Annotated in this window: 45 protein-coding genes (1 of these 45 running past the window's edge); 25 read left to right on the top strand and 20 right to left on the bottom strand. The window is 47.3% G+C overall.

What is annotated here, in order from left to right; all coding sequences use genetic code 11:
• A protein-coding gene (locus VM802_RS05655) for a RagB/SusD family nutrient uptake outer membrane protein (protein ID WP_325528856.1) crosses the window boundary here: on the top strand, window positions 1-325 show its 3' portion. Its footprint begins 1034 nt before the window's first position; 325 of the gene's 1359 nt are visible here — the last part of the coding sequence; its start codon lies beyond the left edge, outside the window; the stop codon is at window positions 323-325.
• A 34-nt stretch (window positions 326-359) separates the two neighbouring features.
• Window positions 360-1559, top strand: a complete 1200-nt coding sequence (locus tag VM802_RS05650) for a thioredoxin family protein (RefSeq protein WP_325528855.1) — start codon at window positions 360-362, stop codon at window positions 1557-1559.
• A gap of 147 nt (window positions 1560-1706) precedes the next feature.
• Here VM802_RS05650 and VM802_RS05645 read toward each other — a convergent pair whose 3' ends face one another.
• Both VM802_RS05645 and VM802_RS05640 read right to left on the bottom strand, forming a co-directional pair.
• Window positions 1707-2549 (bottom strand): dienelactone hydrolase family protein, encoded by an 843-nt coding sequence (locus tag VM802_RS05645; protein ID WP_325528854.1) that lies wholly within the window; start codon window positions 2547-2549, stop codon window positions 1707-1709.
• 37 nt (window positions 2550-2586) lie between these two features.
• The gene (locus VM802_RS05640; protein ID WP_325528853.1) at window positions 2587-3387 is read right to left on the bottom strand and encodes a FecR family protein; all 801 of its coding nucleotides are present in this window, start codon (window positions 3385-3387) and stop codon (window positions 2587-2589) included.
• Between the two features lie 181 nt (window positions 3388-3568).
• Between VM802_RS05640 and VM802_RS05635 the strand changes: the two genes are divergently transcribed.
• Window positions 3569-4750, top strand: a complete 1182-nt coding sequence (locus VM802_RS05635) for a proline dehydrogenase family protein (RefSeq protein WP_325528852.1) — start codon at window positions 3569-3571, stop codon at window positions 4748-4750.
• Window positions 4751-4956: 206 nt separating this feature from the next.
• Here the strand turns inward: VM802_RS05635 and VM802_RS05630 are convergent, their stop codons facing one another.
• Window positions 4957-6267 carry a RagB/SusD family nutrient uptake outer membrane protein gene (locus VM802_RS05630; RefSeq protein ID WP_325528851.1) on the bottom strand — a complete coding sequence of 437 codons (1311 nt, stop codon included), beginning with the start codon at window positions 6265-6267 and terminating at the stop codon, window positions 4957-4959.
• A gap of 30 nt (window positions 6268-6297) precedes the next feature.
• Entirely contained in the window at window positions 6298-9294 is a 2997-nt protein-coding gene (locus VM802_RS05625) for a SusC/RagA family TonB-linked outer membrane protein (RefSeq protein ID WP_325528850.1), read from the bottom strand.
• 385 nt (window positions 9295-9679) lie between these two features.
• Here VM802_RS05625 and VM802_RS05620 point away from each other — a divergent pair, with 385 nt between their 5' ends.
• Together VM802_RS05620 and VM802_RS05615 are read left to right on the top strand one after the other, a co-directional pair.
• A complete protein-coding gene (locus tag VM802_RS05620; RefSeq protein WP_325528849.1) occupies window positions 9680-10501 on the top strand; it encodes a thymidylate synthase in 822 nt (273 codons plus the stop codon).
• 1 nt (window position 10502) lies between these two features.
• Window positions 10503-11000, top strand: coding sequence for a dihydrofolate reductase (locus tag VM802_RS05615; protein ID WP_325528848.1), 498 nt, complete (start codon window positions 10503-10505; stop codon window positions 10998-11000).
• 3 nt (window positions 11001-11003) lie between these two features.
• Here VM802_RS05615 and dnaG read toward each other — a convergent pair whose 3' ends face one another.
• Entirely contained in the window at window positions 11004-12971 is a 1968-nt protein-coding gene (gene dnaG, locus VM802_RS05610) for a DNA primase (protein ID WP_325528847.1), read from the bottom strand.
• A gap of 237 nt (window positions 12972-13208) precedes the next feature.
• Here dnaG and VM802_RS05605 point away from each other — a divergent pair, with 237 nt between their 5' ends.
• A complete protein-coding gene (locus VM802_RS05605; protein ID WP_325528846.1) occupies window positions 13209-19007 on the top strand; it encodes a T9SS type A sorting domain-containing protein in 5799 nt (1932 codons plus the stop codon).
• Window positions 19008-19119: 112 nt separating this feature from the next.
• Window positions 19120-20292 (top strand): acetyl-CoA C-acyltransferase, encoded by a 1173-nt coding sequence (locus VM802_RS05600; protein WP_325528845.1) that lies wholly within the window; start codon window positions 19120-19122, stop codon window positions 20290-20292.
• Window positions 20293-20343: 51 nt separating this feature from the next.
• On the opposite strand, the gene VM802_RS05595 is transcribed toward VM802_RS05600, so the two are convergent.
• The gene (locus VM802_RS05595) at window positions 20344-20967 is read right to left on the bottom strand and encodes a hypothetical protein (protein ID WP_325528844.1); all 624 of its coding nucleotides are present in this window, start codon (window positions 20965-20967) and stop codon (window positions 20344-20346) included.
• Window positions 20968-21173: 206 nt separating this feature from the next.
• Between VM802_RS05595 and VM802_RS05590 the strand changes: the two genes are divergently transcribed.
• Entirely contained in the window at window positions 21174-22157 is a 984-nt protein-coding gene (locus tag VM802_RS05590) for a pyruvate dehydrogenase complex E1 component subunit beta (protein ID WP_325528843.1), read from the top strand.
• 114 nt (window positions 22158-22271) lie between these two features.
• Here the strand turns inward: VM802_RS05590 and cysM are convergent, their stop codons facing one another.
• The 3 genes from cysM to VM802_RS05575 form a co-directional block, all read right to left on the bottom strand.
• Window positions 22272-23153: a cysteine synthase CysM gene (gene cysM, locus VM802_RS05585; protein ID WP_325528842.1), complete on the bottom strand. Its 882-nt coding sequence runs from the start codon at window positions 23151-23153 to the stop codon at window positions 22272-22274.
• A gap of 85 nt (window positions 23154-23238) precedes the next feature.
• A complete protein-coding gene (locus tag VM802_RS05580) occupies window positions 23239-24039 on the bottom strand; it encodes a serine O-acetyltransferase (RefSeq protein ID WP_325528841.1) in 801 nt (266 codons plus the stop codon).
• 71 nt (window positions 24040-24110) lie between these two features.
• Window positions 24111-24659, bottom strand: a complete 549-nt coding sequence (locus tag VM802_RS05575; RefSeq protein WP_325528840.1) for a GrpB family protein — start codon at window positions 24657-24659, stop codon at window positions 24111-24113.
• 109 nt (window positions 24660-24768) lie between these two features.
• On the opposite strand from VM802_RS05575, the gene VM802_RS05570 reads away from it, so the two are divergent.
• Both VM802_RS05570 and VM802_RS05565 read left to right on the top strand, forming a co-directional pair.
• Window positions 24769-25950, top strand: coding sequence for a sigma-54-dependent transcriptional regulator (locus VM802_RS05570; protein WP_325528839.1), 1182 nt, complete (start codon window positions 24769-24771; stop codon window positions 25948-25950).
• A gap of 10 nt (window positions 25951-25960) precedes the next feature.
• Window positions 25961-26608 (top strand): alpha/beta fold hydrolase, encoded by a 648-nt coding sequence (locus tag VM802_RS05565; protein ID WP_325528838.1) that lies wholly within the window; start codon window positions 25961-25963, stop codon window positions 26606-26608.
• A 3-nt stretch (window positions 26609-26611) separates the two neighbouring features.
• On the opposite strand, the gene VM802_RS05560 is transcribed toward VM802_RS05565, so the two are convergent.
• On the bottom strand, window positions 26612-27502 hold the full coding sequence (locus VM802_RS05560; protein WP_325528837.1) for a MerR family transcriptional regulator: 891 nt from the start codon (window positions 27500-27502) through the stop codon (window positions 26612-26614).
• A gap of 176 nt (window positions 27503-27678) precedes the next feature.
• Here VM802_RS05560 and lepB point away from each other — a divergent pair, with 176 nt between their 5' ends.
• From lepB to VM802_RS05545, 3 genes are all read left to right on the top strand, one after another.
• Window positions 27679-28869 (top strand): signal peptidase I, encoded by a 1191-nt coding sequence (gene lepB / locus VM802_RS05555; RefSeq protein ID WP_325528836.1) that lies wholly within the window; start codon window positions 27679-27681, stop codon window positions 28867-28869.
• A 133-nt stretch (window positions 28870-29002) separates the two neighbouring features.
• A complete protein-coding gene (locus VM802_RS05550; RefSeq protein ID WP_325528835.1) occupies window positions 29003-29491 on the top strand; it encodes a cytidine deaminase in 489 nt (162 codons plus the stop codon).
• Window positions 29492-29583: 92 nt separating this feature from the next.
• On the top strand, window positions 29584-30399 hold the full coding sequence (locus VM802_RS05545) for a tetratricopeptide repeat protein (protein WP_325528834.1): 816 nt from the start codon (window positions 29584-29586) through the stop codon (window positions 30397-30399).
• A gap of 171 nt (window positions 30400-30570) precedes the next feature.
• On the opposite strand, the gene argS is transcribed toward VM802_RS05545, so the two are convergent.
• The 4 genes from argS to VM802_RS05525 all read right to left on the bottom strand — a co-directional run bounded on the left by argS (window position 30571) and on the right by VM802_RS05525 (window position 35562).
• Window positions 30571-32499 (bottom strand): arginine--tRNA ligase, encoded by a 1929-nt coding sequence (gene argS, locus VM802_RS05540; RefSeq protein WP_325528833.1) that lies wholly within the window; start codon window positions 32497-32499, stop codon window positions 30571-30573.
• Between the two features lie 156 nt (window positions 32500-32655).
• A complete protein-coding gene (locus tag VM802_RS05535; RefSeq protein WP_325528832.1) occupies window positions 32656-33234 on the bottom strand; it encodes a porin family protein in 579 nt (192 codons plus the stop codon).
• A 289-nt stretch (window positions 33235-33523) separates the two neighbouring features.
• Window positions 33524-33997, bottom strand: coding sequence for a GNAT family N-acetyltransferase (locus VM802_RS05530; RefSeq protein WP_325528831.1), 474 nt, complete (start codon window positions 33995-33997; stop codon window positions 33524-33526).
• A 194-nt stretch (window positions 33998-34191) separates the two neighbouring features.
• Entirely contained in the window at window positions 34192-35562 is a 1371-nt protein-coding gene (locus tag VM802_RS05525; protein WP_325528830.1) for a DUF6089 family protein, read from the bottom strand.
• 229 nt (window positions 35563-35791) lie between these two features.
• Here VM802_RS05525 and dnaK point away from each other — a divergent pair, with 229 nt between their 5' ends.
• The 3 genes from dnaK (at window position 35792) to VM802_RS05510 (ending at window position 41487) form a co-directional block, all read left to right on the top strand.
• A complete protein-coding gene (gene dnaK / locus VM802_RS05520; protein ID WP_325528829.1) occupies window positions 35792-37699 on the top strand; it encodes a molecular chaperone DnaK in 1908 nt (635 codons plus the stop codon).
• 150 nt (window positions 37700-37849) lie between these two features.
• Entirely contained in the window at window positions 37850-40465 is a 2616-nt protein-coding gene (locus tag VM802_RS05515) for a 4-alpha-glucanotransferase (RefSeq protein ID WP_325528828.1), read from the top strand.
• A 5-nt stretch (window positions 40466-40470) separates the two neighbouring features.
• The gene (locus VM802_RS05510; protein ID WP_325528826.1) at window positions 40471-41487 is read left to right on the top strand and encodes a dipeptide epimerase; all 1017 of its coding nucleotides are present in this window, start codon (window positions 40471-40473) and stop codon (window positions 41485-41487) included.
• Here the strand turns inward: VM802_RS05510 and VM802_RS05505 are convergent.
• The 3 genes from VM802_RS05505 to VM802_RS05495 form a co-directional block, all read right to left on the bottom strand.
• Window positions 41478-42071 carry a conflict system bpX4 domain-containing protein gene (locus VM802_RS05505; protein WP_325528824.1) on the bottom strand — a complete coding sequence of 198 codons (594 nt, stop codon included), beginning with the start codon at window positions 42069-42071 and terminating at the stop codon, window positions 41478-41480. The two genes, VM802_RS05510 and VM802_RS05505, sit on opposite strands and share 10 nt — an antisense overlap.
• 79 nt (window positions 42072-42150) lie before the next feature.
• Window positions 42151-42423, bottom strand: a complete 273-nt coding sequence (locus tag VM802_RS05500) for a hypothetical protein (protein ID WP_325528822.1) — start codon at window positions 42421-42423, stop codon at window positions 42151-42153.
• Window positions 42410-43921 carry a C25 family cysteine peptidase gene (locus tag VM802_RS05495; protein WP_325528820.1) on the bottom strand — a complete coding sequence of 504 codons (1512 nt, stop codon included), beginning with the start codon at window positions 43919-43921 and terminating at the stop codon, window positions 42410-42412. Before VM802_RS05495 ends, VM802_RS05500 begins: the two co-directional genes overlap by 14 nt.
• Window positions 43922-44090: 169 nt before the next feature.
• Between VM802_RS05495 and VM802_RS05490 the strand changes: the two genes are divergently transcribed.
• From VM802_RS05490 to VM802_RS05455, 8 genes are all read left to right on the top strand, one after another.
• Window positions 44091-45323, top strand: a complete 1233-nt coding sequence (locus VM802_RS05490; RefSeq protein WP_325528818.1) for a DUF6807 domain-containing protein — start codon at window positions 44091-44093, stop codon at window positions 45321-45323.
• A gap of 131 nt (window positions 45324-45454) precedes the next feature.
• Window positions 45455-45964, top strand: coding sequence for a hypothetical protein (locus tag VM802_RS05485; RefSeq protein WP_325528816.1), 510 nt, complete (start codon window positions 45455-45457; stop codon window positions 45962-45964).
• Between the two features lie 35 nt (window positions 45965-45999).
• The gene (locus tag VM802_RS05480) at window positions 46000-47043 is read left to right on the top strand and encodes a DUF3137 domain-containing protein (protein WP_325528814.1); all 1044 of its coding nucleotides are present in this window, start codon (window positions 46000-46002) and stop codon (window positions 47041-47043) included.
• Window positions 47044-47369: 326 nt separating this feature from the next.
• Window positions 47370-49826: an AAA family ATPase gene (locus tag VM802_RS05475; RefSeq protein ID WP_325528812.1), complete on the top strand. Its 2457-nt coding sequence runs from the start codon at window positions 47370-47372 to the stop codon at window positions 49824-49826.
• An 87-nt stretch (window positions 49827-49913) separates the two neighbouring features.
• On the top strand, window positions 49914-50354 hold the full coding sequence (locus VM802_RS05470) for a hypothetical protein (RefSeq protein ID WP_325528810.1): 441 nt from the start codon (window positions 49914-49916) through the stop codon (window positions 50352-50354).
• Window positions 50355-50398: 44 nt separating this feature from the next.
• Window positions 50399-51778 (top strand): DUF5458 family protein, encoded by a 1380-nt coding sequence (locus VM802_RS05465; RefSeq protein ID WP_325528808.1) that lies wholly within the window; start codon window positions 50399-50401, stop codon window positions 51776-51778.
• 99 nt (window positions 51779-51877) lie between these two features.
• A complete protein-coding gene (locus VM802_RS05460; protein ID WP_325528806.1) occupies window positions 51878-52816 on the top strand; it encodes a hypothetical protein in 939 nt (312 codons plus the stop codon).
• Window positions 52817-52827: 11 nt separating this feature from the next.
• Window positions 52828-53949 carry a transglycosylase SLT domain-containing protein gene (locus VM802_RS05455; protein ID WP_325528803.1) on the top strand — a complete coding sequence of 374 codons (1122 nt, stop codon included), beginning with the start codon at window positions 52828-52830 and terminating at the stop codon, window positions 53947-53949.
• Here VM802_RS05455 and VM802_RS05450 read toward each other — a convergent pair.
• From VM802_RS05450 to VM802_RS05440, 3 genes are read right to left on the bottom strand one after another with little or no spacing between them, the layout of a single operon-like run.
• The gene (locus VM802_RS05450) at window positions 53859-55688 is read right to left on the bottom strand and encodes a hypothetical protein (protein WP_325528801.1); all 1830 of its coding nucleotides are present in this window, start codon (window positions 55686-55688) and stop codon (window positions 53859-53861) included. The genes VM802_RS05455 and VM802_RS05450 overlap by 91 nt on opposite strands.
• A gap of 25 nt (window positions 55689-55713) precedes the next feature.
• Window positions 55714-56145 (bottom strand): GPW/gp25 family protein, encoded by a 432-nt coding sequence (locus tag VM802_RS05445; RefSeq protein WP_325528799.1) that lies wholly within the window; start codon window positions 56143-56145, stop codon window positions 55714-55716.
• Between the two features lie 23 nt (window positions 56146-56168).
• Entirely contained in the window at window positions 56169-57233 is a 1065-nt protein-coding gene (locus VM802_RS05440; protein WP_325528797.1) for a PKD domain-containing protein, read from the bottom strand.
• A 214-nt stretch (window positions 57234-57447) separates the two neighbouring features.
• Between VM802_RS05440 and VM802_RS05435 the strand changes: the two genes are divergently transcribed.
• Window positions 57448-57671, top strand: a 224-nt coding sequence (locus VM802_RS05435) for a hypothetical protein (RefSeq protein WP_325528795.1), incomplete at its 3' end; no start/stop codon positions are given.

The following is a 57671-nucleotide window of genomic DNA, read 5'->3' as shown; positions in this document are numbered from 1 at the left end:
GGCGGAAGCTATTGTGAGGAGCGGAGGATCGCTTGCGGATGCAAGGGCAGCGCTCAATAAGGTACGTAAGCGCGCGCTGATGCCGGATGTTACAGCCGATAATGCAGGTACGCTGCTGGACCTTATCCGCCAGGAAAAGATAAAAGAGCTGGGTGCAGAAAGTGGAGAAGAGTGGTATGATCTCGTGAGATATGCCAACCGCGGAGAACTGGATATTAAAACGTTCAAGCCGGGTTTCATGGGGAAGGATCGCTATATACTACCGTTGCCTTTCAACTCTATCAATAGTTCCGGGAAAGTGGTAGTACAGAATCCGGGTTATTAAGAAAGATGATTTTATGACGATAATTTTTATGAAGATGAAAAAGCTATTCGGCGTTTTAATTTGTGGCTGCCTGGCAGGTATTGGTATGCCGGCTTTTGCGCAGGAAGAAACAGGTATCCGATTCCGGAAAGATGCGTTTAGCGCAGTACTGGAGGAAAGCGCCCAAAGCGGCAAACTTGTTTTTATAGACTGTTATACCAGCTGGTGCGCGCCCTGCAAGTGGATGGAGAAGAATATATTTGTGAATGACACTGCCGCTTCTTTTTACAATACGAAATTCATCAATTACAAAATAGATATGGAAAAAGGAGAGGGCCCAGAGCTGCGCAAGCGTTATGGCGTACAGGTTTTTCCTACCTATCTTTTTGTGAACGGACGTGGAGAGCTGGTGCACAAAGCCACCTCACGGATGGAGTTGCAGGAATTCATTGAAGAAGGTAAAAAGGCGCTGGACCCTTCACGCGCCTTTTCGGCCCTTGAAAAAGCCTTTGCGCAGGGTAACCGCAGCAAGGAGACATTACTGGCTTATGCGCAGGCATTACAGCGAACAGACCGTAATAAAGCAGATTCTGTAGGCCGCCTGCTGGTTGCCGTGCTGAAAGATGCAGATCTCACCACACCCGTGGGATGGGCTACGATACAATCTTTCGCCTGGGATGAGGAAGACCGCCTGGGTAAATATTTCACCAGTCATCTCAATGACTATACGAAATTATATGGTGCTGCCGCCACTGCCAAAGTTCAGGAACGCCTGATGTACGGTGCTTTGAATGCACTTATGCGTAAGAAAGACAGCACTGCATTCTTCACCCGGTTGTCAACCTGGCAACGTGCCACTGATCCTGCCTTACAGAAGAAGGCGCTGATGATGGAAGCTGAATATTTCCTTAGCGCTGGTGATGTGAAGAACTTCCGTCGTGTTACTGATAGCGGTTTGCAGGGATTGCTCCGCAATGATGATATGGGGCTGGGATATATTGCCCGCCGTTGTGAGTATCTGGGAGAAGGTAACAGGCCGTTGTTGCAGCAGGCGCATAAACTGGCGTTACGCGCAGTGGAGATAGATCCGAAGGAGTACAGCAACCAGAGTACACTGGCGCATATCTGCAAGGATCTTGGTAATAAGGAAGAGGCGTTGCAGGCGGCGGAAGCGGCCTACCAGCTTTCGTTAGCGGAAACATCCAAAATACAGGGGCTTGCGAAGAAGCTGCTGGATGAAATAAAGCAATTGTGACGGTGATTTTTGTGATTTGGCTGATTATTCTGATGAGCGAAGATTATGGAGAAGGTTGATTTTTTATGAAGCAGGAGACCCATTCAGAATCATTCTGAATGGGTCTCCTGCTTTTTGTATTTTTTATAATCAGTCAAATCGCAAGAATCATAGTAGCTGTTTTCTCAGGAATGCGATTGCGTGTTTATATGCATCTTTGGTAGCTTCACTATCATAAATAGGATTGCTGGGATTTGCGAATCCATGTCCAGCATTATAATGTTTAATGGTCAGCTTTTTACCGGCCGCCTGCATGTTTTTTTCAAATGCTTGTACAAGGGAAGAGTCGAGGCCATCGTCTTTATCGGCGAAAACGGCCAGTACAGGAGCGTTCAATGTTTTCAGCCGGTCTACATTTCTTTCAGGTGCGCCATAGTACATGACAACGCCGACGTTCTGGCTGCCATTTTTTAATCCTGATTGCAGCGCCATACCTCCTCCGAAGCACCAGCCGATAGTAGCTATGCGGGCTGATTTTCCGGCATAGTCGAGTGCAGCCTGCATAATGGCGTCAAGTCTGTCATGGGATACGGCCCTCACTTTTTTAGCGGCATCTTCACGGTTGGTGGCAACGTATTTATCGTAAAGATCTACAGCCAGTACATTTACAGTGCCGCTGAGATCATCGTATAGTTTCTCAGATTCCTTCTTGATATAGTCGTTGAGGCCGTACCATTCCTGGTACACAAGCAGGAACTTATTGGTCGGCTTTTTGGCTTTGAACAGGAAGCCATGAGCGGGTGTACCATCAGGGGCCGGGAAGGAAATATCTGTACCAGCGGCGCCTGTGTAAGTGTATGGCAACGGATCTTTGTGCACCATTCGGAAATCTTCGCGGTTGGTGAGATTAGCGAATTCTGTGATAGCGTCTGTGTTGCAGCAGGCATGCGTTTGTGCTGAAGTGCGAACAGCCAGGCAAAAAAGGGCCAGGATAATGAGTAACTTTTTCATGAAAAAAATTTCCGAAAAGTTACGAATTATCGGATCATTAAAAGGTGATTACGGCCTTATTCCGGCTGATTTTATATTTAAAGTCCTGCTGACCACTGAGGTTACTCAGCACATCATTGAGGCTGGCATTGAAGAAGGCCGCCTCTGAAATGGTGCGTGCTTTGGAGGCGTCGCCGCGCATTTCCACTTCAATGCCGTACCAATCTTCCAGTATGCGTGAAATAGCCATCGGATTGGCGTTTTTGATGGTCAGGGTATCGGAGATCCATGTTTCCAGTTCTTCCGGATGGTAGGTTTCTTTTTCTATAAGATCTATCTCTTTGTTGGCCAGCAGCATCTGGCCGCGCTCTAGTATTTCCGGCTGATTATCGGTGGGAGAATGGTAAGACTTACCGATACGTATTTTACCGGTAAGTTGATATGTGGTAGCGCCCTGTTGGCTTGAGAAGGAGCGCATGCGGAAAATGCCGGTATCCAGTGTGGTGGCGATCAATTTATCATTGACAACGATGAAGCTGTCGGCGCCGGCCTTTACATGGAAAAGAGCATCGCCGTCGAGGATCACGGTTCTGCTACCCTTATTGTAATTCTCAGGCACCTGCAACAGGGTCGCGGAGTTCAGTATTATGATTGTACCGTCGGGGAGGGTAATGCTTTTGCGTAGACCTGTTTCCCCTTCATGGCTGGTATATTTGACGCCCGGAACTTGTAGCTGTACTGTATTTGACGCCTGTTTCCGCTGTGTGCAGGCCGGGGCGATAATCGCGCCTGCAATCAGGAGAAGTGAAACATAGATCCAGCCTTGGTAATTTCTGAATGTATCAGATATAAACAGCATATTCCGGGAAATTTGTATTTAACGAAAAGCCTAAAAGTAAGCAAAATAAAGGGGAGCCTGTCTTTCCACAAAAACAATTTTTGTCTAACAAAAGACAATATCCGTCTATGCTATTAAAAAGATATGCTGATATTATAACGATTTTTGTTTAGAAGCAATGACCACCCTAAATTTGCGGCTCATGGAAAAGCAGCTATCTTTATCTTTCGATAATACGGCTATTGCGTTCGAGGCAAAGACCGATAAGGCGTTGAAAAAGGCCAACTTTCTTTTCAGCAACATAGGGAAACCGTGGCTCGTGAAAATGGGAGCGGTATTTACTCCGCTGGCCTTCAAGTTAGGCCTGCCTATCAAAGGTATCATCAAAAATACCATCTTCTCACAGTTCTGCGGTGGCGAATCCCTCGAAGAAGCTGCCCAGACAGCTCTTCAGCTGGGCCGTTACCATGTGAGCGTGGTATTGGACTACGGTGTGGAAGCGATGGAAGGGGAAGACAGTTACGATAATGCCGTACCTGAATTTATCCGCGCCATCAAATACGCTGCCAGTAAGCCGGATATTCCTTTCATTGCTATCAAGATCACTGGCTTTGCCAGGTTTGAACTGCTGGAGAAAGTGCATAGCGGCGCTGTTCTTTCTGCTAAAGAACAACAGGAATATGCGAGAGTGCGCGCACGTGTGCATGCTATCGCAGAGGCCTCTGCACAGCAAAATATCGGCTTGCTTATCGATGCGGAAGAGTCCTGGATACAGCAGCCTGTAGACGATCTGACAGATGAAATGATGTCGCTTTTCAACAAGGACAAAGTGATCGTTTACAATACTTTCCAGATGTATTGTCATGATCGCTATGCTTTCCTGCAAACTTCCCTGCAGAAGGCTATAAAAGAAGGTTACCTGCTTGGCGCTAAACTGGTGCGCGGCGCTTATATGGAGAAAGAGAACAAACGTGCTGCTGAAAACAATTATCCTACACCGATACAGCCCAGCAAAGCTGCTACAGATAAAGATTACAATGCTGCCGTACAACTCTGCCTCGATAATCTTGACAAGCTGGGCGTATTCATCGGCACCCACAACGAAGATAGCTGTATGCTGGCTGCCCGCATTCTTGATCAAAAGGGTCTTCCACATAATCATCCCCATGTGAGCTTCTCTCAATTGCTTGGTATGAGTGATAATATCACTTTTAACCTCGCACATGCAGGTTACAGGGTGTCCAAATACCTGCCTTATGGTCCTGTTAAAGATGTGATGCCGTATCTGATCCGCCGCGCTCAGGAAAATACTTCCATCGCAGGCCAGATGGGCAGAGAACTTTCTCTAATAAGAAAGGAACTGAAGAGAAGATCACTGCGATGAGTGAAGATTGTCTGAACTGTGATTTATGTGATTGGTTTGATTTCCCTGATGAGCGAAGATTACGTTGTATCATTTTATAAAAACGAAGAACCCGTTAAGATTATTCACTTAACGGGTTCTTCGTTTTTATATGTTTTAATTAAAATAATCAATCTGCACAATCTTCGCTCATCAGGGAAATCAATGCTAATCATTACTGATCACAGTTATTCGTTCGTCTCGCTCTGAGGTATCGGATATCTCGGCCAAACGTCATCGTCGGGTCTGTCTATCGGCAGGGTGCCCAGGAGACCATACCTGCGCAGATCTATCCAACGGTGACCTTCCATAAAGAGGGAGAAACGTCGCTGGGTCAGCATTTCAGTGATAAGTGCCGCCTGGGTTGAAGGTCCGGAGTATGCAGCGAGGTTGTGGCCTGTGCGGATCCTGTTGATAGCTACAAGCGCATCGGGGAATTGTCCGAGTTGTATTTTGGCTTCTGCATAGATCAGCACCAGTTCTTCATTGCGGATGATGCTGATCGGAGAGCTCAGTGTAGGCCATACCGTTATATCGCGGGTACCGCTTAAGCCGCTCTGGCTGGCAGTAGCTGAGCGCAATGCTGTTTTCAGGATTCTGTTGTCGAGCGGATTGATGTCGGCAGCGAAAGAAGGGTGCGCCACTCTTATTTCGCCGGTAGAGTTGAGCGGGAGGAACATCGGGTTGATGAGATCGCCGCCGTTGGTGGAAAAGGCATGATTAATGCCCAGTGTAAAGCTGCCATTGAGGTCAAAGAATGATTCGTTCAGCGCGGTGAGTGCAGCTGCCCAGTTTTTGCGGTAGGTGTACACGCGTGCAGCAATAGCCCTGTTGAATTTCAGGAGACCGGCCGCATCTTTGAATCCTGCAAAGCCATCAGACAGCGGAAATATCACTTCGGCGCCGGTGAGGTCTGTTTTACCATCGTTCAGGAAACGGGTGATGGAGTCCAGCACCTGGCCAGGGTCTTTGATAATTCCGCCTTGTGGCGCCTTGTCAGGTACTGGTATTCTCACGCCGTTGGAATCGGTCATGTTGAGGTTCAGCAGCAGCTGATAGCCGATCAGTGTTTTGGCAAGTCCGGAGAATGCCTTTTTTTGTGCATCGTTGGCTACTTCGTTGCGGGTGGTTTTGAGTGCGTCCAGCAGGATGAAGCACTGACGTATTACCTGGTAACGGGCATTCCAGGGGTTAGTAAGATAGAAAGTGTTGTTGTCGAGTTTTTTGGAGCCGCCGCCTAAAATATCAGTGGTCCAGCGGGGCTCTGAACCGGAGAAGCGGTACGACTCACGGCCTATTACACTGACGCCGTCGAAGTAGGCGCTGAGGCTGTTGCGCATACCCGATTCAGTACCGGTAACCAGGTTGAAAAGATCGCTTTTGCTGGGATTGGTGAGGATTCCTGTTACAGTGGGCGTATTCAGGCTTGAGATCTCTCCCTTCTGACAGGCACTGACAGCCAGCATCAATCCTAAGATATATATAATGTGCTTTTTCATGTTTTACGTTTTTTGATAGAGAGATAATGATCAGAAATCGATACCAACGTGGAAGCTTGCTCTTTTAGATGATGGGAAGGGCATTACATCCACACCGGTAGAAATACCGGTACTGCCGCGGGTTTGGGCGGTAGTGATGGTATTACTGCCGAAGTTGGAAACTTCAGGATCATATCCTACATATTTGGTCCAGGTGAAGAAGTTATTGGCTGCAATACCTACGCGCAGGCCTTTTACGATATTGGTATTCTTCAATGGGATATTGTAGTAAAGGCCTATCTCACGTATACGCACATACGAAGCATCCTGTACGTATACGCCTGCATCACCGGCGTTAGGGCGGTAGATACCGGCTTTCACACCATTGATCAGATCATCGTAGTCTGCAGAAGTGGCGCCACCGTCAGTAAGCAGTTGTGTGAGGTTGATATTGTCGCCACCTTTCTTCCAATGGATCAGGAAACGCAGTGAGAGATTTTTGAATAATGTGAGTTCGTTGAAGAAGCTCATCTGGAATTTGGGTTCAGCGTTACCTATCAGTTTCAGTTCATTGCCTACGATACCTTTCAGCTGAGTGGCCGGCTGGCCTTCTTCCAGGTAGAAAGTACCGAGGGAGTTACCGAAGGCGCCGATGGCATATGGAGGAATCAACAGTTTGGTAACTTTTGAGCGGTTGAACCACCAGTTAATGTTAGATGTCCATTTTACTTTTGCAGTATTCACCGGAATGAGGGTGAGGCCCAGTTCCACGCCCTGGTTGGAGAGGTCGCCGCTGTTTTTCCACTCAATGGAATAGCCGGTGGAGCCGGGGAGAGTATGTTGCAGCAGTACATCATTGATACGTTTGTTGTAGTAGGTAGCTTCCAGTGTGGCGCGTCCATTAAACATACTGATGTCGAAACCGGCTTCCAGTTCGGATTGTCTTTCCGGTTTGATATCTGGCGTACCGCGAAGGTTTCCTACCAGTATGCCGGGGAATCCGCCGATGTTGCTGCCTTGTAATACGGTGAATTTACTGCCATAGGGCGGTACGTTGGCTGACTGACCAAAGGCAGCACGTACTTTGAAGTTGTTGATTTTCTCGATGTTCCAGAACTTCATCTTGGTGAGGTTCCAGGAGATGGCGCCTTTTGGAAACACATAGTATTTAAGATAGTCGCCGTTGTTGGTAGATCTGTCGAAACGTACGCCACCGCTGATTGTGATTGCATCCAGGAGGGAGAGGTCTTCCTGTATGAAGATACCGTTGTCGCGGTATTTCTGCCTGAACTGGCGGGTGGTGGTGTTGCCGCTCGCGTCCAGGTTGCTTTGTCCTGAAACCAGGTTGGTGGCGGATGTCAGGATATTATCGAGCAATCCGGTTTCGAGTGTGGCGCCGACAGTACTGGTAAGGCTGAGATTTTCGTGAGGACTGAAGTTATTAACGAGGAAACCGGCGAGGTTGGTGTTGATGTTATTTGTATTACCCTGGATGGAGTGGCCTTGTTGTCCTTTTTCTTCAAACTGGAGGTCACGCGGAAAGAGTGCCATTGTTTTGAAGTTGAAGTAATCCACACCACCGCGGATGATCAGTTTGGTGGTGGAATGAGTACTTTGCTGCAGGCGTCCTTCCAGGCTGATGCCGCCTACGAAGCGGTTGGTGGTCTCGTTGTTAATGATACGGTCGCGTGTTTCAATCGGGTTGGAGTTGGCGAAGGAGTCACGCGGGTATTCGCCGAGTGCGTTCGGATGCAGGTCTATGAACGATGGCGTGGTAGACAGGGCAACACCGAAGCTGACGCCGTTGTTGTCGTTGTTGGTAAGACCACGGTCAGCTGATGAATTGATATAATTGGTAGTAACGGAAACGGATATGCGGTCATTGATTTTGTGGTCGATATTCAGTCGTACAGAGTTGTTCAGGTAACCGGTATTTTTAACGATACCGTTTTCCTGTCTTCTGTTACCGGCCAGATAGAAAGTGGTTTTGTCGGAGCCGCCGCTCATGGCTATGCCGGTGTTCAGCACCAGTCCTGTTTCTCCGAAGAGTTCTTTTTCGTAGTCGAAGATTTTACCGGCGGCCTGTGCCTGTTCAAATTTATAGCGGTACCAGGCGCGGTTGGCCTGCACCTGCGGGTCGGTGTTGGAGGCGGCGCCGGCGAGGTCTGCGGCTCTGTCGGCGGTGAAGGTGCGTACCCCCATGAGGTGGCGTACTTTCACGAAGCCTGTTTCCTGGTTGAAGCTGATTTTGGTTTTTCCTGCCTTTCCTTTTTTGGTGGTGATGATGACTACACCGGCAGCGGCTTTAGCGCCGTACATAGCAGCGGCGGAGGCGCCTTTCAGGATCTCGATGTTTTCGATGTCTTCCGGGTTGAGGTCTGCAATACGGCTGGACGGGTTATCCTGGTTGTTGGGGCTGCCGGAGGTAGCAGCACCGGTTACGTCGTTGAGACCTGCGGGGATACTGTTACTGTTGAAGAATACACCATCCACTACGTACAATGGCTGGGAGTTACCGAAGATGGAGGTGATACCACGCAGCTTCACGGAGATACCGCCACCGGGGGCTCCGGAGTTGGCTGTGATAAGGGCGCCCGGGACTTTCCCGCTGAGTGCCGCATCAAATGTCTGTGCCGGCGCCACTCCGGTGAGTTCTCTTCCGGAAATAGTGGCTACCGCATTGGCAAGGTTACTTCTTTTGATGGTAGTAGCAAGGCCCGTTACCACAATTTCGTCAAGCCGCGCAAAGTCTTCTTCGAGAGAGACACTAAGTACCGTAGAACCGGGAGCGATGGGAACATTTTTAGTTTTGTAGCCAGTGGAGCTTACGATCACACTTGATGCACTGGATGGTACAGCAAGGGAAAAATTACCTCCCGCATCTGAGATGGTTCCTCTGTTGGTGTTAGGTACCCGGATAGTGGCGCCTGGAATGGGATTACCGTTTACGGCGTCTTTAATTTTGCCCGTAATGTTTTGCTGGGCAAGCAGCGCCAGGGAGCTGCATAAGCAGAACAGCACCAGCAAGCTGGATTTTGGTAGAAGCATAACGAAAATGGTTTAGATAAAAGTTGATTGATAAAACACGGTTATTGTTTCATAAAGCTGATTAAGTTTTTCAGGGAATCTTAGGCTTAAAAGACCTTGGTTGTACAATTAGTTTTTCTGATAACGCTTTGGTTGTTCAATGATGCTTACTTTTCCTCAATGTTTCCAGGACAGAAATTGTTGTTTATCCCGGTCAGGGGATTGTTTATCTGAATTAAACAGGGATCACAGTATCCGTTAAGTAATAAATGTCGCAGATTCAAATAAACAAATAAATAAATATCCAAATGGATAACTGAGAAGTAGTTTACGAAAAAAATGAATTGTTTTCCTTTTTTTTGTTTGCACTATTTACGCTATATTTTTCTTCGTAACTTGCCGCCTTATGGACCAGTATTTAGCTTTATTACAACACATTATAAAAGAAGGCGCTGTTAAAACAGATCGCACTGGAACCGGTACCACCAGTTGCTTCGGTTACCAGATGAGATTCAACCTGCAGGATGGGTTCCCTGTGGTGACTACTAAAAAGCTGCACCTTAAGTCCATTATTTATGAATTGTTGTGGTTTCTGAAAGGAGATACCAATATCGGCTGGCTGAAAGAACATGGTGTCAGCATCTGGGATGAATGGGCAGATGAAAACGGTAACCTTGGCCCTGTTTACGGCAAACAGTGGCGTAGCTGGGAAGCCCGTGATGGCAAAGTGATTGACCAGATCTCCATTGCGCTGGACACTATCAAAGATAATCCTGACTCCCGCCGCATTATTGTAAACGCCTGGAATGTAGGCGATTTGCCGGACATGAAGCTCAGCCCCTGCCATTGTCTTTTTCAGTTTTATGTAACACCACCCGACACAGCTAAAGGTGAAACGCGCGGCAAACTCAGCTGCCAGTTGTATCAGCGCAGTGCGGATGTATTCCTGGGGGTGCCGTTCAATATAGCATCGTATGCGCTCCTGACCATGATGATGGCGCAGGTATGTGATCTTGATGCAGGCGAGTTTATCCACACCTTTGGGGATGTGCATCTATATAGCAATCATATGGAACAGGCCAAACTGCAGTTAAGCAGGACGCCTTATCCATTGCCGGTTATGAAGATTAACCCGGATGTAAAGGATCTCTTTGCATTTAAATTTGAAGATTTTGAATTGGTGAACTACCTGTTTCATCCTGCCATTAAAGCACCTGTAGCCGTATAGCATGACAGTATCCATTATCGTTGCAGCGTCCGAGAATAACGCCATTGGTATTAATAACCAGTTGCCCTGGCGTCTGCCTACTGATCTGAAATATTTCAAATCTACCACTATGGGCAAGCCCATTATCATGGGCCGCAAAACATTTGATTCCCTGGGTAAACCGTTGCCTGGCAGGCCCAATATCGTCATCACGCGTCAATCAGGTTATCAACAGGAGGGCGTGGTAGTGACTGGTTCTGTGGAGGACGCTGTTGAGAAAGCAAAAGAGTTTCAAACAGATGAAATCTTCATCACCGGCGGCTCACAGATCTTCGAGCAGGCGTGGCCGTTAGTGGACCGTATCTACCTGACCAGGGTATACGCCGTTGTGCACGGGGATGCTTTTTTCCCGGTTATACATGGGAGTGAATGGAACCTCGTGAGTGATGAAAGGCATGAGCGTGATGAGAAGAACCAGTACCCATTTTCATTTCAGGTATGGGAGCGGGTAAAACAGTAATGACTATTTGAAAATTACGGTGCCAAGCCCCAGGGTGAGCTCTTTTTCAAGTGTTTTAAGATGCACCTGCATCTCGAGGCACTGCATAATCTGATCCATTTCCGTCGCTTTTTCAGCTTCCTGCTGGTTTTCCAGGATCAGTTTCTGGATCTTCCGCAGTATGAGGTAGTTGGTGGTGGAGATGGTATCTTTCAGATAAGCATTATCTCCATAAACTGTATCTATTTCAAATCTCTCTTTCCAGTTAACGCTGAGGTCTGCTTCCTTGTCTTCCAGGATCTCGGCGGTGAATTTACTCAGCTCTGTATCCTGATGGTACAGGAACCATTTCTTGTCAGGAGTATTTCCTTCATCGTACTGATGTTTGTATTCACGCAGTACACGCTTTACCATCTCGCTGTCTGCCAGTGATTCGAAATCGTAGGGGAGATGGAATACGTAATCAGCAACCGTGTTCTGTTCTTCTTCGCTGAAGGGGCGGTCGCCGAAGCGCAGCAGTATTTTTACCAGTTCTTTTTCCTGCCTTTCATCTTTGTTAAGAAGCGATGAAACAGTGAAGCCTGCTTCAGCTGCTTCCATGGCGGCGATGGCTTCATCGGGCAGTGCGTCGTCGTCATGAGCCGGTGCATTGCGGGCCTGTTGCTGCTCCCGTTTTACAAGTCTTTCCCGGATGAATTTATTTACCAGGGCAATAAGACCCTGTTCGTCTATCTTGAGCAGCTGACTGCATTGGCGGATGTAATCCTGCTGTTTGGTGAAATCTTCCGCCTTGTCGATCTTAGAGATCGTTTCCGCGATTTCATTAACAAGCTGCGACTTCTTATTGCTGTCGTTGCCTATATCCTGCATGCTGAGCTGGAGTTTGAACAGCACGAAGTCCTGCCTGTTTTGGGCAATGAATTCCCGGAAAGCGGCGGCGCCTATTTTCTGCACATAACTGTCGGGATCTTCTTTATCCGGCAGCAGTACTAGTTTTACGTTGAGACTTTCTTCTATAGCCAGATCGAGGCCGCGCAGTGCTGCCTTGATACCGGCGCTGTCACCATCGTAAATGATGGTGAGGTTGTTGGTATATTTTTTAATGAGGCGCAGCTGATCTACCGTGAGGGAGGTACCACTGGAGGCTACCACATTTTCTACGCCAGCCTGGTGCAGGGAGATCACATCCGTATAACCTTCCACCAGCAGGCATTCATCGAGCTTGTCGATGGCATGCCGCGCAAAGTAGGTGCCGTACAATACCCTGCTTTTGATGTAGATCTCATTCTCCGGGGAGTTGATGTACTTAGGGGCGCGGTCAGACTTTACGAGTATGCGCGCACCGAAGCCGAGTATCTTGCCTGACTGGTTATGAATGGGAAATATAACGCGGCCACGATAGTTGTCAGCAGGTTGTTCGTTGCGGATTGTGACCAGACCTGTTTTCTGGAGGTATTCCAGGTTGTACCCTTTACCCAGCGCTGTTTGTGCAAAAGCGTCGCGGGTATTGAGGCAGTATCCCAGCTGAAATTTTTTGATGGTTTCTTCCGTAAATCCTCTTTCTTCAAAATAACTGAGCCCAACATTCTGTCCTTCATCATTATTGAATAAAATGTCGGAGAAATATTCCCGTGCAAAGTTATTAATGATGAAGAGACTGTCTGCCAGTTGCTGATGTTGCTTCAGTTCCGGGCTCACTTCGGTTTCTTCCAGCTCTACCTGATATTTCTGTGCCAGCCACCTGATGGCTTCTACGTAGGAGTATTTTTCATGCTCCATGAGAAAGCTGATGGCGTTGCCACTAGCGCCGCAACCAAAGCATTTATAGATTTCCTTGCTGGGAGATACAGTGAAGGAGGGTGATTTCTCATTATGGAACGGACATAGCCCCATGTAGTTAGCGCCTCTTTTCTTTAGTTTCACGAAAGAGCCAACTATCTCCACAATATCAATGCGGGCGAGGATCTGCTGTATGGAGTTTTGAGAAATCACGTTACGATCAATGCAAACGCAAACATACGTTAATTTTCACCGGGAGTAAAATTATCAGGTCGATGAATTAATGTTCGCTCTTTATATAAATTAAAATTAAAACATATAATTTTATATGGTTTTTTGAATAGCATTTTTCTTTCTTCCCGAAACCTATACTCTATGAATAGACTTTTACTATTGTTTGTTTTATTGACCACACCCTGTTGGCTGCGAGCTGATAACGGGGGAGGAACAATGAAAACCGCTGGCGGTGTTATTACCTGGACGCAGGTTCCGAATTGCGATAGCATCGTGGTTGATTTTGATTTCAACGTCTCTTTTAATGTATCTGATGTTACCCAGCTGAATCTGACTTTTGGCGACAACAAGCCTGGTATGACAATATCTGAGCTGCAGGCCAATGGTGGCTGGCATATCCGTAGGAGATACCCATCAGGAGGGAACAAGAATGTTTCTTTTTATGCAGCGTCCAGGTCTGGCGCAGTGATAAATGATTATGCCTATTTTAATCTGAATAATACTGCAAGAGCTGTTGACCTCGGGGCGGATTATGTATATATGATGGGTACCGGTTACGCATGGCTGGATGCCGGCAACAGGCCGGGGGCTACCTACACCTGGTCTACCGGTGAACGTACACAGAGCATTATGGCCAGGCAACCCGGAACCTACTGGGTAAGTGTCAATACTGGTTGTGGAGAAGGGAAGGATACTGTTGAGGTGAGACAAGGGCAATCTCCTTTTCAATTTATGACTTCAGGAAGAGTGAATTGTACCGATGCAACGGTAGATCTGTTTGCAAATATTGACCAGGGGCAATATCCATATTTTGAATGGCAGGTGGGTGAGGAGATAACACCCATGCAGCAGCATATGTTCACACACACTCCTTTGCCAAGTAATGACTATGCAGTAACGCTCACGGCCACGGACCGCAATGGAAAGAGGACACGTATTGCCAAATCATTGCAGTTTGACCCAAGGCCGGTTTTATTGAGACGGTTTTCCACTCCTGTAATAAAAGGCAGCGAAGTAACACTTAGCTATGATGTCAATTACAGGTGGATCTTTTGGGACCCAATGAGCGCATCTCTTATACCAGGTCATGAGCCTGCCTATAAATGGTCTACCGGTGCTACTACACCTTCTATTAATGTTTCACAGCCTGGTAAGTACTGGGTGGAGGTACAACCTTTGGCTGTACCCGGTTATCCTTGTCCTGGCAACTTCGTTGTAAGCGACACCATCTATGTGGAAAAAGCGGTACTTAATCCGTTGGTGACAAAACAGGATTCAGCAGGTCTCACCTTCAGGTTCAGAAACAATACCAACAGAAACGATTATACGAATCTGCGTTGGTCATTTGGTGACGGAGGCTATGCGGAGGGGCTGGATGTTATATACACCTATAAACGTCCGGGGAAATATCAGGTGACGCTCAATGGAATAGATAACAATAAGATTGTGGATTCTGCAGTCACTTCTGTTATAGTGGGGGCGGCGTTGCCTGTATCATTGGGAGAAGATCAGCAACTCTGTCCGGGTAACTCTCTCACCCTGACCATGACAAACCCTATTCCAGGTGCAAAATATCAGTGGTCTACCGGTGACACTACCTGGTATCTGCGTATTTCGCAACCTGGTACCTACTGGCTCCAGGTGACAGACGCTGTTGGCAGTGTAGGTACCGATACCATCAATATCACCAAGGGGTGTGCGCTGAAAGCCGATTTTACTTTTCAACGCGCCAATGATGGAAAGCTTACTATGAACTTTAAGGATGTTACTACGGAGGTAAGCAGTACCGTAACCAGCTGGCGCTGGAGTTTTGGCGATAGCACCACTGCTGCCGGCGCTAATGTATCTCATACCTACGGCAGACCCGGAATATATCAGGTTAAGCTGGTGGTGAAAGATACAGCAGTGCATCAGGTAGATTCAGTAATAAAGAATGTGGAAATAGTACCGTTACTGACGGTCAACCTTGGAAATGATACCATCAAGTTCCGCCGGCAGTCTGTACGGCTGGATGCAGAAAGTGCGATCAACCTGCCGCTGAGAGGCGCTGCCTTCCGTTGGTCTACCGGTGATACAGCGCGTATCATCACTATTCAAACGCCGGGTATATACAGTCTTACCGCTACCTTATACGGGAGATCCGCGACTGATTCGATAGAAGTGAAAGACTATCCACCGCTGAATATAGGGCGGGATACGGTTTTCAACGGTACGCCGTTTACACTTCGTATAAATGAGCCATTTTACAGCGACAGTACAATAAAATGCATATGGTATCCCGGCGGTGTAAAAGCACGTTCTTATGTGGTAACAAAACCGGATACTTACTATGTGTATGTTTCGAAGGATAACTATGATGATGCCGATACGCTGGTGGTAATAAATAATGTGGCTCCGACAAAAGATACATTCAACATTGGCCGTAATCATGATGGTAAGCTGACGATGAATTTCGCAGTATGGAACTCAGGTCTTTACCAGGGCACTCCATACTGGTCTTTCGGTGATAATTCACGTATTGATACCGGTGGTATTATTTCGCATACATATGCGCAGCCTGGCTATTATAATGTGAAGATGTGGAGAACATTGTTCCCGCGTGATACAGCCAGAAGAACCATTTACATAGAGCCCTTCATTAAAGTGAACCTTGGCCCGGATATAACAATGGTTAACAATCAACCGGTGTTGCTCAATGCCTGGAATACAGTGGACAGCATGTTCCGGAACAGTGTTGAAGTTAGTTGGAAATGGTCCACAGGTGAAACGTCGAGCGCTGTATCTCTTGCCTTACCAGGCAAATACAGCCTTACTGCCACTATGTATGGATATTCCTCCACGGATACTATTGAAATACTGCGTTCGCCAGCAACAGGATCGAAGGGTGATATGAACTATTATGCAGCGGAAGGAGATGCCGCAACCATTTATTTTGAGAATGTTTCAACAATCAGCAATATCACTTCCACTACCTGGTTGTTTGGCGATGGAGATTCATCTATCGTAAATGGCAATACGAATATCAAAACATCGCACCGTTACAGGCAGCCGGGTACCTATTCAGTAAAGATGCTTACCATGGCCGGTGGTGTTAACTATGACACACTTATTCCTGTAAAAGTATGGCCGCTGTTGGATCTTGGACCGGACACTACTTACTACGGCCCTATTATTACATTGAAGCTGAATGCGCCATACTACAATGATCCGGGTGTAAACTGTGTATGGTATCCGGGCGCCATCAGAGGACATGAGTTAATGGTGCAGAAGGAAGGTATTTACTATGCAAAAGTTACAGCTGCACACTATTCTGGTGTAGACACTGTACATGTGTTGAAAGGTGCATTCTATGACAATTTTAGCTATGCTACCAATGATAAGGCTTATGGTTACAACTTCGCACCTTATATGCCGCAGGGTGAGAACCGTACTGTTTACTGGAATTTCAGCGACGGTTCTCCTACGGACAGCGGAACATTTGTACAACATAGTTTTCCCGGAGCAGGCAGATATTGGGTGAAGATGTGGAGAGGAACTGTTACCAATGATACATTAAGACGGCAGGTGGAAGTAAAGTCTTTGTTCAGGATTAATCTGGGACCAGATATTGTGATGACCAACAACCAGCCTGTTACGCTGAATGCGATGAATGCCGTTGATACTGCTTACAGAAATGAATATATCAGCTGGAAATGGTCTACAGGCGCCACTTCTGCCAGTATTACCGCAACGCTGCCAGGGTTGTACGTGGTGGCGGGAACACTCAGCGGTGGCTATGTGGCCAGAGATACAATACAAATACTGGCGACGCCGCCACCCGCAGGGAAACCTGAAATGCTCAGCTACGCTAAAAATGGAGATGCAGCTACTATTTATTTTGAAAACATTTCCAAGATTGACAACATTACCTCTACCAGCTGGTGGTTTGGTGATGGAGACTCTGCTACCGTAAATGGTGGTGCAGGCTTTATCGTAACTCACCGGTATAAATCCGCGGGTAGTTTCGGAGTGAGGATGGTTACAAAAGCAGGAGGTGTGAATTACGATACCACTGTTGTGATAAGAGTATGGCCGAAGCTGGATCTGGGCCCTGATACTACTTTCTATGGCCAGGCGATTACATTGAAAGTGAATGAGCCTTATTACAGTGATCCGGCTGTACAATGTGTCTGGTATCCTGGTGTTATTAGCGGACGTTCGCTCACCGTGACCAGTGCGGGTGCTTATTATGTGAAAGTAACTGTTCCGAATTATGTTGGATCAGATACGATTGTGGTGAAGAGAGGTGTTACAGGTGAAGATTTCAGCTTTGCGGAGAATGATGCACCTCCTGCATTCAGTTTCAACTTCGCGGCGCAGAACAGCTCAAATGCAACCTGGACTTACTGGTCATTTGGAGATGGCTCACGTACAGACAGCAGCCATTTGCTGATTACTCACGTGTTCCCGGCGCCTGGTAATTACTGGGTGAAGATGTGGAGGCAGGGAAGTGATACCACTACCAAGCCGGTGTCCGTGAAACCGGTGCTAAAAGTAGATCTGGGCACAGACATAGTGATGACGAGTGGCGGATCTGTTACACTCAACGTATGGAATGCTGTAGGCGATGTTTTCCGTGGAGATCCCAACCTTCGTTGGAAATGGTCTGACGGAACGACAGAGACTACGTTCACCATCAGCAGGCCGGGTATCTATAGCCTTACAGCGTGGAGATCTGGTACTGTTTCTACAGACAGCATCCAGGCTAAGGCGGATACATCATATCCTAAAGCAAACTTCTATAACTACAGGGCTTCTGATGGTCAGTATACGATGATCTTCAAGGATACATCGGTAAGCGCCCGCCCAATAACCAGCTATCAGTGGAGTTTTGGTGATGGCGCTGCCGCCAGTGGCAAATATGTTTCACACACCTATGCATCTTCCGGTTATTACCTGGTGGGTCTGCAGATTACAGATGCCAACGGTATGACCAGCAGTTTCAGCAGGCAGATAATGATCAAATCGTTCATTACGCCGAATCTTGGTCCGGATACGACTATTGCCGGCGGACAACAGATCAGGCTGGATGCCGGAGTTGCTGATGCAGACATCAGTTTCCGTTGGTCTACCGGTGATACGAGCCGGGCTATCACTGTTACACAGGCTGGTACTTACTGGTTAAGAGCTGCCATGTTTGGCCGCGTAACTACGGATACGATAGTGGTCAGGAGTGTAGCTCCTGCCGTGCCTCCGGTGGTGAATAACAATACAGGTTCAGTGAATGTGAAAGACAGTATACTCGTTACCGTTACCTTCCCGCATAGTTTTAACCGCGACAACGTGTTTACAATAGAGTTGATCAATGGTGATGTGGTACCGGGAGCCCGTGCTGCCGGGCTGGGGGTAACTATACTGAACGAGACAGGGTCTGCTGATCCGCGTGTAGCCGTTAATGTCAAATTGCCGGATACGCTGGCCTGTGGCAGGAACTACCGGATACGGGTGGTAGCAAGTGCACCGGCCGATAGTACCGGTTGGTCTGCGCCTTTTGAAGTGAGAAATGTTCCTGCTATACCACTTATTGCGCAGCGCGGGGATTCGCTGGAATCAACACCAGCAAGATCATACCAGTGGTACCGCAATGGCAGTGTTATTCCTGGTGCTACGACCCGGACGATACGTGCCAAAGCAGATGGAAGCTACTATGTAACAGTGGGCAGCGGCGGAGATTGTAATGCTACTTCCGCACCGCTGGCCATGATCATAACAGCAGTGAATGAAGCTGTGCTGACAGCCAATCCGCTGAAGATCTTCCCGAACCCTTCAGCCGGGGCAGTGTATCTACAGCTGGAAAAACAGCCGGCCAAACCATTATATATCGCAGTATATAATCACACCGGCCTCATGGTGCACAGTGTGCTGGTAAAAGACAAACAGACCGTTATGGACCTGAGCCGCCTGCCGAAAGGTATATATTATGTGCAGGTGCAGGGCACAGAGAAACAGAAAGCGATACAGGTGATCATTCAATAATCTTTCAGCAGTTAGCTGCCGGTATGGCAGCTAACTGCTGTTCTCCCCATTCAGCTTCTTTCGTTATATTTGGATGATTTATCACCAAAACAAACCCAACATTATTAATCAGATGAAAGAAGTATTCATAGTAGCGGCAACCCGCACGCCAATCGGAGCTTTCAACGGGGCGTTGTCTGGTATTCCGGCCACAAAGCTGGGCGCTACAGTCATCAAGGCAGCATTGGAAAGGGCAGGTATCGAAGCCGGTCAGGTCAATGAAGTATTTATGGGCAACGTGATCAGTGCCAATCTGGGTCAGGCGCCTGCTAATCAGGCCAGTCTGGCGGCGGGTATTCCCAATACAGTACCCTGTACTACTATCAATAAGGTATGCGCATCCGGGATGAAAGCCATTATTACCGGGGCACAGAGCATCATGCTCGGCGACAACGACATCGTAGTGGCTGGGGGTATGGAGAATATGAGTGCCGTTCCTTATTATCTCGATAAAGCACGCACCGGCTATAAACTGGGCCACGGTACTGTGATCGACGGTGTTCTCCGCGATGGTCTCTGGGACCCTTACCACGATTTCCACATGGGGAATGCAGGTGAGCTTTGCGCCAAAGAATATCACATCACCCGTGAAGACCAGGATGCTTTTGCCGTACAGAGTTACAAACGCGCTGCTGCTGCGTGGGAAAGCGGCTATTTCAAAAATGAAGTGGTACCTGTGGAGGTGCCAGGCAAACAGGTGGTGACTATATCAGAGGATGAAGACTACAAAAAGGTAATCTATGACAAGATCCCTACCCTGAAGCCTACCTTCCAGAAAGAGGGTACTATCACTGCGGCGAATGCATCTAACCTGAACGATGGCGCGGCCGCGGTAGTACTCGTAAGCGGCGAAAAGCTGAAAGAGCTGGGCCTGAAGCCACTGGCGAAGATTGTCAGCTTTGCGGATGCGTCACAGGCGCCGGAATGGTTCACTACCACACCGGTAAAAGCGGTAAATAAAGCATTGGCAAAGGCTGGTCTGAATATGTCTGATATGGACTTTATTGAAATCAACGAAGCCTTCTCCTGCGTGCCTATTGCCAACGCGAAAGATCTGGGTATTTCGCTTGACAATGTAAACGTATGGGGCGGTGCAGTGGCCGTAGGTCATCCTATTGGTTGCAGTGGCGCAAGGATTGTTGTAACGCTCAACTCTATCCTGCATGAAAACAAAGGCCGCTACGGTGTTGCAGGTATCTGCAATGGCGGCGGCGGTGCAAGCGCTATTATTATAGAAAAGCAATAATGATGATATAAAGCAGTTAGCTTTTAGCTACTGATAGCTAAAAGCTAACTGCTAATCATTTACTGCTATTACCGTATCAATTTTATTCTTCCTGTACCACAACTGTATCCGCACACTATCCGTTCCTTTCTTGTTCATTTTCAGTGCCCGCATATAGTCCCCCGGCTTCACCACATCCGGTGTTATCTTCTCAAAAAGTAAATACTTATCTGATACCATGCTGTAAATGGGATATGCCGAAAGAATGCTGCTGGTTTTGGTTTGCAGGGCATAGTCGTCATCTATTTTATAGCGGTGGAAATCGCTGTCTACCAGCAGAGTAACAACGGCTACCATGGTAAGAATGCGTAATGGAGGCAGCAGTAATCCCAGTGCTAATACGAACGGAAACCCGAACAGCAATAAGAGATAGGCGTGCTTTGCATCGTTGCCTGGTTTGGATAAGCCGTATATGACCATGCCTGAACCTGCATAGAGGGAGAAAATTACTCTTTCAGTTTGTGTGCCTTTAAAGCCGTATCCTGTGATCATTAGTATCAGGCAGAGGACGGATAGTACGAGGAAGATAAAGTGAAAATACCAGGTAAGTGCCGTTATAACGGGAGCTTTCACTTTTTTGATCTTGCAGGAGATGGCGGTCAGGAAGCAGATAGTCAGGATTGTAACAGTGATCATAAATTTGACCGTTGGAAGTATGTATATTGGATTATTAAATATAAATATATGATAAAAATACAATTAATTAAGTCAGGCATGTAAGAGACCGGTTATAATTATTATATAAATCGGTTGTTTACTTTGCTTTTTCGTCAACAAACAATATTTTTGCTCTGCCTTTTCAATAATCAGGCACTTAACTTTCAAACTTTATTAAGAATAGCATGCGTCAGATAGCTTTCAGACAAGCGTTAAGAGAAGCCCTTCAGGAGGAAATGCGCCGTGATGAACGGGTATTCCTTATGGGGGAGGAAGTAGCCGAATACAATGGTGCTTATAAGGTGAGCCAGGGAATGCTGGATGAGTTTGGTCCAAAACGTGTTATCGACACACCGATTGCAGAACTTGGATTTGCTGCCATAGGTGTTGGCGCTGCTCAGAATGGCCTGCGCCCGGTAGTTGAATTTATGACCTGGAACTTTGCTGTACTGGCACTGGACCAGATACTCAATACTGCTTCCAAAATGCTGGCAATGAGTGGTGGACAAGTTGGTTGCCCGATCGTTTTCCGTGGTCCTAATGGTTCTGCTGGTCAGCTGGGTGCTCAGCACTCTACAGCTTTCGAAAGCTACTATGCCAATATCCCCGGTCTGAAAGTGGTTTCTGTTTCTAATCCATATGATGCTAAGGGTCTGTTGAAAGCGGCTATACGCGATGAAGATCCGGTTATCTTCATGGAAAGTGAAGTGATGTATGGCGATATGGGCGAGGTACCTGAAGAAGAGTATATCATCCCTATCGGAAAAGCAGATATTAAACGCGCTGGTAAAGATGTTACTATCGTGTCTTTCAATAAAATGATGAAAGTAGCGTTGGGTGCTGCTGAGGAACTGGCGAAGGAAGGTATCGAGGCAGAAGTGATTGACCTCCGTACAATCCGCCCGCTGGATTGGTTCACTATCCTGGAATCAGTGAAGAAAACCAACCGCCTCGTGATTGTGGAAGAACAGTGGCCATTCTCCAGCATCTCTTCGGAGATCGCTTACCGTATCCAGAAAGAAGGTTTCGACTACCTGGATGCTCCAATCCGCCGTATTACAGCTGTCGATGCACCTATGCACTACGCGCCTAACCTCGTGAAACTGTACCTCCCTGATATTGAACGTACCGTGAAACTGGTGAAGGAAGTGATGTACATGAAGAAGTAATCAGCTTTTGGCAGTCGGCTATCAGCATTTAGATAATTAATACAAAAGGTCCGTATAATATATACGGACCTTTTGTATTAATTATCTAAATGCTGATCCTGAAAGCTAATCCCTCTAGGCAAACAGATCGCTCGATAAATACCGGTCGCCCCGGTCGCAGATGATGCTAACGATTACGCCGCTACGAAGTTCCTGTGATATACGTACGGCAGCAGCCACGGCGCCTCCGCTGCTCATTCCGCAAAACACTGCTTCTTCTTTAGCCAGCCGCCTGGTCATGATTCTGGCCTCCTCTTCAGATATATCCATGATCCTGTCTACACGTGGCCGTTCAAATATCTTGGGAAGATAAGCTTCTGACCATTTGCGTATGCCGGGAATGCGTGAGCCTTCTGTAGGCTGACAACCAACGATCTGAATATCCGGGTTCTGCTCTTTCAGAAAACGGGACACACCCATAATGGTGCCGGTGGTGCCCATCGCACTTACAAAGTGGGTAATGGTGCCGGTTGTATCTTTCCAGATCTCCGGGCCGGTGGTTTTGTAATGCATGCCGTAGTTATCTGGATTCGCAAACTGGTTCAGCATTACATATCCGCCTTTAGCTACCTGTTCGTTGGCATAATCTATAGAGCCTTCCATAGAATTTTCCTTAGGCGTAAGTATTACTTTAGCGCCATATGCCTCCATGGTGAGTACGCGCTCCTGCGTAGCGTCTTCGGGCATCACCAGTTCTATTTCAATGCCAAACAGACTGGCAATCATTGCCAGTGCGATGCCTGTGTTACCGCTCGTTGCTTCGATCAGTTTGGTACCGGCTTTTATCTCACCGCGGTCCAGTGCTCCTTTGATCATGCCATATGCAGCGCGGTCTTTTACGCTGCCGCCGGGGTTGTTGCCTTCCAATTTGGCGAAGATCTTAACAGCAGGATTAACAGCAATTTTTTTCAATTCCACCATCGGAGTATTACCGACGAGGTCTAATACAGAAGCCATATGTGAATGTTTTGCCTGTGGAGTTTTCATGCAAGGGAACAACATAGCGCAAAGGAGCAGTAATCGTGGCGCCTTTGCATGAACCTCACAGTGTTATTTTGTTTTCAGCTTTATAATAAATCCGGGAGAATGGCTCTACACTTTTTATCAGCCACACATTTCCTCCAATCACACTGTGGTGGCCTACTGTAGTGTCGCCTCCCAAAATAGTGGCGCCTGCGTAGATCACCACCTGATCTTCAATTGTAGGATGACGTTTGCTACGGGCCATCGTTTTTTCTATACTCAATGCACCCAGCGTTACGCCCTGGTATAATTTTACATGCTGGCCTATAACACTTGTTTCGCCGATCACAACGCCGGTGCCATGATCTATGCAGAACCAGGGGGCTATCACTGCGCCCGGATGTATGTCAATACCCGTGCGGGCATGCGCCAGTTCGGTGATCATACGTGGCAACAGTGGTACTTTCAGTTTATACAGCGCATGCGCCATTCTGTAAAATGCAATCGCGTAAAAGCCGGGATAGGCGCGGATTACCTCGTACAAACAAGTGGCTGCGGGATCGCCCTGAAAAATAGCTTCGGCATCTTTTGTCAGTTCATCATATATCACTGGCACCTGTTGCATAAATGTGCCGCTGATAGTGGCAGCATCGGCGGGCAGCTGTTGCTGCATCGGCTGTAGTAGCAGCTCCAGCTGTATCTCCAGCTTTCGCCCGTATTGCTCGAGTTGTACGGGATCAGCCATTACCTGGCCGGTGTGCTCCGGGAATAACCAGTTAATCAGGTTGTTGGCAAAGTCACTTACTTCAACCGTGGCGGGATATGCAGTGGCGGCAGCCAATTGGTGTCTCCGCTTCAATTCTTCAATAAAATCACTCATATGCGGATGGAATTACAGTGTTCTGTTTTTCGGTTATTGAAAATAAACATTAATCCTGTAAAGTTAGTAGACTATATCCGGATTTTTGAATTTTCCCATGCTTTGGCGCCTTCCATGATAATATCGAATACAGGATCTTTGATGTCATAATATGCATCTGCGTTATCGGGGAAATACTTTGCCAGTTGCTGTTTAACAACGCCATACGCTTTTGCGGCCAGGGGATGTGTGCGCAGATAATCTCTGCACAACAGGGGATAATGCTGATTGAACCGGCCTTTTACCCTGATATGCAAATTTACTTTTCTTTCTGCTTTATGATAAAAATGCTTTTCCAGCTCTTCCTCTGTAAGGTCGTCGCGACCGGGAGGGCGGTGATCACCAAGTATATGTGACTTGCGCTCAAAGCCCAGCGCGTTCAATGCCAGCTCTATAGGAGCATCCAGGCTGTTCACCGTTACCTGTACATCTATTACGTCTTTGGCGCTCAGCCCTGGTACGCTTGTAGAACCTATATGGTCAATCGCCAGCGCCCAGGGGCCTATAGCGGTTTGTAACTGCCGGGATAAAGCTTCGAACTCTGCCGGCCAGGATGATTTATAAGGGACGATTTCTATCATGACTACCGTATTAAATGATGGTAAGAGCCATGCAATTTTAATTGATTATCTTTAATTTTGGCGCTGTTAATTACCCGCAGGGGCGGGTAATCAAAACCTAAATCAGATTATGGCAAACATTTTAATCATTGACGACGAAAAAAGTATCCGCAAAACGCTTACGGAGATTCTAAGCTACGAGGGATATAAAGTAGAAGAAGCTGCGGACGGGTTGGAAGGTTTTAAAATGTTCCAGGCAAAAGAGTATGATGCTGTTTTGTGCGACATTAAAATGCCGAAAATGGATGGTCTGGAATTCCTGGAGAAAGCCAAGGAAGTGAATGGTGATGTTCCCATCATCATGGTATCCGGCCACGGAAATATTGATACTGCAGTAGATGCGGTGAAGAAAGGCGCTTACGATTACATCTCCAAACCGCCTGATCTCAACCGCCTGCTGATCACGCTGCGTAACGCAATGGACAAAACCAAGCTGGTGACTGAAACCAAGACGCTTCGCCGCAAAGTGAATAAGGTACCTGAAATGATTGGCGAATCTGCACCTATAGCCAAGATTAAGGAAACTATTGAGAAAGTGGCGCCTACTGACGCGCGTGTGCTGATCACGGGTGAAAACGGCGTTGGTAAGGAACTGGTGGCCCGCTGGCTGCATGAGCGAAGCAACCGCGCCTCCGGCCCTATGGTGGAAGTGAATTGCGCTGCTATTCCCAGCGAGCTGATTGAAAGTGAATTGTTCGGACATGAAAAAGGTTCCTTCACTTCAGCAGTAAAACAACGCATCGGTAAATTTGAACAGGCCAGCGGTGGTACGCTGTTCCTTGACGAGATCGGCGATATGAGCCTCAGCGCACAGGCCAAAGTGCTGCGCGCATTGCAGGAAGGCAAGATCACCCGTGTGGGCGGCGATAAAGAGATCAGCGTGGATGTGCGCGTAGTGGCTGCTACCAACAAAGATCTGCTGAAAGAAGTGGAAGAAAAGAACTTCCGCCTTGACCTTTACCACCGTCTTAGCGTAATACTTATTCATGTTGCCTCCCTGAACGACCGCCGTGATGACGTGCCATTGTTGGTGGACAGCTTCCTGGATATCGTTTGCGGCGAATACGGCATTGCCCGCAAAGCGATCGACAAAGAAGCCATGAAGGCATTACAGAACCATAACTGGTCTGGTAATATCCGTGAATTGCGCAACGTAGTGGAAAGACTGATCATCCTCTCCGGCAAAACCATCACTGCCGAAGATGTGGAAGACTTTGTTGTACCCAACCGCGACAAGAAAAAAGTAAGCTGATACTGAAAACATGGCAAAGCATCTGTATCTCATAAGTGGACTGGGCGCAGATGAGCGCATTTTCGGAAACCTGCGTTTCCCGTCTGGTTATGATGTACATTTTCTGCCATGGATACCACCAAAGGAAAATGAGCCCATTAGTGATTATGCTGCCCGCATGGCGGAAGGAATAATCATTGATGGGCCGGTTTCTTTAATAGGCGTGTCTTTCGGCGGGATCATGAGTCTTGAGATCGCCCGGCTGATGCCTGTGGAAAAAAATGTATTGATTTCCTCCATCAAACATACCGGCGAAAAGCCGCCTTATTACAATTGGGCGCGCAGGCTTGGGCTTCACAATCTGCCTGATCATTTGCTCTACAAGAACCGCAGCTTCATCGTGAAGAAATTTATGAATGTTGAAACTGAAGAAGACAGGCAGCTGCTGGATGATTATCTCTCCAATTCTGATCATGTATACCGCCGGTGGGCCGTTAATACAGTACTGCACTGGGAGAATGAACATCAGCCGGAAGGGCTGGTGCATATCCACGGTGGAAGAGATCTCACTTTCCCCATCCGCTTTGTAAAGCCTACCCATACCATCCCCGATGGCGGCCATTTTATGGTGCTCAACAGGGCCGCTGCAGTGAACAGGATACTGCATGAAGTACTCTGACAGTTAATAGCTGTTGGCTGTCAGTACTCCGCTTTCTTCCGGTTTCCTTAGTATACGTATATTGTGTGGTAACGCAATGGAGATCTGCTCCGTCTGAGGCCCTGCCAGCAGAATAGGGATTTGTGGCTCAATAGAGGAGAGGCTTTCCGCGAAAGTGTTCACCGCTTTACGGGGCATGCCCGACACGAGATGCGTATAGAGATGTGTCACTTTCTGCGTAGCAATGAATGGCCGGAGATCGCTTACTGATACATTGCTGCCGAAATTAGTCACTTTCCTGTGATGCTTCTTCAGCAGATAATGAATGTACAGTAGTGGGATCTCATGAAATTCGCCTTCCGGAAGAAACAACAGGAAATGTTCGTCAGAAACGGTATTCACGGTGAGCTTGTCTATTGCGGACAATAGCTTTTGGCGGATAATATGAGAGAAGAAGTGTTCGTGTGCGGGAACGAAATCTCCCGTAAGCCACAACACGCCTGCCTTTTCGAGAAAAGGATAGATGACCTGTGTAATGCACTGCTCAAAACCGAGCTGCCTGGCGATATGGTGAAACACGGTTTCAAACCGCTGTTGGTCATAATTCAGTGTAGCCTCCAGCAGGTAGTTGATGTACAGCTGATGCCGGTTGTTCTGTTCCGTCAGTTCAATAAACAGCTTCTTCTGCTCTTCTTCAGACAAAGCAGCTATGCGCGAGATTTTTATCCCGTGATGGTATAATCCTGCAATACGTAACAGCTTCTTGACATCTTCGTTGTCGTATATTCTGCGGTTGGTGGCTTTTCGTTTGGGCTGGAAAAGCCTGTATCGCTGTTCCCAGATGCGGATAGTATGCGCTTTAATACCAGTAAGGTTTTCAATATCCTTAATGGTAAATATGGTTAGTTCGCTCATAAGGATTTCCGCAAATGTAGGTCTTTCAACGTTTGTTTATATACATATAATATATTTTAAATATATTTGATAGCAGCCTTTAATCTATTTTTAAGAAAACTTTTCCTATTTATTAGTAGGAGGCTGCTTACAGTATATTATATTTGCCTTTTTAAGCATCTAATAAGCGCAACTGAATGAACCTGGCATTTTGGAAAAAAAATAAAGATGGTCAGCCAAAGAAAAAGAAATCTACGGCGAGAGAATGGTTAGACGCTGGTATTTTTGCTATTATAGCTGCCACGCTTATCCGCACTTTTATTTTTGAAGCCTATACGATTCCGACTCCCTCGATGGAAAAGACCTTGCTGGTAAACGATTTCCTCTTTGTGAGCAAGATCAGCTACGGCCCCCGCATCCCGATGACGCCACTGGCAGTGCCTTTTGTGCATCACACCATGCCTTTCACCAAGTCTACAAAGGCCTATTCCGAAGCGGTCAAATGGAAATACAAGCGTCTGCCTGGTTTCTCTGAGATCAAACGCTACGATGTAGTGGTGTTTAACTTCCCTGAAGGTGACACTGTAGCCATCGATTCGCCGGATCCGAGCTATTATAACATGGTAAGGCAGAACGGCTGGCAGGCGGTTCACAATTCCTTCCAGGTTATTACCCGCCCGGTAGACAAACGTGAGAACTATATCAAGCGCTGCATGGCCCAGGCTGGCGATACCATCAGGATTGTGGATGGTGTGGTATATGTGAACGGAGCTGCTGCGCCGGTACCCCCTGCAAGCCAGCATAAATACGTGGTTGAAACCACCGGCGACCAGATCAACTCCAGCCGCCTGGATGAACTGGGCATCGTTGGTCCTGAATATACGCTGGATGGCAACAGGTACATCTACAACCTCACACAGCAAAATGTGGCGGAGCTTAAGAAATTCCAGATTGTAAAGGATATAAAACCATTCGAAGAATCTGACTTCTCGGAGCACTATAATTACGAGATGGTGTTCCCGCATGACACAGCCCACTTTAAATGGACAGACGAGAACTTCGGTCCGCTTTATATCCCGAAGAAAGGGGCCACCGTTAAACTGGATGACGGCAACATCGCACTCTACGAGCGTGTTATCCGTGTATATGAAGGCAATACCCTGGAAAGAAAAGAGGGTAAAATCATCGTAAACGGTCAGCCCACTGACAGCTATACATTCAAAATGAATTACTACTGGATGATGGGGGACAACCGCAACAATTCCCTCGACTCCCGTTTCTGGGGCTTTGTTCCGGAAGACCACGTAGTAGGTAAGGCCTGGCTGATCTGGATGAGTTACGGTGAAAACGGCATCCGCTGGGGACGCCTTTTCAGAAGCATCAAATAGCAGTTGAACGAATTATATTTTAATAAAGTAAATTACGGACCGGCATATCGCTGGTCCGTAGTCGTCTTTACCCCCCGGCAGATTCACGCGGCCTACCGGTAAAGACTACACGTAAAACCCGGATATAGTTATTATGGAAAAACAATTGCAACATTTCGAATACCTGGTATACAATGACATTACTGGTCTTGACGACCAGGATGTATGGATGCTGAAAGAAGCCCGTGAAGTAACGAAACATGCGCATGCACCTTATTCCCGTTTCCAGGTGGGGGCTGTGGTGAAGTTGAAGAATGGTGAAACGGTAACCGGCTCCAACCAGGAAAATGCTTCATTTCCTGTAGGACTTTGTGCAGAAAGAGTGGCGCTGGCGGCTGTATCTTCGATACATCCCGGTGTGGAGATAGATACCATTGCGGTTAGTTATCACAACCTGAATGGCGACAGCTCCCGGCCTATATCTCCCTGTGGTATGTGCCGTCAGGCGCTGGCCGAATATGAATTGAAGCAAAGTACGCCTATCCGGCTTATTTTGGGTGGATTGAGTGGAAAAGTATATGTAGTCAGTAAGGCGAACGATCTGCTGCCGCTCTCCTTCTCTAGTGAGGATTTGGGAATTTAGGAATTTTGTTATTTAGTTATTTATAAATTCCCAGATTCCAAAATAACTAAATAACAAAATATTTATATATTTGAGAGAGAAACCGTATACCTATGTACCGCCTTATCCTGTGGACTCAGCTTTCTATGCTGGGATTATCTCTCGCTGTATCGGCGAAGCCTGCGCCGGTAACATATGACAAAGCACGCCTTCTTTATAAGGAAGGAATGGTCTTCCGGCAGTCCGGTAAAAATGATGCTGCGCGACAGCGTTTTATTGCTGCTATAGAGGCGGACAACGCATTTACTGCTGCCTATAGTGAACTGAGTAATCTTTACTTTGAACAGGAATCCTACGCCAGCGCACTGCTGTATAGCAGGAAAGCAAAACAGTTGGGTGCCCCCTGTATGAATAGCCTGATAGGTCAGTGCTGTTATCATATGGGCGACTATGAGAATGCCCTGGAATCTTTGCTGGAGGCCAGGGACGAAGAGCCAGAGAACAAAGAAATCCTGTACCTGCTGGCAAAGGTGCACACGCTACTGGGCAACTACCGGGAAAGCATACACTGTTACAAGGAGGACCTCAGAATGGACAGTACACACAAAAATGCCTGGTATGAACTGGGAGTAATGTTTTTCAACGCACAGGATTTTTCTGCGGCGGTAGCTTCCTTTGAAAAGGCCGCTGCGCTTGGCCGTAGCGAAGACAGCTCCTTCCTGTACAACCTTGCACACGCCTTGTATAGCAAAGGAAGTTTTGCATCTGCTATAATTCAATGGGAAAAGTTGTTATACTTGCAGCCTGAAAATGCATTCGCGATGTTTATGCTCGGAAAATCGTATATAGGTGCGGGTGAGGAACAGAAGGGATTGAAACTATGCGATAAGGCAATGGCCCTGGAAGTGAACAAGATAATCAGCGACTAAAAATATTTGCCACAGTGTAGAAGGGATTAACACCAGCGCATTAAGGATAGGCAAGCTCCTTTTTCGCTGCGCTGCTAGCTGTGGTATTTTCTTCGGCAGTTTCGGCCACGGCGGCCGTAAGCTGCTAACGCTGCGGGCCGTGAGGCCCGCAGCGTTTTTTTATAATGGACATTACATACGTTCAGGTACATGTATCCCCAGCACTTTCATACTCTGTGCAATGGTATGTGAGGTGAGCATGATAATCTGCAGACGCAGTTTTTTCTTTTCTTCAGTGGCAGCTTTCACGATAGAGTAGGTAGGTACCCCATCTTTCTTTTCTGCATAGAAAGAGTTGAACAACTGTGCCAGCTGGAATGTGTAGTTGGCTATCACAGAAGGGCTCATTTCTTTGCAGGCATCTGCCAGTATGTTAGTGAACTGTTCGTTTAACATGATCAGTTCTTTCTCCAACGGCAACAATTCATCATTGCAGGTGAATTGTTCGAGACCGGCTACGGGAGCAGCTTCGCGGAGGATAGACCGGATACGTGCATAGGCGTATTGCACAAATGCAGCGGTGAAGCCATGCAGATCAATCGATTCTTCAGGGTTGAAGATCATTCTCTTTTTAGGATCCACACGCAGCAGGAAAAACTTCATCGCGCCGAGGCCGATGGTTTCATATAACTGCGCCAGTTCTTCTTCTGTGAAGTCATCATGTTTTTTCCCCGATTCTGCCGCTTTATCGGCTGCCGTTTTGATCATCTCTTCGATGAGGTCATCTGCATCCACGACTGTGCCTTCGCGGCTTTTCATACGGCCATGGGGCAGTTCCACCATGCCATAGCTAAGATGATAAATGCCGTCGGCAGAAGGTTCGCCCAGTTTCTGTAAGATCAGTTGCAGCACTTTGAAGTGGTAGTTTTGTTCATCTGCCACTACATAAATGCTCTGATCCATTTTATAATCATCGTACTTGAGGCGTGCGGTACCAAGATCCTGTGTGATGTATACGGAAGTGCCGTCGCCACGCAGCAGCAGTTTCTCATCGAGTCCATCGCCGGTGAGGTCTATCCATACGGAGTTGTCATCCTTCTTATACAGTACGCCTTTGCGAAGCCCGTCTGCTACGAGGTCTTTACCCAACAGGTAGGTTTCGCTCTCGTAATACATTTTATCGAAGTCGATACCCAGGCGTTTGTAAGTTTGCTCAAAGCCTTCGTACACCCAGCTGTTCATCTCTGCCCACAGTTCCCTTACTTCAGGATTGCCGGCTTCCCACTGTTGCAGCATGATCTTGGCCTGTTGCATGATCTCTGTTTTATTTCTTGAGATCTCTTTGATGTCAGCCATGATTTTGGATGTCTTTTCTTCATCGTCTTTTACTTCCGGCTTATGCATCGCCGTAACGAGTTTCTCCAGCCTTTCTCTTTCTGCTGCCTCAAAATCCTGGTAATTCCCTTCCAGCACGCGGTCTATGATAGGTTCTACCTGTTCTTTCACCACGCTTTCAAATTTTACATAGTAATCACCAACAAGGTGATCGCCTTTGATACCGGTGCTTTGCGGTGTATCGCCGTGTGCAAACAGTTGCCATGCGAGCATTGATTTACAGATGTGGATACCGCGGTCGTTTACCAGGTTGGTTTTTACTACTTCATAGCCATTTGCCTTGAGGATTTCGGAAATGGAATAACCAAGGAAGTTATTACGCAGGTGCCCCAGGTGTAAAGGTTTGTTGGTATTGGGAGAAGAATATTCCACCATTACCTTTTTGCCGTTGGCTGGTTGTATCCCTATGTTTGTATTGCTGTAGTGTTGTTGCAGGAAGCGGCTCCAGTAAGCATGCGCAATGCTGAGGTTCAGGAAGCCTTTTACAACATTAAAGCCTGACACCAGTTCCGGATAATTGGAAGCGAGGTATTCACCTATGCGCTGACCGGTTTCTTCGGGTTTCTGGCGGCTGAATTTAGTGAATGGGAAAACAACAATGGTGTATTCACCTTCAAACTCAGGTTTGGTAACGTTGATGGATATATCCGTTTCCGTTACCTGCTGGTCGTAAAGTGACTTAATGGCTGCTGTTGCAGCCGTTCTGATTGATTGTACAACACTCATGCGAAAAATGATTAATGCGGAGAGCAAAGATAACTGTGATTTTTGTGATTTCTGTGATAATCCTGACAGAGGTAAGCGGTGTTGCAGTAATAAGATGAAGAAAGCCCGTCAGGGATCTGAATCCTGACGGGCTTGTATACAATTGAACGTGTTATACTAGAACATATAGAACAGACCGATCTGTGCTACAGAATTCTTGCTGGTGGTATTATTTGAATCCCATATGTTGGTGAGACCGAAGTTGTATCTGCCAGATACGCCAAGGCCCATATCGAATTTATATCCAAAGCCCAGTCCCAGCCCGAAATCTATGGATTTCATCTGGTCTTTCACATCAACAGAAGAGCTGCCAGATTTGATTTTCGCACCAGCCAGGATGCCCAGCTGCGGACCGGCTTCCACATAAAAAGCAGGTACGATGGAGTATTGCACCATTACAGGGATGTTAATATAATCAGTTTTAAGCGTGCCTTTAGCGTAGGTATATCCCAGGAAGCTGCGTTCAAACTTGGTACCCTGGCCTGAGTATAGCAACTCCGGCTGAACGGCCCAGCTCTCATTCAGTGCGATGTTTACAAGACCGCCCGCATAAAAGGATGCACGGGTTTTTGCACCATCAGTGTTGGTTATTTTGTCAATGTTTAATCCTCCCTTAACGCCAAACTGTACCTTTTGTGCCTGTACTGCGAGTACAGTGCCAATAGCCAGTAAACCAGACAGAATAAGTTTTTTCATGATATGTTATTTTGTGGGCGATACGTACCAAGAAATATGCCGGGTTGAAGGTTGTGCAAAAATTCCTGCGCAGCGGGAATCAGGGACCAGGAAGGAAAGCCAATGTGAGGGCAACCGATTTTTTAATCATTCCTGCAGCCTCTATATGTGAGTGGGAATGGGAAAAGGAGGGGGGGCGGTGGAAAAGTACCCTGCTACACCTCGCGCCAGTAAAGGAATACCGGAGTATAGGTGGACTTGATGCGGTGCTGTCCCCCAGGTGAGCAGGTACCAACCCGGCCGGGCCGGATCAGAGATCCTTCACCATCCAGCTATCGCAGCCAAAATGACCGGTATTGCCCATAGGGCCTGTCAGGTAGCGGAATCCGAATTGTTCATATACTTTTCTTGCACGGGCAAGTTCCGGGCTTGTTTCCAGGTAGCATTGCGTATAGCCGTGTTCTTTGGCGAAAGCGAGGCACATGCTGATCAGTTTGCCTGCGAGTCCTTTACCACGGGCTTCCGGGATGAGATACATCTTCTGCAGCTCGCATACGTGTGCTTCGCCGCCGTCCAGGGGATGTATACCGGCGCCGCCGACAATCTTATCTTCTGATTCTGCCACATAGTAAATAGCCCGTGGCTTGTCAAATAATTTTGAGATATGATTGGTGGTAGGGTCGGAGTAGGCAGTGCCCTGTTTGTTCATACCAAATTCGGTCAGCGTGGTTTTTACAATATCTGCCAGCACGGGATCATCCGCTGGTACTATCGTTCTTATCATACTATGGTTTTATGATGATGATTTCCTGATTCCCTGAAGAATGGTGTAAGATGTAGAATTTTTTATAAAAGAAGAAGCCCTGTTGAGATTTTTGACATGTCAAAAATCTCAACAGGGCTTCTTCTTTTATTTAATTAATTACGGTAATCAATTCCACTTATGACGACAATTACCGCAATCATAATAAATCACCCTTAGAAGATAGTGAATTCCACCCTTCTGTTCTTTTGTCTGCCTGAGGCAGTTTTGTTGCTGGCAATTGGTTGTGTTGGGCCATAACCAACGGCTTCGATCTTGGAAGAGTTGACACCTTTTTCAACCATGTATTGTTTTACGGCTTCGGCTCTTTCTCTTGAGAGGGCGAGGTTACGTTCCTTGCTGCCCACATTGTCAGTATGGCCGCTCAGTTTCAGGTTGAGGTTCTTACGTTTGAGCAGCTCTGCCACCCTGTCAAGCGCAGGATAGGAGTTCGGTTTGATAGTTGCTTTGGCAAAATCAAATTCCAGGTTGCGGATCGCCTCTTTTACAACGCGGGTGTCTTCTTCGGTGATCACAACTTTTTCTTCTTTTTTCACCACCTCAGGCACTGGCAGGGGGCATCCTGCTCCATCTACTTTGGTATTGGCAGGAGTGCCGGGGCATTTGTCGAAGAAGTCTGACACGCCATCGCCATCGCTGTCTTTTGTCAGTTTATCCACGTCAGCGGTCAACCTGGCATTATTGGCATTGGCTTTATCCAGTTCTGAAGCCAGGACGGCCTTCTGGGCTGCCAGTTCATCATACATGGATTTTGCCGGGTTGTGCCATTGCAGTTGTTTCTTGCTCTTGCGGCCAAGCGGGAATTCCAATCCTGCGTAACCGTAGGAGTATTTATCCTTGTTAGGGCCATAGTTATAGCCATCAAGGTTGTCGGCATCCAGGTAATTTATAGTGTATCCGAGGTCAAGGTTGATGGACTCAGAGAGTTTGAATTTCAGACCAACTCCAACCGGGATGATGAGTTCTTTGATAGTACCGTCGGTTTTGTAGTTCACTTCGCCGCCGCCTACCTTGGTAAGGGTGGGCTCATAGCCTGCCAGGCCTGCACCCACGGAAGCGTAGATCTGTACAAAGTTTTGGCGGAACAGCCAGTTGACGGTAGCAATGTTCACTACAGCGTTCAATGATCCGGACCATTTCAGCTTGGTGTCAAAAGAGCTGTAGGGGCTCACACGGTTGCTGCCATTGCCGAGCGCCTTGCTGTTGTCGCCTTGTAGCTTGCCGCCTACATAGTCAGCGCGAAGAGCAAGGGAATGAAGTATCTGATACTTCACATAAGCGCCATAACCGGCAGAGGCTTTCCATTTGGTAAAGTCATTGCTACCGCCTGTAGGTGCTACCGGGGCGAGTAATCCGCCATTAACGCCAATAGACCATTTTCTGAATCCGCTGGTTCCGTTAAACAATTCCACATTGGGGTTTGAAGAGGGGGAATTAGTTGTAGATGGTCGATCCTGGGCTATGCCTAAGAGCGGCATAGAAGCTATTAGCAAGCAGGCTGCCCGCATGATGATGCTTTTGTTCATAAATTATTAAAGGTTAGGTTACACAATTTGCTAGTTAACTAAATCAACAATAAGGTCAGGAATGAATAGCTAGAATCGGCAGGCGTGGTTACGAACAATATTTAATTTAACACATCAAATATAGGGCACATGACTGACATAATTACATATTTTTTTTGCTTGGCATAATCATTGACAAACCTAGGGCAAATACGACTTTAACTTACAACTAAAGGAGAATCTTAATACTATGGGAAAAATAATAGGCATTGACTTAGGTACTACCAACTCATGCGTTGCCGTTATGGAAGGTAACGAACCGGTAGTGATTGCCAATGATGAGGGAAGGAGAACAACCCCGTCAGTAGTGGCATTTTTGAAAAACGGAGAAAGAAAAGTGGGTGATCCTGCAAAGCGTCAGGCTATTACCAACCCTGTTAACACTATTATGTCAGTAAAGCGTTTCATGGGCCGTCATTTTGACGAAGTAACCAATGAATTAACGCATGTGAGCTACAAAGTAGTGAGGGGCGATAATAATACCACCCGTGTAGATATTGACGGCAGATTATATACACCGCAGGAAATTTCTGCCATGATCCTGCAGAAAATGAAGAAAACAGCGGAAGACTACCTGGGCCAGGAAGTGACAGAAGCGGTTATCACCGTACCTGCTTACTTTAACGATGCGCAGCGTCAGGCTACCAAAGAAGCAGGCGAGATTGCCGGTCTCACTGTACGCCGTATCATCAACGAGCCTACCGCTGCGGCACTGGCTTATGGTCTGGATAAAAAACATCACGACAGCAAAATCGCTGTATTTGACCTTGGTGGCGGCACATTCGATATCTCCATCCTGGAACTCGGCGACGGCGTATTTGAAGTAAAATCTACCAACGGTGACACTCACCTTGGTGGTGACGACTTCGATAAAGTGATCATGGATTGGCTGGCTGACGAATTCAAGAAAGACGAGGGCGTAGATTTACATAAAGATCCAATGTCCTGGCAGCGTCTGAAAGAAGCTGCTGAAAAGGCAAAGATTGAACTGTCTTCTTCTGCTGAAACAGAAATCAACCTGCCTTATATCACTGCTGTGGATGGCGTTCCCAAACACCTGGTGAAAAAACTGACCCGCGCTAAATTCGAACAGCTGAGCGACAGCCTGGTGGAAAGAACACTGGAGCCTTGCCGTAAAGCCCTGAAAGACGCAGGCATGAATACTTCTGAGATCGACGAAGTGATCCTGGTAGGTGGTTCTACCCGTATCCCTAAGATCCAGGAAGTAGTGGAAAAATTCTTCGGTAAGAAACCAAACAGAGGTGTGAACCCTGATGAAGTAGTAGCCGTAGGTGCTGCTATCCAGGGTGGAGTACTGACAGGCGAAGTGAAAGACGTACTGTTACTGGACGTTACTCCGCTGTCTCTCGGTATTGAAACAATGGGCGGTGTATTCACCAAACTGATCGAGTCCAACACCACTATTCCTTCCAAGAAATCTGAAACCTTCTCTACTGCTGCTGACAACCAGCCTAGCGTGGAAATCCATGTACTGCAGGGAGAAAGGCCGATGGCGAACCAGAACAGAACACTGGGCCGTTTCATCCTGGGAGATATTCCTCCGGCACCACGTGGCGTTCCGCAGATCGAAGTTATCTTCGACATCGATGCTAACGGTATCCTGCACGTATCTGCAAAAGATAAAGGCACCGGTAAAACCCAGAGTATCAAAATCGAAGCTGGTAGCGGCTTGAGCAAGGAAGAAATCGAAAAGATGAAAGCCGAAGCAAAAGCTAATGAGTCTTCCGATAAAGAGCAACGCGAGAAAGTGGAAAAACTCAACAAAGCAGACAGCCTGATCTTCCAGACTGAAAAACAGATCAAAGATTACGGTGACAAACTGCCTGCTGATAAGAAAACCACTATCGAAACAGCGCTCAACAAACTGAAAGAAGCACACAAAGCTCAGGATATTCCGCAGGTAGACAGTGCTACCACTGAATTGGAAGCTGCCTGGACTGCCGCTTCTGAAGAGCTGTACAAAGCTACTCAGGGTCAGCCTGACGGTGGCGCACAACAGGCAGATGCCGGTCAACAGGGCCAGGCTAATGCAGGTGGCGACGGCGTAACTGACGCGGAGTTTGAAGAAGTGAAATAATAATAGCTAACAGCATTAGCTGTTAATATACAGGGGCAGCCCCAAAAGCATTCTTTTGCTTTTGGGGCTGCCCTCTTTTTATTTTCCGGTAATAAAAAGCTTCCAGCTGGAAGCTTTTTATTATTTTGTTTGTCCTTAGCCAGGCACGCCATGCATCAGATTATCAGGTTCTACATCCGTTATCATACGCACTATGGGCAGGAAATGTTCCTGCTGGGAAATATGCCTGCCCTCGGCAGTGATGTGCCACAGCAGGCGCATCGTCTCAACTGCATGAATCATGAATGGTGGTATACAGAAGTGAATATTACCGGCGGGGCTTTCATCCTGCGTTATCAATACCTGCTCCGGGATCTGGAGGAAGTGAAATATGAAGGTGCAGTGAGGGAAGTTACCATTACACCCGGATTACACCCGGAGACGGTTTTTATCGACACCTGGAATGATGCTGCCTGCATAGAGAACGCCTGGACTACCGCTCCTTTTACCCGCGTATTCTTTAACCGCCCGACTTCACTATCTGTTGACGGACAAACAGGCACACATATATTCCGTGTGCAGGCGCCGCTGCTCCCTGTTGGTAAAGCTATCTGCCTGCTGGGTAACGTTCCGCAACTGGGGGGCTGGGATACAGTGCAACCTATATTACTGGAATATGATACAAATGGTTGGTTTAGCGCAGCCGTGGATCTGACAGGTGCCGGTGTTATCATACAATACAAATACGGCGTCTATGATACAGCCGAAGCACACTTCCTGTATTATGAAGAAGGCGGCAACAGAGAACTATATACAGCTGCGGTAGGCGACAGACAGGTGATCCTGCATGATGCATTTGTCCGCATCAATTATCCCGACTGGAAAGGAGCAGGCGTAGCTGTACCGGTGTTCAGTTTGCGCAGCGAAGAAGGCCTGGGTACCGGTGAGTTTGCCGACCTGCCTGACCTGGCCCGCTGGGCGCAGCACAACCACCTGCAACTCATCCAGCTACTACCGGTGAACGATACTATCAATACAGGTACCTGGCGTGATTCTTATCCGTATGCAGCGATCTCTTCCTTTGCCCTGCACCCGCAGTACATCCGTCTGCAACAGGTGGGGAGGCTACCGGCATCGCATCCGCTTGAGCAACAGTTTGATATATTAAGGCAACATCTCAATGAAGCGGAGAAGATAGATTATGAATCCATGATCTCCTTTAAGCTGAAATATCTTAAAGCCCTGTATGAGGCGGAAGGGGAGAAGTTGCAGACACGCGACTACTGGCATTGGTTTGCTGCCAATGAGCACTGGTTGCTTCCCTACGCTGTTTTCTGTTACCTCCGGGATACCTATGATACCTGCGATTATGCCCGGTGGCCGCTATATAACGTGTACGACTATACGGCTATTAACCGCCTGATAGTGAAAGATGCTGTTGCAGCAGAAGCGGCCCATTTCCATTTCTTTGTACAGTATCACCTGCACCTGCAGCTGGAAGCCGCAACTGAGGCTGTACACAGCTATGGTATTGCCCTGAAGGGAGACCTGCCTATTGGTATCTCCCGTTACAGCGTAGATGCCTGGATGCATCCGGATCTCTTTCATCTCGATATGCAGGCTGGCGCACCTCCGGATAGCTTTACTACGCAGGGCCAGAATTGGGGCTTCCCCACTTATAACTGGAAGAAAATGGCAGACGACGGCTACAGCTGGTGGCAGCAGCGCCTGCGCCATCTGGCCGGTTACTTCGATATATTGCGCATTGATCATATACTTGGTTTTTTTCGCATCTGGCAGATACCCATGCATGCAGTACAGGGACTACTTGGATATTTTCATCCAGCCGTTCCCGTTAGCAAGGAAGAGCTGCTGCAACGAGGCATCGCGTTTGATGAAGAACGCTATTGCCAGCCGTGGATAACAGGAGCATTGCTGGAAGATGTTTTTGGCAACTACGCTGAGGTTATAAAAGATACTTACCTGCTGCAGGCAGATAAAGACAGATATATATTACAACCCGCTTATAACACCCAGCGCCGGATCAGGGACCTCCAGCTACCTGAAGCGATGGAAGCGGCACTGTTTCGTCTTGTTGCGGAAGTGCTGCTGATAAAGGTGGAACTGCGTGGGAAAGCGTTATACCATCTCCGTTATGACCTGATTTCCACTGCTTCGTTTGCAGCGCTGGATGCTGTTACACAGGAAAGATTGACATCGCTCTACTATGATTATTTCTATGCGCGCCAGGAAAGCCGCTGGCGCAAAGAAGCCCTGCATAAGTTACCCATACTGAAACGCGCTTCTGCAATGCTGATCTGTGGTGAAGATATAGGCATGGTACCGCATTGTGTACCGGATGTAATGAAGCAGCTTGGTATACTGGGACTGGAGATACAACGGCTGCCCAAGACGCCGGGTCATAACTTTGCAGATATTAAAGGCGCGCCGTATCTCTCTGTACTGACGCCTTCTAACCATGACATGAGCACACTGCGTGGCTGGTGGGAGGAAGATGAAGGTCTCTCCCGGAGATATTATCAGGAGGTATTGCAGCATGCTGTTCCCGCACCGGCAAATGCTACGCCGGAGCTTATACAGGAGATCATCACACAACATATGCAGGCGGCTGCCATGTGGCGCATCTTTCAGATACAGGACCTGCTGGCGGCGGCGGGCTATATCCCGGCACAGCACCCGGATGAAGAACGGATTAATATTCCCGCCATTGCTGCCCATTACTGGCGGTACAGGATACCTCATCCCATTGACCACTACGAATACTGATAAAAATGAAACTGACACTCTATCCTTTCGAATTAAAATTCAGGTATACGTTTACCATCTCACGTAAATCGAAAGACGTACAACCTTTACTGGTAGCTGAACTGGCACAGGATGGCTACAGTGGCCTCGGTGAAACGGCTGATAACTCTTACTACAATATGACCGTGCCGCGCCTGATGGAAGCAATCAATGCACATCGGCCCTTTATCGAGCAATATACGCTTACGACTCCCGAAGCTTTCTGGCAGGAAATGTATCCACGCCTGCAGGATAACATGTTTGCCCTCTGTGCACTGGACCTGGCTGCCTGGGATCTTTATGCCAAAATGCAGCAGAAGAAACTGTATGAAGTATGGCACCTCGACGTCTCCCATAATCCGCTCACTGATTATACTATCGGTATTGATACCATCGAAAATATGGTGAAAAAGCTGCAGGAATTTCCCTGGCCCATTTATAAGATCAAGCTTGGCACACAGGACGATATTGCTATTATCAGGGAGTTGAGAAAGCACACAGACGCAGTTTTCCGGGTAGACGCCAATTGTGCCTGGAACGTGGAAGAAACACTCCGTAACGCTGCTGCCATGAAAGATCTAGGGGTGGAATTTATAGAACAGCCTATGCCTGCGGCTAACTGGGACGATATGAAAATAGTGTTTGATGAGTCAGTGTTACCACTGATAGCGGATGAAAGCTGTATTGTGGAGCAGGATGTAGCCCGTTGTCGTGGTCACTTTCACGGCATCAATATCAAGCTTACCAAATGCGGGGGCATTACACCGGCACTACGTATGATCAGGGAAGCGAGGGAAGCAGGCATGAAGGTAATGACAGGCAGTATGAATGAAAGTACAGTGGGAACCTCTGCTGTAGCGCATTTGCTGCCATTGCTGGATTATGTGGATATGGATGGACCGTTATTGCTGGCAGAAGATACGGCTGATGGTATACGCATCGAAGACGGAAAAATCTTTTATGCCGACGGGCCGGGTATCGGTGCTGTACTACGTCAGTCGTGATGTTCAAATGTTCTTCTGAAACCAGGCCAGAGCAGATCTGCATAATTGCCAAGTGAGGTAGTGACGATGGCCATCACTTCAGGATGATTACACCTGGCCGCGTCTTTGCTGGCAATGATTCTGTCTGCATAAGCCTGTAGGAGAGAAGAATGAGATATAATCACTTCCACATTGCTATCTGTGCGGACATTCATTCCTGTGGAAGAAAAGGGCCAGTGGGCGGCAGTAGCGAGAATAGCGGTGGCAGTTGGCCTATTTTTGTGAATACTCAGGAGGTCGGGGAGGAAGCGCAGGCAGAGATCTGCGGAATAGATGGCGGATGGGGTAACGGTGCCGGCTACACTAAATGATTCTACCAGGTTCTTTTCATGCATGATATTATAGATATACCGGGCGGCAGTCACAGCAGCTACAGGGTCAAATGCCGGGGCAGCACCGGGCAGATCAGCAACATCGTTATTGTAGTAATCCTGCATGACAGCTGTCATATCGCATAATTCTTCCGGAGTAACCGGTGTGTTGCGTGCTGTCACAGTTAATTGACCATCATGGATCAGTGTACGGATAAAATTCGAAAAGTTCATAGGGTCCCTTGCCTTCAGCGCTTAGCGGGAAGCATTCACTAACAAAATAAGAAAAAAATAACTAAGCACATATGTTTGATCAGTCAGGCTCTTCTTGCCATGATTGTGCCAGGAAGACGTAGTCAACAATATACCCGGTAGTGGTGATAGTTTTACCTGCCTGTTCCATCAGCGGATTTTCCATGAATGGATTACACCCGGCAGGCCGTATCAGGTAGTCACCCTGTGCAGTTACCAGGAATACGCCCAGATGTTCACTCTTGCTGAACTTCCCGAAGGTACGCAGTACCAGCCGGCCCGTCAGGGTGATTGTTGAAGGATGGTTTCCCTGATTGTTTTTATCTGCTGACATATTCACGATAACCAAGTATTTGATTGTTTTTTTCTTTTACCACCAGCACTTTTGTGGAGGTGGATGCCCCCCCTGCTGCTGATTCCGAAAATACATGAAATTTTACAGATGGCATGGATTGTTCAGTGGGTTCGCCGGCTTGGTGATGATTTACAAATGTTTTTGGCAGCGGTTTGTCTTTGAATTCCTTTTCATCCAGTAGTGAATGCATGGCATTTTGTAGGCCCTTATCAGGAGTGGGTGTACCGGTTTCCTGGGGAACAGCAATAAAGTTGTGCAGCATTTTACCACGCGCTTCGAGATTATCGCGGCGGTTTTGTACTGTATTGATGAAGGCTTTCTCCTGTCCGTCTGTGCTTGGGTCTTTATCGTTGATAACCGGCTGTATGGATGGGTCACCCAGGAGGTAGAACTGAGCGGCTGTCTTGAGCTCAAACGGATCGAGGGTAGGGCCCATTTCATTGAGGAAGCGTTGTCTTGCTTCCAGTAAGGCTCTTCCGGTAGAGGCGCCATTCAGTATATTGATCAGGAAGAACTGGGTGAGGAGGTCTGCAAGTCCTTGTCCTTTTGGCGGGCCATAGGCGATGTTGGAGCTACCAACAAAGGCTACCGCATGGTTGAGCAGATAGCTATTGGCCATGCTCATCAGTTTCGCGTCGTTCTTTCCGGGATCAAACAGTTGTCCGCCGTAACAACATTCTGTGGCTACCACCGTACCGTGGCTGATCTTATTGGCTAATCCATCTGATCTCATGGCCAGCGGGAAATTGGTTACCTGCTGTCCATAATAGCCGGGATTATAGATGGCACCATGACAGTTGATGAAATGAGTCCTGGGCTGTAATTGTGCAGCAGTCCAGTTATCGCCGGTGATATTGGGTTCACCGGGGAGTACCAGCAGGCTCTTGTTATTGCCAAATATCTGCTGCAGACTGTTTTGTGTTGAGTCTTGCCAGTCGAATGTGCTGACGGAAAAATAATGCTTGTATTCGCTCTGTGGCAGCGGTTTTACGGCGGGTATGTCGTTCAGCAGCGACAACAGGTAGCTGTGATCGCTTACACCGGGAATGTCCGGCAGACGGCCTACCACCCTGGTAGGAGAAATAAACTTGCCGGGATCTTTATCATAAGGCATGTCGCACGCATATGGCAGATCGCTGGGGATAAGGCTGTCGGGATCATTCTCTCCGGAAAGCATATTCTTCAGCCGCTGAAAGGGCACAATATCCTGCGAGCCTATCAGCATAATATAGCCTGGCGTAAAGAAGTGATATAGTTCATCTATCGCCTGTTTATACTGTGCGTCACTATTGTGTTCAGTAACAGGCGTGGCCTGGAAGGATTTCATTTGCACCGGATCATCTACAAAAATTATATGTGTCTGTAACTGCCGGGTAGCATCATATGTCTGCAGGGTTTTCAGGGCATCCAGGATAGTTTGGTGATGGGCTCCATACTTCTTCTGCAGGTTCGTCTTGTTAGTAATAATCAGTTTCATCGTCAGCATATGTATTACCGGTATAGCCATAGCGTCTTCATTGATTAAGCTCCAAAAATAGGGATTGAAAACTTTATTATGGCTTTTTGCAAAAATATCATTTCATTACGCAGGGTACTTGCACACCGGTAAACTATAACGTATTTTTAGTCGTTACATTGCTCCCGTTATGAAAGTTTATCTTATTATTCCATTTCTGATATTACTGCTGCATCATGCTCTATATGCACAGGTGATTGCCCGTTATGAGGTAAGGGCTGGTAACTTAAAGCGTATGAACAGCATTGTTTATGCGCCGATGAAAGATAGTACGGATGAACGTTTGCTGAGGATGGAGGAAGTGACGAATGGTAAGCGTATACCCGTTCCCGTTACTATCCATAATGATAGTGTGTCATGGATGCTTAGTGGTGTTACCAACGCTGGTGCTACCCGCAGATATGAATTGAAAAAGACACGGACGCCGCTTGCTGCCATGCCGGACATGCGGGTGAATGATTACGCTGGTGCGATCATCTTGCAGCAGAACGACCGAAAGATACTCCAGTATAATCACGCCACCGTGGAGCCGCCAGCAGGAACAGATACCCTGTACCGCCGCAATGCCTTTATACACCCATTGTGGGCGCCCAATGGCGCTGTGCTTACCAACATCTTCCCCAATGCAGGCCACCGTCATCACATGGGCATCTGGAATCCATGGACGCATACTTATTTCGAAGGGCGCGAAACAGATTTCTGGAACATTCAGAAGAAAGACGGGAAAGTCCGTTTCCGGAAAATGCTGACTACCACTATCGGGGGGCAATGGTGTGGATTCACAGCAGAACAGGATCATGTCGCTTTGCTGAAAGATGGCCGGGAAAAGACCGCACTTCACGAAATATGGGATATACGCGCCTATCGCGCTACAGACAATGCTTCCCGCCGTCTGTGGGATTTTACTTCTATTTTCACATGCGCTACAGACAGCGGTATTACCCTGATGCAATACCGTTATGGCGGAGGGTTTGGACTGCGTACTACTGCTGCTTTTACCGCACAAACAAGCCAGGTGCTTACCTCTGAAGGTAAAACCCGGAAAGATGCTGATAGTACCAGGGCCAGATGGGTAAAGATTTCCGGGACGACGCCGGAGGGAAAGGCAGGTATGCTTATTATGAACCATCCGCAGAATTATGATTCTCCTGAGCCACTGCGTGTGTGGCCGGAAGATATGGAAGGCGGCGAGCTGATGTTCAATTTCACCCCTACCAGGATGAAGGCCTGGAGACTTAATAACAGTAACGTATATACGCTTAAATATCGCATCCTGGTGTTCGCAGGGGATATTACCGTGGAAGAGGCCGATGCACTGTGGGCAGATTATGCCCAGCCACCTGTTGTGGTTCGCCTGCCATGATTTGTGTTTTGCGATGTCCTCGTTTTTATTTTATTTTGATGATCTGAATGGATGTGGTTAAACTCCGGGAATTTTTCCATCCTGAAGAACAGATTGTTTTTAACCTTGATCGTTTTCTATAACCATACAGTATGAATAACCTCCGTGAACTCAAAGCCAGATTGCTTGAAATACACGAGAAAGACAAAAAGCAAACCATCACTGCACTGATAGTTGCAGAAACAGCAGCTATATTGTTATTAATACTGGTGTTCACTTCTATGGTGTCTGGTGGTTCAAAACTGCCGGCAGCGGTATATTTCATGTTAAGCATGCTGGTAATAGGGCCGCTGATTCCCTACATTATTATGTTGGGGCAGGCAGCAAAGCGCCGGCAGAAAATAGAGGAGTTTATCGGGAGGCTCGAAAGCGGGGAGCAGGTCAGTAACATCAACACGTATACTGATTATAAACTCATACTTCCATTCCGTCTGATCAGGATACGCCTTTTTCCGATGGAATATGCGCAGGTTGTACTGGGCCCCGACAGAAAATCCTACAAACTGCCGTTGTCTGAAGAAAATGTACAGCCTTTCCGTGCATTGCTTAGCCTGGGAAGTGGTGTTCAGGGCAATACTTCTGCTAACTGGGCCGGTAATTAGAATATCCTATTGTATAACCTTGTTTATGTTATAATATGAAAACACTGGAAGAGTTTTCCGCTTTCGTGGATCAGCAGCTGGACAAAGATCTGAAAGATCTGGAACAGAAGCGCGTGGCCGGCCGGGCATGGATCCGCCGCATGTGGATATTAGGTATCCTGCCTGTAGTATTGTTCTTCATCTTCATTATACGTCCGGCTATGGATGTCGGCCGCACGGATACTTCCGGTGGTAATGATTTGTTCGTTTTTGTGATAGCAGGCGCATTGCTAATGGCTGGTGCCGGTTTCCTGATACGGCATTTCATGATGCGCACGAGGGGTGCTACAGAAATCAAAGACTATCAGCAGGACTTTAAGAACAGAGTGGTCAGGCGTATTATTGCGTTCATCAATCCTGAATACACTTATCAACCGCTTAATTATGCCAGCTATGAGGAGTTTACGGAGAACGGGTTGTTTTCAAGGAAAGATTACCGCATCACGGGCAATGACCAGGTATTTGGTAAAACAGGCGAGATGAACTTCCAGTTCTGTGATCTGAAAGTGACACATATGCCACTGGTAACACTTCGCGGACAGGATGCGGATGTGGTTTTTGAAGGAAGTTATTTTATTGCGCAGTTTCCCCGTTATTTTAGTACCCCCGTTTACGTAATATCCCGTGTCAGTATGTCGGAAAACCTCTTTGCCTCCCCCAATGCGAATGAAGGATATATCGAAACATGGAGTCTTGGAAAGAAGGTATTGCCTTCTGATGCAGCCTTCAATAAAGCGTTTATGGTATACGCCAAAGATGTGGAAGAGGCCCAGCAACTGCTCACACCGGTATTGCTACAGAAGATTGCCGCCCTGCAGGAACGTTCACAGGCCAAGCTGTTCATTTCTTTTTACAGCAACAGAATCTATATTGGTATCAGCCACGGCAGAGATTATTTTGAAGCTGGTCTGGATGAATCACTGAATAATCAGCAGCTGTTGAAAGACTACTACCTGGATTTCCTGACACAGCTGCAAATGGTGGAAGACCTTAAACAGAATGTCAGTATCTGGACCACCACAGCGTTTTCACGCTCGTAAATGTATCAGGAACCTGCCTGATAATTTTATGAATTATATTAATGTTTTAAGTGAATAAATTATTATATATTTCTGCCTGCTTGAATATTTTATGTAATGATGTGTTGATAAGGATTTGAGAGAAGTGATGTGTTCGCTGTTATAATTCCGCGGAGATGTTTACCCCTGTAGTGTGTCTTCATAACTGCTGCTGCAGTAGTTTTTCTTGCAGATTGCATATTCTGTACATAATTTCGCAGTATCTTTACTAGACTTCCCTTTGGGGGAGTGGAGAAGAGAGTTGTAATTGTTAACTTGTATAATCAGAAAAACCTGGAATCATCCAAATGACCCTTTCAACGTTGACCATATTCGGCACTGACCTACAGGCAGTGATCAGGATAGCCAAAGCGATCGCTAAGGAATATCTCCATGCGCATTATACTCCGGCGCATCTCCTTCGTGCATGCATGCATAAAGAGGTAGGGCTTGCTCCTGTTCTGCACCAGATGAATATCGATGTTTACTACCTGGAGGAATGGGCCGAAGTAAGACTTGATGAACTTCCCAGGTCATCACGGCTGCCGGATGAAGCAGAGCCCGATGATGCCGCAGCCACTGTTTTACAGGAAGCCATTAACATTGCATTGGAGAATGACAGCACAGAGGCAGACGCCTGGAGCCTGTTGATTGCCTTGTGTACGCCGGGTGTAGGCTTCTCTTACGAGCAGCTGAAAACGTTCCCCTTTACACGTGATCAACTGATTGCAGCCAGCAAAAAAGGGAAGAGCAGTGCTGCTGTCAATAGCGGAAATAATAACGGCGGAGGTGTTGCGGCCAAACCCGTCGCCTTAAAATATGTATATCGTATCACCGATCCGCAGCTGCTGCAAACTTTCCATCCTGTAATTGGCCGCGATGGCGAAATTCGTGCTATAACGGAGATCCTTACACGAAAGGACAGGGCCAGCGTACTCATCATAGGAGAGGGAGGCGTTGGTAAAACGGCCCTGGCAGAAGGGTTGGCAAAGGCCATTGTTGAGAAGCAGGTACCTTTACAGCTACAGTCGTCAGATATTTATGCACTTGATTACGGCGCCTTCATTGCCGGCGCTGCTTATAAAAATGAACTGGAAGATCGCCTGTTGCAAATCATTCAGCAACTGAAACAAAGCGGAAGACATATCCTTTTCATTGATAACCTGCATACGCTGCTCGATAAGCAATCCGGTGGCGGTATGGCCAATGTGCTAAAAGCGGCCCTTGGTAAAGGCGAAATCATCCTTATCGGCAGTACCACGCCGGAGGGTTTCCGTAAGCTCATAGAGCCTGATGCCATCCTGCGGCACCGTTTTGAAACTATTACGCTTCCGGAGCCGGACGAAACACAGGCTACACGTATGATTACTGCAGTGGTGCCTGTTTACGAAAGCTTTTATAAACTCAAAGTATTACCTGAAAGTATATATGACGCTATCCGCTTATCCAAACGTTACCTGAAGGAACGCAGCCTGCCAGACAGTGCTGTTAACCTCCTGGACCGCACCATGGCAGCAGTGCGCGCCATGCAGGATACCGGACAGGGATTGCTGCAAAGCCTCCGGGATGAGTTTGCAGCGCTAACGGCAAAGGATAACCTGAAAGCTGATGACCTGCAATGGTTCTACAGGCAGATGACAGAAAGACTGGGCGCACTGCTTGCAAGTAAATTGCATACTGATAAGGATGTACAGAAAATATCGGATGTCAATGAACTGACAACATACCTTCAACAGTTACTGGAACAACTGGCCACCGCTGTTGCTGCCAAACATGAAGAGGTTACACCGGTAGATCTGGCTACTATGATTGCCGGTATTACTGGCATCCCCTTAGGCAAAATCCAGTCACAGGAGCGGGAACGCTTGGTAAGCATGGACCTGCATCTGCAAAAAAGAGTAGTAGGCCAGGATCATGCGTTGAAGGCAGTTGCTGACGCTATACTCGAGTCGAGGTCTGGTCTCAGCAGACCAGGGCAGCCAATAGGTTCTTTCTTCTTCCTGGGACCTACCGGAACCGGTAAAACAGAACTGGCAAAATCATTGGCTGATTTTCTCTTCCAGGACGAACGCTCTATGATCCGCTTTGATATGTCGGAATTCAAGGAAGAACACGCTGCTGCCCTGCTTTATGGCGCTCCTCCGGGATATGTAGGCTACGAGGAAGGAGGGCTGCTGGTGAATAAGATCAGGCAGCAACCATATGCAGTAGTATTGTTTGATGAAATAGAGAAAGCGCATCCATCCGTATTCGATATCTTCCTTCAGATCATGGATGAAGGAAAGCTGCATGACAGGTTGGGCAAAACCGGCGACTTCTCTAATGCACTGGTATTGTTTACATCCAACATAGGAAGCGATACCATTGCAAAGTCTTTTCAGCAAGGTGTTATACCGCCTTCACAGCAACTGATGGAACTAATGGCACGTCATTTCAGACCGGAGTTTCTGGGAAGGTTGACGGAAATCGTACCTTTTGGTCCTATTCAGCAGGAAAATGTGGAAAAAATATTCGATATTCATCTCCGGCATTTATTGCAATTGCTGGAGCAGCAACAGATTAATCTGAATGTCACACCGGCTGCACGTAAACACCTGGCAATGCTGGGATATTCTCCCCAGTACGGTGCCCGCCCGCTCAGGGAGGTGATCCGCGGACAATTGCGTAAACCTTTGTCACGCATGATTATTGACGGCAGCCTGCAGAAAGATATGAGCGTAACATTGGATCTTGTAGATGAAAAACTCGATTGGAAAATTAGTTAGTAAACCTCAATAGTAAATTGTTTGGCTTCCAGGTATAACAACAGGGTACCTGGGATCCATAATTCCAAAAATTCAAAACCTTTTTTTATGAATGACAACTACGGAATTGGTGGTACAGAAGTGAAACTGGATGCCAATGAAGCCATTGCGGAAATATCGCATAACCGTACGCTGTTTGCTGAAAAACTCACCCAGCAGGCGCCCATAAAACCGGAAATTGTGGAAGGTCTCACCTCCGTGGAAGCCGTTTTTGAACATTTCAAACCGGAAGTGAATGTTAGCTTTCACGATGCAGATGGCCGCCCGGTTCCAGAGAAATTAGAATTCCATCACCTGGGAGATTTTGGAGTGAAAGGTATCACCGGACAAAGTGCCTTCCTGAATGATCTGGCAACAGAAAAGGAACAGTACCTCAAGATTATGAAACACCTGAAAACAAATAAGATCCTGAAACAGGCACTGGCAGACCCGGAAGCCCGTCAGGCCATGTTGAACGCTATCCGTGGACTGCTGAAAGATCTGAAGTAATTTTTTATTCTATTCCTCCATTCCCTGATTACAATTTATTTATCATGGCAGAATTACAGAAAAACCAGGAGCTGGAAGACCAGCAGAGCGTAGGTCAGCAGCCAGCAGCGAAGCAGGAAGTTGACCTGGTGAAAAGTATTGACCAACTCACTAAATATGGCGGCTTTGACCTCCTGGAAGCTACTGTGGAAGGTGCGCAAAACCTCAACCCGGAACGTAAAGCCCGCCGCAATATATTCTTAACGGAAGCTGCAAAGAAGTCCGAGAGAGATAAACTGAAGAAAACGTTATCCCTCTGGGAGAAAGTTTTGTCTGAAGCCAATGAACTGCCTGAAATGGTAGATTACTGCAACACTCATGCAGAGGAAGCGGACAAAGTACTGACCACCAACTTGGGTGAAGCCGTGGAAGCCACCCGTGAGCTGGAACAGTCTTATCGCAACGTGGCACTCTTCTTCAAAAATACAGAGTCCGAGAAAGTAAAGAATATATCGTTCATGAATGTTGAGCTGGAACAGCTTAAAGATCTGGACAATACCCGCTTTATCGACGCCATACAAACTGAGCTGGTGAATAACTACGACAGACTCGATCTGCGTAGCAACTACAGCTTGCTGGTTGTGCCCGGCTATCTCGGTTCCAACAAGGTCCTGGAAAAATGGGCCAAGATCGCGCATGAAAACAAAGCCATGCTGATCACCGACTTCGCACACCTTGATGCCCCGGATGATGTGATGGAAATGTTTGAACTTGCCAATCTCACCGGCGGCGAAATACATCGCTCTAATGTGATCATGTCCTGTAACTGGCTGGTAGGCCGCGGTAAGTTTGATGAAGTGGGCGAACAGGATAACCTGTATGTACCGCCTTCCGGCGCACTCGCAGGCAAGATCTACAAGACGTTGATGTCGCAGGTTACTGCCGGTAAAAAATTCGGTGGTATGAATGAAGTGGATGGCGTTAAATTCGAACTGAAGAAAAGTGAAATTGCCAGCCTCGAAAAAATGGGGCTCGTGCCAATGGTGAAGGAATACGGCAAGGTAATGGCATTCAGTGCCAAAACACTGTTCAACGGGGATAACCTCGGATTACAGACCTACTCCGTAGTTCGTGTATTCGACTTCGTTACGAAAGTGCTGATGGACTTCCTGAATCGCCGCGCCTTTGAAAACTTCAACGCGAATACGCGCAAGGACCTGATGAAACAGATCATCCGCTTCCTGGACGGTATCACCGGTCCGGACAAGCTGATCGAGGACTTCAATATCCGCCGCTTTGAGCAGGACCCCATACAGAAAGATCGTATTCACCTCGATATCCATCTGAAGCCTTATTTCCCCGCTAAAAACTTCCTGATCAAAATGGAAGGCCAGAAGGGAGATGATGCTACCGATTGGGAAACCAAATACGAACAGGATAAATAGTTTATTAAAAAGATCTTTTAGCATAAAGGGTCAGCTTTCAGTTATCAGAACTGTGGTTGACCCTTTGGTGCCAGACATTGAAATTTAAAAGTTTGAGAAATGAAGCAAGTGCTATGCAGCTTATTTATAGTTTGTTTGTTAACAGGTGTAACATTGAAGCAGGCCTCAGCGCAGTCTGCCAGAGGAACAGATACCATTTACACAGCAAGAGGCGCTTCAACCCTGATCACCTGTGGCTCACCCATCAGTACCTTCCAGATTGGCGATGGTAAAAATGCTGATTATGATTATCGTATTGTAGATGGCAATATGGTTTTCATCAGGCCCGTTACCGCCAACCCGAAACCTACTAACCTTATTGTTCGCGAAGGCGAGAATATCCACTACATGATCCTGGCAAATAATGTTGCCTATAATGATAAACCGGATCTCGCCAAACTGAAATATGTACTGTCAAGGTCCAAAGGCGGAGCAGTGATCACCGGTGCTACTGTACTGGAAAGCGGAAAACCACTCGCAGAGCCGGGAAAGGGCGATAAGAATACTTCCGGAAATGTTTCCGGTCTGAGACTTTCAGACATCCCGCCGGCTGAAACAGTAGATATAAAAGTAGACACTGTTGCTGTAAGCAAGCTCGCTGAGGACTTTGGGAAAGACCACCGCGCGAACCATCAGTATGAAGTGAAAGTGGAAGGAGTAAGTCTGGGTTATTCACAGGCCATGACACTCAATAACATGAACTACTTCTGCTATCGTATACGCAATAAATCAAAAGAACCATTTGAACTGGTGAAAGCCACACTCCTGCACAAGGAAAAGAAAGACTCTGTAATACTGCATTCCATGCCGCTGCTTTATAAGCACGGGCCGGTAACCATTGCCCCCAAAGGTGAAGCCAGCGAAGTGTTTGTAGTGCCTTCAAAGACATTCAAGAAAGATGATGAAGTGATCATTGTGCTGGAGTCTACAGAGAACAAGCCACAGATTGTTTTATATCTACCTGCTTCCACGCTGCCCAAATATATGGTGACGAAATAATTGCACCTGTTATGAAGTATTTGTTGCTGACAGGATTGTTCCTTTGTTTGTTGGTCCGTCCGGGTATTGCACAGCAGATAGACTTCTGTGGTGAAGTGGTGCCCATGGAGCGGGAGTTTGTTTCCTATCGCCTCATGGATGTCATCAAACGTAACCTGCGTTATCAGAAGTATCTGCCTACCCTGCGTTCCAAGGCAGAGTTGTACTTTCCTGTCATTGAGCCGATCCTGGAACAATACCATGTGCCACTCGATTTTAAATACCTGCCGATCGTGGAGAGCGGCCTTACCAACGCCACTTCGCCAGTAGGTGCACAGGGCGTATGGCAGATCATGCCTGGTACCGCCGCTGAGCTGGGACTGAATGTAACTGCCGGAAATGATGAACGCAACCATCTTATTAAAGCTACGCATGCTGCATGCAGGCTGATACGTCTCTTTCATGATCAGCTCAAATCATGGACGCTCGCTGCCGCTGCCTATAATGCGGGGTCAGGTAATATATCGCGTAATGTGCGCCGGCAGGGAAGCACAGATTACTATCAGCTGATGCTCAATAATGAAACTGCTGAATACATCTACAAGATTATTGCCATCAAGCAGCTGTTTGAGAACCCTGAAATGTATATGCCGGGATTCGGATACAATGTATTCGCCAAAAACAGCAGGAGCGGCAATGTATTCTCCACGCCGCCACCGTCAGGTAATGCCAGAGAGTTTAATTCAATTCGTATCAGTGTGGGCACTAAAGCCGTAGCAGCCAAAGGAAGTACTGTTACGTATGCTGCAAAACTGCAGAATAATAATAACTTCCAGGATGGCGGACTGGTAAGCATTCAATTGCTGGACGATCTGCAGGCCAATGGCGTGTATATACGAAAAACCTCCAGCATATCCGGTAAAGGATGGCTGGTGAGCAACCGGGTGTATGTCGACTTGGGCTTTGGTAATACAGTGATACTATGTGCTGCTGATGGCAGGAAAGGTGTGCCGCTGGATCAGCTGAAAACTGGCGCCAACGTGCAGTTGCGTAGCACAGATGCTCACACGGGCTTGTCGTTAATGAATATGCGGTATGGAAATGTGTTAGCCGATTTCTCCTGTAACTGGAGCAGCAATTCATCTTTGAGATAGGTGAGATTGGCTGCCGGATATTTGGTAACAGGTTGCATGAGCGCGATGTGAATATCTATAGTGCGACTGTAGCCTGCACTGGTTCCGGGTTGCATGGCCACGCCCCTGGATACGGTGGCAGACTTCATCTCGTTGCCAAAAATAATGCGGCACAGCACTTTCATATCTTCGGGTGTCACCACCCGGTTGTGCGACAACAAATGAGCGCGATACAGATTGATCTTTTCGTCAATATTCAGCCTGTCCTTTCCCCCCTGTGTATTGGTGAGTAGTGTAATGCTGCTGGGCTTGGTGTGTATGTTGCCGTATTCCAGCATTTTACTGCCCATGCGTATATTGTTGGCTGCAGTGCCGTTAGTGGAATAGAAATCTATAAAAATGTATTCCGCATTTTCCTTCGGTTTTACCATTATATACGGAATGTTACCCTTATTGGACCCCGGCTGCAATTGTTCTTCCAGTGAGGCAATGAGTTGATGCAGTTCGCGCATGCGGTTGGTAACGTAATCATTTTTTACTTCTTCAAACAACGAGCTTTCATCCCTGATCACCTCCATGAGATAGGCAATGACTTCTTTGGCTTCACGGGTATCAAAACGGCCGATACCACTGGTGCGTACTACCAGCTCGCCCTCCTGCATCTGCCCGGCTGTGGCAAAATTACGCACATAATAATCGGTGCCTTCCAGATCGTATACACGTTTGATATCGAAGAAAATATCCGGGGTCTGTAACGGAATGATATTAAGGTAGCGGTTAAGCTTCAGTGATTGCTCGTTGTTTTTTTTGTTAATGACCGGGAAGCAGTTGATGCTGCAATAAAGGTCTTCCAGTAATGTGTGGTGCAGCGCCTCCGGGAACTCTATCCTGATCCATTGAATATTGGGAATCAGTTTTTCTGCCTGTGGGCCAAAGATACGGCTAAGCTGTTCAGGCAACCCGCTGGCGGCACGTTGCTGTTTATCTGTTACAGTAAGGAAGTGTCTGCGGTACCGTTGCAGTATATGCTGGCTGTACCTGGCATTGGTGTCCACGGCTACCTGCATCATCTGATCTATCTCTTCTTCCATGACACTGCGGCTGTGGTGGTATCCATTTTTGACGGTCAGCTCTGTATCATTGATATAGAAGCGGGCGAGGGGCAGGTAGTGATAAAACATTTCCTGCTGATGGATATTGCGAAGGTCAAAAAAGAATGACATGCCCTCATAATTGCCCTGTAATCCTTCCTCCATTGCCAACCCTATCCAGAGGTGATTGGGCGGCGTATCGGGCAGATAATGGCCTTGCAGGACCTGTTCCTTGAACCAGTAATCACGGGTTTCAAATACTTTGTTGCCAATTACCAGGTATTGCAGCTGGCCTCTGAAGAGGCGGTGATTGGTAACGGGCGAAAAGAAGACATCACTGCTGGTGCTCCCGGATTTTGTATGGTGATAGAACTGGTGGTCTGCACGAATGTCTGCTACCGGTTCTGTTGATATAGCGTGTAAAATGCCAAAGGCTGGCTGGCTGCTGGTAACAGGTTCCGGCATCATGATCTGTGCCAGTCTTTCCACAAGTCTCGCGTGAGATACATCTACTTCTCCTGAAATTTTTTCCAGTTCACTGGCACAGGCTTCCAGCAGTAATTGTACGATGGGGTCAAAAGATGTTTCCACCTCTGCATCCGGGTATCCCCACAGACGGGCAGCGGTTTTTAACATCCGGTCTTTTATCCTTTCTTTTTTCTCTTTCATGCAATGCTGTTCATAAAACTATTAATCAATCGTACGATAGCGGGCTGATATAGAAATAGCTGCTGTACTGGAAGGGGTTATTATTTTTAGCGAGTGTTCCGGTAACGGTTACACGGATTTTCTTTTTCATTTTACGCGCAGGAGCCAGGAACAGTTCCTCCTGGTTAACGGCGGCCACTACCTTAATCTGTATCAGCCGTTTCTCATAGCGTGAAATAGAAGCCTTCACCGCATTCTCGATCTGTTCCTTTACTTCGTTGTTGGATGCCTTAATGTCGAAATCACTGTCCCACCACTGGCAGCCATACTGCGGATCATCTTTGTTCTCGCCGAGGACGGTGGTGATCAGCAGGTGTATATGTTGCCCCACAGACTCTTCCAGCGTAATGGAAGGCATATCCTTTTTCTGAAGGATTTGCGAGAAGTCCATCGGTATCTTATAATATTTTCCTTTCATCTTTTACAGTTTGATCAGGAAAACTAGAATATCCCTAACACTTTTTTATCGTACAGGATTCTGATTTCTGTGACACATCCGTTCGGATCTTTTACGAGGTTTACTTTCTCTATTTTAAACCGCTTCTTACCATGTATCCGGGCGCAGAAGTGCGAGAAATTATCTGTCTGTTTATCGTTCAGTAATACCCTTACGTCCAGGTTGCCGCAGAGGAATTGAGCAAAGTCTGAGGCATTCCTTTGTTTCAGTGGTACTTGTTTCAGCAGGTGAAGGAACTCTTCATCCGCAATGGCCGGTACTTTGGGTTTAGGTGGTTCTGCTGGTTTGGCGGCAGGCGTGTCCGCACGCGGAGGCCCCGGCCATGGATCAGCAATGATAGGCCCTCCGCCACCGGATTCTTTGATGGCCGGATATACGGTAACCCGTTTCTGCACCATGTGACTGGTGTCACCATTAACAATGAGTGTCAATATTCTTTCACCTACAGAGGAGAATACATAGCTTACTGAAGAGCCGGAATGTGTTTCAGCATTGTTTTGCAGCAGCCGCCAGTTCCAGCTGGTGGCGCCGGGGGTGTTGTTGGTAAAGGTCACCTTTCTGCCTACGAAGGCCTCATCCGGGCCGGTAATCACGGGGAATATATCGGCGCCGCTACTAACGGGGGTATCCGTAATTCCCATCACCACTATTATCTCTTTGGTCCAGGAGCACTTGCCGGATTTGAGCGTTGCTACATAGCTGCCTGCTTTCATATAGGCGTGCCTTACCTGGAAGCCTGTCTGCCTTGCGGAAGAGTCACCAAATTCCCAGACGTAGCTGCTGTTATGGGTTACGGAATCTTTTGCTTCAAAAGTGATAACCTCTCCTACAATATAGGTTTTACTGTCTGCGTGTTGTTTATGGCTGAGTAATATTTCTGTATTGGCACAGTCCTGTTTATTGTCCAGCTGAAATGCAAGTAAAACGATACTGATTATCAGCAGGCCAAGGAATGTGTAAAGCACCATGGGGTCAACATGACTGGCTATTCTTCCAAAAGGTCTGAAAGTTGTTACTTTCCTCTCATTTTCGGGTTTACGGGGGGCCATTGGTTTTTCAGGTTTTTACAATTTTAGTGTTTTTTTAGATAAATTGCCATAGTTGGCGGATCAGAATTTTTTTCTGCTCAAAATTTACGCCACGTCCTAAATAAGTATTAAAGCAATACGCTATTTTTGCCGTTAGCAGTTAGCCCTTGAGTTTGTAAAGATAGTAATACTAACGGCAAAGCGTGAGAACGAAAAACCTTAAATAATTAACCTCATGGTAAACAACGCCCAAAAGGCCGCGGTACTTGAAGAAGTGATAGACCACGTAAACGATTTGCGCTACGATGTAAGGGCGGAGGTGGTTGTGGGCGAGTTACTGGATAACCAGGTACGGGAGGAAGAGGTAATGGTGCAGTTGCAGAATGTGTTTACCCGTGCATTTAAGAAAGATATACTTCAGGTGAAGCTGGACGACAGTCGGCCGTATCAGCCTTTTAT

Origin of the sequence: Chitinophaga sp., assembly GCF_035538455.1 — a bacterium.
GTDB lineage: Bacteria > Bacteroidota > Bacteroidia > Chitinophagales > Chitinophagaceae > Chitinophaga.
Note: the sequence above shows the minus strand (reverse complement) of the source record. Positions and strands in the feature narration are given on the sequence as shown.

What these genes read in the sequence shown, in the direction of transcription:
- VM802_RS05650 (WP_325528855.1), top strand. Translation starts at nt 360, where the DNA reads ATGAAAAAGCTATTCGGCGTTTTAATTTGTGGCTGCCTGGCAGGTATT.
- VM802_RS05645 (WP_325528854.1), bottom strand. Translation starts at nt 2,549, where the DNA reads ATGAAAAAGTTACTCATTATCCTGGCCCTTTTTTGCCTGGCTGTTCGC.
- VM802_RS05640 (WP_325528853.1), bottom strand. Translation starts at nt 3,387, where the DNA reads ATGCTGTTTATATCTGATACATTCAGAAATTACCAAGGCTGGATCTAT.
- VM802_RS05635 (WP_325528852.1), top strand. Translation starts at nt 3,569, where the DNA reads ATGGAAAAGCAGCTATCTTTATCTTTCGATAATACGGCTATTGCGTTC.
- VM802_RS05630 (WP_325528851.1), bottom strand. Translation starts at nt 6,267, where the DNA reads ATGAAAAAGCACATTATATATATCTTAGGATTGATGCTGGCTGTCAGT.
- VM802_RS05625 (WP_325528850.1), bottom strand. Translation starts at nt 9,294, where the DNA reads ATGCTTCTACCAAAATCCAGCTTGCTGGTGCTGTTCTGCTTATGCAGC.
- VM802_RS05620 (WP_325528849.1), top strand. Translation starts at nt 9,680, where the DNA reads ATGGACCAGTATTTAGCTTTATTACAACACATTATAAAAGAAGGCGCT.
- VM802_RS05615 (WP_325528848.1), top strand. Translation starts at nt 10,503, where the DNA reads ATGACAGTATCCATTATCGTTGCAGCGTCCGAGAATAACGCCATTGGT.
- VM802_RS05605 (WP_325528846.1), top strand. Translation starts at nt 13,209, where the DNA reads ATGAAAACCGCTGGCGGTGTTATTACCTGGACGCAGGTTCCGAATTGC.
- VM802_RS05600 (WP_325528845.1), top strand. Translation starts at nt 19,120, where the DNA reads ATGAAAGAAGTATTCATAGTAGCGGCAACCCGCACGCCAATCGGAGCT.
- VM802_RS05595 (WP_325528844.1), bottom strand. Translation starts at nt 20,967, where the DNA reads ATGATCACTGTTACAATCCTGACTATCTGCTTCCTGACCGCCATCTCC.
- VM802_RS05590 (WP_325528843.1), top strand. Translation starts at nt 21,174, where the DNA reads ATGCGTCAGATAGCTTTCAGACAAGCGTTAAGAGAAGCCCTTCAGGAG.
- cysM (WP_325528842.1), bottom strand. Translation starts at nt 23,153, where the DNA reads ATGGCTTCTGTATTAGACCTCGTCGGTAATACTCCGATGGTGGAATTG.
- VM802_RS05580 (WP_325528841.1), bottom strand. Translation starts at nt 24,039, where the DNA reads ATGAGTGATTTTATTGAAGAATTGAAGCGGAGACACCAATTGGCTGCC.
- VM802_RS05575 (WP_325528840.1), bottom strand. Translation starts at nt 24,659, where the DNA reads ATGATAGAAATCGTCCCTTATAAATCATCCTGGCCGGCAGAGTTCGAA.
- VM802_RS05570 (WP_325528839.1), top strand. Translation starts at nt 24,769, where the DNA reads ATGGCAAACATTTTAATCATTGACGACGAAAAAAGTATCCGCAAAACG.
- VM802_RS05565 (WP_325528838.1), top strand. Translation starts at nt 25,961, where the DNA reads ATGGCAAAGCATCTGTATCTCATAAGTGGACTGGGCGCAGATGAGCGC.
- VM802_RS05560 (WP_325528837.1), bottom strand. Translation starts at nt 27,502, where the DNA reads ATGAGCGAACTAACCATATTTACCATTAAGGATATTGAAAACCTTACT.
- lepB (WP_325528836.1), top strand. Translation starts at nt 27,679, where the DNA reads ATGAACCTGGCATTTTGGAAAAAAAATAAAGATGGTCAGCCAAAGAAA.
- VM802_RS05550 (WP_325528835.1), top strand. Translation starts at nt 29,003, where the DNA reads ATGGAAAAACAATTGCAACATTTCGAATACCTGGTATACAATGACATT.
- VM802_RS05545 (WP_325528834.1), top strand. Translation starts at nt 29,584, where the DNA reads ATGTACCGCCTTATCCTGTGGACTCAGCTTTCTATGCTGGGATTATCT.
- argS (WP_325528833.1), bottom strand. Translation starts at nt 32,499, where the DNA reads ATGAGTGTTGTACAATCAATCAGAACGGCTGCAACAGCAGCCATTAAG.
- VM802_RS05535 (WP_325528832.1), bottom strand. Translation starts at nt 33,234, where the DNA reads ATGAAAAAACTTATTCTGTCTGGTTTACTGGCTATTGGCACTGTACTC.
- VM802_RS05530 (WP_325528831.1), bottom strand. Translation starts at nt 33,997, where the DNA reads ATGATAAGAACGATAGTACCAGCGGATGATCCCGTGCTGGCAGATATT.
- VM802_RS05525 (WP_325528830.1), bottom strand. Translation starts at nt 35,562, where the DNA reads ATGAACAAAAGCATCATCATGCGGGCAGCCTGCTTGCTAATAGCTTCT.
- dnaK (WP_325528829.1), top strand. Translation starts at nt 35,792, where the DNA reads ATGGGAAAAATAATAGGCATTGACTTAGGTACTACCAACTCATGCGTT.
- VM802_RS05515 (WP_325528828.1), top strand. Translation starts at nt 37,850, where the DNA reads ATGCATCAGATTATCAGGTTCTACATCCGTTATCATACGCACTATGGG.
- VM802_RS05510 (WP_325528826.1), top strand. Translation starts at nt 40,471, where the DNA reads ATGAAACTGACACTCTATCCTTTCGAATTAAAATTCAGGTATACGTTT.
- VM802_RS05505 (WP_325528824.1), bottom strand. Translation starts at nt 42,071, where the DNA reads ATGAACTTTTCGAATTTTATCCGTACACTGATCCATGATGGTCAATTA.
- VM802_RS05500 (WP_325528822.1), bottom strand. Translation starts at nt 42,423, where the DNA reads ATGTCAGCAGATAAAAACAATCAGGGAAACCATCCTTCAACAATCACC.
- VM802_RS05495 (WP_325528820.1), bottom strand. Translation starts at nt 43,921, where the DNA reads ATGAAACTGATTATTACTAACAAGACGAACCTGCAGAAGAAGTATGGA.
- VM802_RS05490 (WP_325528818.1), top strand. Translation starts at nt 44,091, where the DNA reads ATGAAAGTTTATCTTATTATTCCATTTCTGATATTACTGCTGCATCAT.
- VM802_RS05485 (WP_325528816.1), top strand. Translation starts at nt 45,455, where the DNA reads ATGAATAACCTCCGTGAACTCAAAGCCAGATTGCTTGAAATACACGAG.
- VM802_RS05480 (WP_325528814.1), top strand. Translation starts at nt 46,000, where the DNA reads ATGAAAACACTGGAAGAGTTTTCCGCTTTCGTGGATCAGCAGCTGGAC.
- VM802_RS05475 (WP_325528812.1), top strand. Translation starts at nt 47,370, where the DNA reads ATGACCCTTTCAACGTTGACCATATTCGGCACTGACCTACAGGCAGTG.
- VM802_RS05470 (WP_325528810.1), top strand. Translation starts at nt 49,914, where the DNA reads ATGAATGACAACTACGGAATTGGTGGTACAGAAGTGAAACTGGATGCC.
- VM802_RS05465 (WP_325528808.1), top strand. Translation starts at nt 50,399, where the DNA reads ATGGCAGAATTACAGAAAAACCAGGAGCTGGAAGACCAGCAGAGCGTA.
- VM802_RS05460 (WP_325528806.1), top strand. Translation starts at nt 51,878, where the DNA reads ATGAAGCAAGTGCTATGCAGCTTATTTATAGTTTGTTTGTTAACAGGT.
- VM802_RS05455 (WP_325528803.1), top strand. Translation starts at nt 52,828, where the DNA reads ATGAAGTATTTGTTGCTGACAGGATTGTTCCTTTGTTTGTTGGTCCGT.
- VM802_RS05450 (WP_325528801.1), bottom strand. Translation starts at nt 55,688, where the DNA reads ATGAAAGAGAAAAAAGAAAGGATAAAAGACCGGATGTTAAAAACCGCT.
- VM802_RS05445 (WP_325528799.1), bottom strand. Translation starts at nt 56,145, where the DNA reads ATGAAAGGAAAATATTATAAGATACCGATGGACTTCTCGCAAATCCTT.
- VM802_RS05440 (WP_325528797.1), bottom strand. Translation starts at nt 57,233, where the DNA reads ATGGCCCCCCGTAAACCCGAAAATGAGAGGAAAGTAACAACTTTCAGA.